A 57,671-nucleotide genomic window follows, 5' to 3' on the forward strand; every position below is an offset into this window, starting at 1 on the left:
GCCCGCTTGCTCACGGCGGTGCCGCTGCCGACCGGAATGGTGGTTGCAGAAGCCGCCGGAACGCTATGGCAGGGGAACCTGCAACGGTTTAGCTGGCGCACGTTAATGTTGGATGATGTGCGGTGGAATATCACCTTCTCGGGTTTTATGCCTGCACTAGAAATTGCCTTCCACAATCCGGAGGGCATTGAAGGCCGTGGGATCATTCGTGGTTGGCAGCAGCCGCAGTTTTATCAATGGCAGCTTTCGGTACCCGCGGGCTATTTATTCAGCCGCATGCGTTTTATCGTGCCAATCGGGGCAGAAGGAAACGTGCAACTGAACCTGCAAGAAGCGACGGTTGACCGTTCTGGCTGCCAGTCGCTCGATGCCAACATCAGTTGGCCGGGCGCTCGGGTGAACACCCCGCTGGGTGGGCTAATGCTCGCAACACCTCAGGCCGCATTACGCTGCCAGCAAGGGGCGCTTGAGGCAAACCTGCGGCAGACTTCTTCGCATCTGCAATTGTCCGGCAAAGGCAGCGTTACCCCAAAAGGTGAATATCGTTTTACGGGGCAACTTAGCAGCGGAAACGACTTACCCGCTACCATGAAAAAGTTACTGGCGACCACTGGCAAAGCAGACGAACAAGGTGCCAGGACGCTGAATTTTCAGGGGCGTCTGTTGTAACAACGATGGCCGTTTTACTAGGGATGACCGTTGTCATTGCTGTGTAGTGGTTTGCAACAAGGAGCCGCTAACTTATCTCTTTTCTTTATCAACAATCAGGGACTAACGTGGACGATTTAAGGGAATTCGCACTGGTATTTCCGGCATGGTGGTATGGTGCGCTGGGCGTATTGGGCTTGATTGTTGGCAGTTTTCTGAACGTCGTGATTTACCGCCTGCCGATTATGTTAGAACGCCGCTGGCGGCAGGACATCGAACTGCAAACGGGTGTGACCGATGTCGAGCATGTGACGAGTTACAACCTGTGTTGGCCGCCTTCGTCTTGCCCGCACTGTCAGCAGGCGATTGCGGTGAAAGATAACATCCCGTTATTCAGTTGGCTGTGGCTGCGCGGCCGCTCCCGCTGCTGTCATCAGCCAGTGTCTGTGCAGTATCCGCTGGTGGAAGTAATTACGATGCTGGCTTTTCTGGTCGCAGGGTTACTGTGGTTGCCCGGCATGGCGTTATGCGGGGCGCTGATTCTGCTGTCCTTTCTGGTGGTTTTGACCGTCATTGATATAAAAACGTTACTGCTGCCAGATGTGCTTACGCTTTCGCTCTTGTGGATGGGACTGCTGTTTAATCTGTCGGAGACCTTTGTCCCATTACGCGATGCCGTAGTAGGCGCGATGGCGGGCTATTTGTCCCTGTGGCTACTTTATTGGGTATTTAAATATGCCACAGGCAAAGAAGCGCTAGGGTATGGTGATTTTAAGTTACTCGCCGCGCTGGGTGCCTGGCTGGGCTGGCAGGCATTGCCGAATCTGGTCTTGGTGGCGGCGCTGAGCGGGCTGGTCGTTACTCTCATCTGGCGCGGGGTGCGTAAAGAAGATACGGCTAAACCGTTGGCCTTTGGCCCCTGGCTGGCGATTGGCGGCGTGTTCGGTGTGATAATAAACGGACTCTATCTGTAAAAAATAACAAAGCGAATGCCGAATTATTAATTGAATGGCTATTGGCAGGCATAAAAATAGGCTGAGGGTATAAATACCATCAGCCTTTTTTATCTCTGTGTGTGCCCTTCAATGTATAAATCGTTGTCGGGCAAATGACAGGTTATTCTACCATCAGCATAAAGGTACTCACCCAAACGACTAAACAGAATGAGATACCCATAAAAAAATACTTCACCGATTTATTCTCCAGCAGAAACCACGCCAGCAACGATCCCGATTGTGCGTTTTATTATGGAAGGAAATTATTACGCTGCCGGCGATGTCACCGAAGGGTAATCTTTCCCGTTGTCATCACCAGAATCACACCAGTTATGACGGGATCGGCGCTAAATCTACGCCGAGTGAGGGGGGGAATTCAAGAGGTCCAGAAACTATATTTTCAAAATAGCATTAAAAAGCGTTGGGTCGCTTCACAGGCGGAAAAAAACGGGGGAATAAGAGTGAAAATGGCCCTCAATTCCCCCGATTCTTGATACGGCTATCTTTGGTTTGACGCCTGTTGGACAGGCTTGAATGCCTTAGGCTACAGGCTTACTCTCTCCACCCCATCGCGGGTGCGACATGCTTCAGAATTGATTCGATAACATGCGCATTGTAATCGACGCCCAGTTGATTCGGCACCGTTAGCAATAGCGTATCCGCTTCGGCAATAGCTTCATCCTGTTTTAATTGCTGGATAAGGGCTTCCGGCTCGGCGGCATAGCTGCGCCCGAAAATCGCGCGCGTTTTTTCATCCAGGAAACCTACCTTGTCGCTATCGTTACTGCTCCCGCCAAAATAGGCGCGATCGCGATGATCTACCAGTGCAAAAATACTGCGGCTGACGGACACACGTGGCGTACGCGTATGCCCAGCTTCAGCCCAGGCAGCCCGATAGGCACGAATTTGCTGTGCCTGCTGGATATGAAAAGGTTCACCGGTTTCATCATCTTTTAGCGTGGAGCTTTGCAGATTCATGCCCAGTTTCGCTGCCCATACCGCCGTGGCATTCGAGCCAGCTCCCCACCAGATACGCTCACGTAACCCCTCAGAATAGGGCTCCAGACGCAACAGGCCTGGTGGATTCGGGAACATTGGCTGTGGGTTCGGTTTTGCAAACCCTTCGCCACGCAACACATCCAACAGCACTTCGGTATGATGTCGTGCCATCTCTGCGTCAGATTCCCCTTCCGTAGGCTGATAGCCAAAATAGCGCCAGCCATCGATTACCTGTTCAGGCGAGCCGCGACTGATGCCGAGCTGCAAACGTCCGCCAGAGATCAGATCGGCGGCGCTGGCGTTTTCAGCCATGTACAGCGGGTTTTCGTAACGCATGTCGATGACGCCGGTGCCAATTTCAATGTTTTTGGTTTTTGCCCCAATGGCGGCCAGCAGTGGGAAAGGCGAACCCAGCTGGCGGGCAAAGTGGTGCACTCTGAAATAGGCACCGTCAGCGCCCAGTTCTTCAGCGGCGACGGCAAGATCGATAGATTGCAGCAAGGCGTCAGCCGCGGAACGCGTGCCAGACTGCTGCGATGGTGCCCAGTGGCCGAATGATAAAAAGCCGATCTTCTTCATAGGGTATTTATCCTTATATTCAGGCTCGCTCTGCACAGCAAGGTTCTATACCCGTCATACTTCAAGTTGCATGTGCGTTAGCTACGTTCAAACACTCGGCCCGTCGTGGGCCTCGCCCTGCGGGCCAACGCTTTGCGTTGTTCAAAACGCTAACGTTTTGTCCTGAAACTCGAATTATTTAGGGTATACACATTCAATGATGGGATCACTCTACGCGATTAATAGTGAGAATAAATATCATTTTTTTAACGTAATAATTCAGTTTATCTGACCAAACGTTAGCAGAATAAATAATCTCTTTAGCCAAGGATTTCTGGCTGTGTTCGCGTAAATAGCGCGCCTGTTATTTAGAAAATAATGCTCCCGGCTTATCTACCTCAAAATTGGTATCTAAATATTATTATGAGCGAGATCAGTATTTTCTTTTTCGCTGTCGCTGTATCATTTGATATATAGCGAAAATCAGGATACCAACATGATAAAGAAATTTGGCTACACGCTGTGGTTTGTCGGGCTGTTTTTGGTGTTTTCCAACGCTGGGGCGGCGCGTCAGGTGACCGATCAACTCGGACGCAATGTGACGATTCCCGACCATGTTAATCGCGTGGTGGTGTTGCAGCATCAAACCTTAAACCTGCTGGTGCAATTGGATGCGCAAGAGAGCGTGGTCGGTGTGCTTTCTAGTTGGAAGAAACAGCTAGGTGAACATTATTTGCGGCTGGCTCCGCGTCTGGCGGATTTGCCGATGCCGGGCGATCTCACTCAGGTTAATATTGAAAGCCTGCTGAAGCTGTCGCCTCAGGTAGTTTTTGTCGCTAACTATGCGCCACCGGAAATGATTGCGCAGATTGAACGGACGGGCATTCCGGTCGTGGCGATCTCGCTGCGTCAGGATCAGCCGGGAGAAGCTGACAAAATCAATCCCACGATGAGCGATGAAAACACAGCGTATAACGAAGGGCTCAAAGCAGGGATTCGGCTGATTGGTGACGTAGTTGAGCGCCAGAAACAGGCGGAGGCGCTGATCGACTATACGTTTACGCAGCGGCAAAACGTGGGTGCGCGTTTGGCGTCCATTCCAGAAGAGAAGCGTATCCGTGTGTATATGGCTAACCCCGATTTGACAACCTACGGTTCAGGGAAATATACCGGCTTGATGATGTCGCATGCAGGGGCGGTGAATGTCGCGGCGGCATCGATCAAAGGCTTCAAACAGGTGTCGATCGAAAACGTACTGGCCTGGAACCCGCAGGTGATTTTTGTGCAGGATCGCTACCCGGATGTTGTGAAGCAGATCGTTAACGATCCGGCCTGGCAGGCGATTGATGCGGTGAAACAGCATCGTGTGTATCTGATGCCGGAATACGCCAAAGCCTGGGGCTACCCGATGCCGGAAGCGTTGGCGATTGGCGAACTGTGGATGGCGAAAAAGCTGTACCCTGAGCGTTTTGCCGATGTCGATATGCAAAAAGCCGCCGATGAGTATTATCAACGCTTCTATCGTATGGGCTACCGTGCGGAAGCCGTCGCGGCGCAATGAGTTATCGCACCTATCGGATCACGCTGCTGACGGTGGTCGTGTTCACGCTGTTGATTGCCGTGTGCTCGCTGGGGATAGGGCGTTTTAGCTTATCCCCGTGGCGCATCGTCCAGATCCTTATCGAACCGCTGTCTGGCAACGATCTGCTGTTCGGAAAAAAACTGCAGCTTGGGGATATCGAACAGCAAGTGGTGTGGAGCGTACGTCTACCTCGCGTGTTATTAGCCTGGTGTGCGGGCGCGGCGCTAGCGCTGAGCGGGGCCACGCTGCAAGGTGTTTTCCGTAATCCGCTGGTCGATCCGCATATTATCGGCGTGTCTGCTGGCGCGGCCTTCGGCGGCACGTTAGCGATTCTATTAAGCTGGACGCCGCTGTTTTTGCTGCTGTCTGCATTTACGTTCGGCATGCTGGCGCTCTTGCTGATTTTCATGATGGCCGCCGCATTCGGTAAGCAGAACGTGCTGATCCTGATTCTGGCTGGTGTCATCCTCAGCGGCTTTTTCGGCGCGCTGGTCAGCCTGATGCAATATCTGGCGGATACCGAAGAGAAGCTGCCAAGTATCGTTTTCTGGCTGCTGGGCAGTTTTGCCACGGCACACTGGAATTCGCTGGTCGCAACGGCGGTGCCGCTAGGTCTTGCGGGCGGGCTACTGCTGCGACTGCGTTGGCACATTAACGTGTTGTCGATGGGTGAGCAGGATGCGCGTGCGTTGGGTATCGCTGTGCAGCCCTTGCGTTGGCTGATTTTGAGTCTATGTGCCGCGATAGTCGCTGCGCAGGTGGCGGTCAGCGGTAGTATTGGCTGGATTGGGCTGGTTATTCCTCATGTGGCGCGTATGTTGGTGGGGGCCGATCACCGTCGTCTGCTGCCGGTGTCGCTGTGGCTGGGCGGAGGTTTTATGGTGCTGGTGGACGATCTGGCACGCACGCTCAGTGAAGCCGAGATTCCGCTGGGTATTCTGACAGCGTTGCTTGGCGCGCCACTTTTTGCCGTGCTGTTATATAAAACGCAGCGGCAGGAGAGGGGACGCTAGCATGCCGACGATCAGGTTATCGACAGAAAGTCTGGTGTATGGTTACCGGCAGGGGCAAGGTTTTTTTGCACCGCTGAATTTGTGTTGTCGGGAAGGGGAAATCACGGCGATTCTGGGCGCGAACGGCAGAGGAAAAACGACGCTGTTGAATACGCTGATGGGACATTTATCACCGCTTTCCGGGACGATCCAGCGGGATGGACACATTGGCTTTGTGCCGCAGATATTTACACCACCGTTTTCCTACAGTGTTCTGGATATGGTGCTGATGGGGCGTGCGGCGCATGTGCGGCTGTTTGCCATGCCTTCCGCGCATGACATCACCGTTGCTCGGAATGCGCTGGCCATGCTGGGGATCGCGTCCCTTGCTGAATGTGAGTTTAGCGCGTTGTCCGGCGGACAGCGGCAGCTCGTGCTTATCGCGCGTGCATTAGCTTCGGAGTGTCAAATGCTTATTCTGGACGAACCGACGGCGGCGCTTGATGTGCAAAATCAGGCGCAGGTGTTGCGGTTATTGAAGTATATGGCTAAAACGCAGCACCTGAGCATCCTGCTGACTACACACGATCCCTCGCACGCGCTGGCCATTGCGGAGCAGGCGCTGCTGCTGATGGATCATCAGCATTACCTTTATGGCCGCTGTGATGAGGTTGTGACGGAGGAAACGCTATCGCGCCTGTACGGCATTCCGATGCGGCAGGTCTGCGTGGAGATGTCGCCGCAGCCTTATCGTGCGCTGATTCCGATATTGACGATGACGGAGCCATTATGACCGATCCCCTTCGCTTATATGCGGCTGGCAGCCTGCGCCTTGCCTTGACGCCTTTGTTGGCGACGTTCGGCGAACGCTATGCGGTGGATGTCGCGCCGACTTTTGGCCCGGCGGGACTGCTGAGTGAAAAAATAATACATGGCGACGCGGTAGATATTTTCGCATCGGCAAACTGCGCGCATCCTTTACGCTTGAAAGCGCTGGGGCTGGCGGAGGAAACCACCGTGTTTACGCGCAACCATCTTTGTATTGTGATGCGTAACGTGCCGGAACTCACCGCGCAATCCTGGCTGATGGCGCTCCTTGACCCACGTTTTGTGCTGTCAACTTCCACGCCCGGTAGCGATCCCGGCGGGGATTATGCGTTCCAGCTCTTTGATCGCATCGAACGTTTGCATCGGGGCTGGGGGAATCAACTGCGCGACAAGGCGAAACCACTGGTGGGCGGGGGGCTCGAACAGGCGATTCCGGCGGGCATGACGGCCGCAAGTTATCTGATTCGGAGCGGGCAGAGCGATATGCACATTAGCTATGCCAGCTATCTGCCGTTACTGCTTAATCAACCTGATCTACATGTGGTTCATTTGCCCGATCCGTATCGTATCGATGCCGAATACATGTTGGCTATCATGAAACCGGCCCGGCGTGAGGCGCGGCTGCTGGCGAACTACCTTTTATCGCCTGAAGGGCAGAGTTTTCTGGTGAACAAAGGATTCGCCTCACTGTTTTAGCCGTGGAGCGAGAGGTAAATCGGTCAACGATGACGAACTCTGCTATGATTGCGGCATATTTGCGTCGCTCTTTGGCTCGGCGTCACCTTTCGTTATCTCGTCCTTGGTAGAGTAATCACTGTGAGTACAACCTCTTTTTCTTCCCTCTCGCTGCCAGCAGAGCAGTTATCCAATCTTAATGAACTGGGTTATACCGACATGACGCCCGTTCAGGCGGCGACGTTGCCAGCCGTTCTGAGTGGTGCAGATGTGCGTGCCAAGGCGAAAACCGGTAGCGGTAAAACAGCGGCGTTCGGCATTGGGTTACTGGATCGTATTGTCGTGAGCGACTTTACTACGCAGGCGCTGGTGCTGTGCCCGACGCGTGAACTGGCCGATCAGGTCAGCAAAGAGCTGCGTCGTCTGGCCCGTTTTGCGCAAAACATTAAGATCCTGACGCTATGCGGCGGTCAGCCGATGGGGCAGCAGCTCGATTCTCTGGTTCACGCTCCGCATATTGTTGTCGGGACGCCAGGGCGTATCCAGGATCATTTACGTAAGCAGTCACTGTCTCTGGATAGCCTGAAAGTACTGGTGCTGGATGAAGCAGATCGCATGCTGGACATGGGTTTCACCGATGCGATTGATGATGTGATTTCCTATACGCCGTCCGATCGTCAAACCTTGCTATTTTCTGCCACGTATCCGGAAGAGATCGAACAGATCAGCGCGCGCGTTCAGCGTCAACCACAGCGTTTCGAGATTGCAGACGACGTGAAAGAGTCGGCCATCGAACAACGCTTCTACGAGACGACGAAAGAGCAGCGATTGCCACTGTTGATTTCCATTCTGGGTCATCATCAGCCTTCGTCCTGTGTCGTGTTCTGTAACACCAAGCGCGACTGCCAAAGCGTGTTTGACGCGCTGGATATGCGTGGGATTAGCGTATTGGCGCTGCATGGCGATCTGGAACAGCGCGATCGCGATCAGGTTCTGGTGCGTTTTGCTAACCGCAGTTGCCGCGTGCTGGTAGCAACCGATGTGGCGGCTCGTGGGCTCGATATCAAAGAGCTTGAGCTGGTCGTGAATTTTGAGCTGGCTTTCGATCCTGAAGTGCACGTTCATCGTATTGGCAGAACGGGCCGTGCGGGTATGCAGGGTCTGGCTGTCAGCCTGTGTACGCCACAGGAAATGAACCGCGCTAATCTGATTGAAGACTATCTCGGTATGCGAATTAAGTGGGCTGCGGCGGATAGCCTTGACCGCACTGGCGAGGTTACGCTGGAACCTGAGATGATGACGCTGTGTATTGATGGGGGCAGAAAAGCGAAAATCCGCCCTGGCGATATCCTCGGCGCATTAACCGGCGATGCAGGATTAACCGCAGCAGAAGTGGGGAAGATTGATATGTTTCCGCTGCATGCTTATGTCGCTATCCGTAAAGCTAGCGCTAAACGCGCATTGCAGCAGCTCCAGAAAGGTAAAATCAAAGGAAAAAGCTGTAAGGCCAGATTGTTAAAGTAATCGGTGGCTGATATACCAGACAGGGTAGGATGAGGTTGCTGGGTAACAGACAGGAGTGTTAAGGGCGTGCAGACAACAGAAATCGATCGGCGGCTGACGGAAGTGAGCCAGCAGCTAACGATGGTGCTGGTGCCAGGATTGCGAGACAGCGATGACGAGCACTGGCAGAGCCATTGGGAACGGCGTTTTCCTCACTGGCACCGTATACGCCAGCGGGAATGGTATCAGGCCGATCTGGACCGCTGGGTGTTAGCGATCCGTCGTGAACTTAGCGTCTGTACACAGCCCGTGATACTGATCGGCCATAGCTTTGGCGCACTGGCTTCCTGTCATGTTGTGCAACAAGGTCAGGAAGGGATTGCCGGTGTGATGCTGGTGGCGCCTGCCGAGCCCATGCGCTTCGAGATTGACGAGCGCATTCAGGCTACACCGCTGCCGGTTCCGGCGTTGACTGTTGCCAGCCATAACGATCCTTTAATGAGTTTTACTCGCGCCCAATATTGGGCGCAGGCGTGGGACAGTGAACTGGTTGATGTCGGTGAGGCAGGGCACATTAATGCAGAAGCGGGGTTTGGTCCATGGGAATACGGCCTGACAAGATTAGCTGAGTTTTCAGAGGCACTCATTGCTAGTCGTTAATAGGCCGATTTTCTATTGAGTAACCGCATTCCATTATTAAAGTAACGTTATATTTTCCTTTAATGCCAGGGCAAGGGATTTATTTGTCTTGGCATGCATACCTTATTAAGACAGCTCTTCCCCATTGCCTGAACCATGCAACATTTCCTGAATCTGCTGATAAACTTCGGCCGCAGATAAATTGCTATAGGATGTTTTGCTCTCGAAATGTAATACCTGTTCGCCCTCTGAACCATGAAGCGCGCTTATGAGAGCAAGGTCTTCTTGTGTGATGCGCTGTCCCGTAAAGGCATCAAACATTTCAGAATTTCCATCTGGGTACTTAATCACGGAAATAAGTTTGCCGTTGTACAACGGAATTCCCGTTGTTGCCAGAGAGTATTCAGTGGCGGCTTTCTGTTGCGCTTTGACCTGTTCAGGCGGGGGAGTATCGTCCTCTGCAACTGCACGTTTCTTTTGGGAGGACAGCGTAACTTTAGTGCTCTCGTTCGAGCCCTGCATATTTTGAGAGTCCGAGTTTGTTGATGTATCGGTTTTATTCCCCGGGCTGATAGCTGCAACAACGGTTGGGTTGGCAGCAGCACCAATGGGAGGCATGGGCGCCGGGGTTGTCGCACTCACGATTTGAATATCTGGAATCACCACAGTATAACTCCTTCTTATATCTATTTAATGCTGGTAATGGTTTTACCAGTGAGTTACTTCAGTGTGTTAAAACCACATGCGTTAATAACGCAGTTGTTGACAGCCAGGACATCAACACAGACAAAATAATTATCTTCCTTAGAAGATGCATCAATCTGCCGGATATCATTTCCTATTATTCAACAAGATGACATTAACGAAGTGGTTCATTCAGAACACGGTTAATGTAAAACAGTATTTGTGCCAAACACTATTTATGCAAAATGCAATTGCATTAAAAAATACCCTATCGCAAAGGGTATCGGCTGTTTTTTCTGCTTCATTAATATCCAAAAGGCATAAGATTTAACTTTTTGATTACTAATCGTGCAATCTTATGTGACCAAATCTCTCCATTTTTAAAAAATAGAAAGCTATCATGGTATTAGCGCGATGCAGTGATAACGGCTGCCGCGTATGTGCTCTACAAGCGTAGGGGAACGCGATACACTGTTTCTCTTGTCTTTTCCCTGTTTTAAGAAGCGCTATGCCCAGCATTAAACTGACGGTTAACTATTTGTATCGGCAATCTGGTGAAACGCGTGAAGCGTCGCAGGCGACAGCCCGCGTTTTTGTCGGTGATGAACTCATCGCCACGGAGGTGGTTACTGGTATGACGGAAACCCCAGTTAACAAATATTTGCACCACTCAGGATCAGTATCGCTCCCCGTGCGTGTGGAATGGGATTGCGAGGGAACAACAGTGATGACGGCATCTGAAGTGGAAATCTGCCCCTGCTGTCACCATGATTAGCCGGATAGGCTAAGCCGTTTTTGAACGGTTTAGCTTCATGATTTACCTATAATCAACACAACGCGAAGGGTAGATAAACCAACGCATGAGCAGCTTGAAGTATGACGGGTAGACAAGGTGAATGTATGAGAGTAGCGGTATCAACCTTAATAGCCTGTGGACTGTGGACGGCAACCGCGCATGCCGGCTGGTATGTCGTGAGTAATTACGAAGGCCAAATCGGGCCTTATCCGGTGCATTTTTCATTGCAGAAATACAGTACTGACCAGGATAAGAACCTGCTGGGAAGCTACTTTTACGATAAATATCGCGCTCCGATCCCGCTATATGGGCGGCTCTCGGGAACGTCGCTTGCGATCTGCGAAATCCATACTCCGCAGGATTATGATAAGTATATCGTTCAGGGCGTTAAGTCTGACATCGATATGACACATTGTCCGTTTACATTGACGGAAATGGGAGAAGAGCTACGCGGCGAGTGGTCGAATGGGAAAGCTCGCTATGATGTTAGCTTACGGCGTGTGGCATCTTTTGATGATAGTGAGCAGCCTGCAAAGGTGGAAGGACAAGTTGATATTCCTTTCTGGGGACAAACCGCGACTCATAGCTTCGTTGGGGTGTATCAAAACAGCGATGCGGGAATGGTTGTTGAGGGGATTAAGGCGATTAACAAGAAGAGTGGCAATGTTGACCAGCTTCTTAAGCCTGATTTTCAACAGTGCCAGTTTGGTTTTTTTATGACTCCGGTATATATGAATATTGAAAACGGCGCAGATAATCGCAGCATCATGCTGAACTGCTATTCCCACGGCGGAGGTGATATTCTGCTGGAATACCGTTTTGATGCAGCAACGCAGCGTTATGACGTGGTCGGAGAGTAAAAAATCCTAACGGTAGGGGATTGATGTTATATATAAATCCCCCACATTATTTTGCATGCTAAATATATTTTTGTTCATTGTTGGAAATAAATGATTTTTATTTCCTTTTCTTTCTTGTTAAAAGTGTTATTTCCTACTCTCGCATCATGGTCACCTTTTGTGACTCATGGCGACATTGCTTTTCAAAGGACTATTTTTCTAAAGGAGTTAATATGCTTTCAGGAAAGAAAACGATTTTGACATGCTCAATATTGTTCGCGACTTTTTCTTCACACGCAGATAATTTCCCCAAATTGAATCAGGCCCTGCCATCAGGAATTGATGCGCGGGCGATTGCACCGGTATTTGATTTTGATACGGATGGTTGTCTTCCTAGTGCGGGAGTCAGCCGTAATGGTGTGCAGAACGGCGGACTGAAACCAACAGGAAATATCACGGGCGGGTGCCGGTGGAGTAACTTTCTCGACTCGTCAAATACCTTGCACCGATACGCCTGTGTTAATTCCGGTGGTTCTCGCTATTGTGGCAGCTTCTATGCGCTCTATTTTCTAAAAGATCAGATATTAAGTGGTGTTAATTCAGGCCACCGCCATGATTGGGAACATGTGGCAATCTGGACTAAGAATGGCGCAGTGACGCACGGTAGTTACAGTGCGCATGGTAAATTGACGACCAAAGATGCATCGAGTATTGATAAGCAAGATGGTCATCTGAAATTTGTTTATCACAAAGATGGTCTATTGACTCATGCTTTCCGTTTTTCTAAAGAGAATGAGCAAGCGGAAAATCCGTATAAGAAATTTGTCACGCCGGATATTATCAGTTGGTACTCGATGTATGGCGATGGCATTAATAATCAAGAGTTACGTAACCGATTAAACGCCTTTGACTACGGTTCAGCGTCTATTCCCCTTAAAGACAATAACTTTCTGAATAACCTGAATAATGGTCGACCCGCTGGTTATCCAGAATTTACCGATGCCAGTATAACGGCGTCGAAATAATCATGATGAGAGAGGTGTGGTTACCCATACCTCTCTCTATTTCCGTATTACCTGATGAAATCCCTGTAAAATAACATCTTGCCAAATGGGATGTGGGAATACATTAATGCCGTTCAGCGTTTGTCTGCGTTTGCCGTGGTAATGTGAACAGAATGGATATCACCACAAAGCCTACTGCTGCGTAGAGTACCGTTGCATATCCCCAATGCAGATAAAGAGCACCAAAAAGCGTATTCCCTACAAAGACTGCCAAATAGGTAACCGCACTGTTCAGCCCCATGATTGCGCCGCGCTTCGAGACATCCGTTGTGCTTAACCCGGTAATCAGCAAATTGACGCACAGGTGATTCGCGGTGCCCAGAAAAAGCATTAACACGCACACAACAGGTAAGCTACTTCCTGACAGGGCAAAAATCAGATACACCGTCGCTACCGTAAGGAATGAGGCTGGCATCGCCACTCTGGAATTCACTTTACTTATCATGGTATCCAGAAAAGCTGCTGAACCAAACCCAACGCCATAGCAAAGCGCAATCAGGCCGTTAGCACTGAGAGGTTGGTGGAGTTGGTGGTACAGATAGTCACCCAGATAACCATAAACCCCATAAAAGGCGGTCATGAACCCACCACAGGCAGCCAGCAACGGTTTCACGCCGGGCACGCTCAGTGCCGCCAGCGGTGATGATGAAACCCGCGTGGTATTTTCATCCTGATTACTCAGACGAGAAAGGATGACAACAGCCAAAACGGCCAGTGCGCCGATCCCGAGATAAACGACGCGCCAGTGAAATTGCTCTGCCAGAATCGACGCGAGTGAAACGCCAGCGACAAGGCTCAGCGTCCAGCCGGTAAGAACGACGCCAGTTGTTTTGCTTTCCAGCCCTTTAGGGGCGATAGCCGCAGCGGTGGTATAAATCGCGGGAATCGCCACGCCAGATGCGATCCCTGCAATAAGTTGGCTGATTATCAGCCATTCAACGGAAGAGGCCATCGCGCTGGAAAGCAAGGCGACGACCAGCAGAATCATGGCGTTCTTCAACATTCTAAAGGCGCCGAATCGATCGATGTATCGTGCCAGAAACAGAGCGCTTAGTGCGGTTCCCAGGCCAAAGGCGGCTGAGGCCAGCATCACTGACTGCGCGATACTCTTAAATGATGCGGCGATCTCAGGAGCGATAGGACCCATGAGTAACGAATTCGATCCAATCACGCCGATACAGAACGTCAGGACATAGGCTGCGCCAGGAACACGACGTGTGCGTGAATTGGCATGACATTCGGCATGTTGATGTTGTGACATTGAAATTTCACTTTTTGCTTAATATGATTCGGAAAAAATACTATTAACCAAACAGAATTAGTTTTAAATAAGGAATGAGAGAATGAAAATAAATAAAGATGACATTAAGCAAAAAGCCATTCCTACACGGGATATTGATGCCACTGACCGAAGATTATTAAGGGAATTGGTTGATGATGCGACGTTGAGCTACGCTGAACTGGGAGAAAAAGTCGCGCTTTCTGCTCCCGCCGCGCATGAACGGGTTAAACGGCTTCGGCGCGACGGCGTGATACGGAAAACGGCTGCGCTGCTCGATCCTGTCGCAATAAAGAAGAACCTTCTGGCCTTCGTGCACGTGGACACCAGCGGCTGGGGCGTTTCGTCAGAGCTGATGGAGATCACGCATAATTCCGATGTTGAAGAGGTGCATTCGGTTGCTGGCGATGCGGCTCTGATTCTCAAGATTCGCACGGAAGATGCGCAGTCGCTGGAAAAGCTTCTGTTTCAGCTTTACGCGGTGCCTGGCGTCAGCTCAACACGTTCCTATATTGTGTTGTCTACTTATCTTGAGCGACCTGTACAGCCGAGCGATAGCTGATTGTCTGGTTGAGTCAGTAGGACGAGAGGTTTATATTCAGGCCATTGCTAAGATAGCAGGCAATAGCCTGAAGTAACATCGGCGTTACTATTACTCTTCGCTTGGATCTAAACTTGATACTTGTTCACTCATCGTTGCATTATGGCAGCGATAAGCATGAATTTGTTCTTTAATAGGAAGATTATTCGCCTCTAAGGATTCGACATTACCGCATTTTTTATTTCTTTCTTTAATCCATGTTTCTTGAGATGCATGGAATTTACTCTTTATGTCTTCAGGTGCGTCTTCCAATATTCCATATACGTCGGTGAAAAAGAAAAGATATTGTTCTTTTTCATTTTCAAGCGTTTTCTCTTGCGCGGCTTTTGTGATTTTTTCGGCGTTTTCACTGAGCCAGGCTACGCCATAAATTGCTCTGGATAGGGCATCATAGGATTTTTTTTCTACTTTTATTTCCTTTTCATTATCGAGAATACTGAGATCGTAGGCAAATGACGGAATGACGATTTTGTTATCACTGAGCCTATTATCTTTGCTTTCACCTGTTTTAGTAAAAAGGTTATTGCTAATTTTATCCATTTCATCTTTTGTGTACAAAAGATTGTCTTCATTCAGAATGATATCGATGACCTCCTGACTTACGGGAATTTCAACCCGCAGGCTACACGAGAATGCTTTTCCCCAGCGTGGTTGAGTTGATAATTTAGAATAAATCACGTTCACAGTATCAACAGATTGAGAAGGGGAATTATAGAACAGTGCTTTTGCACGATCGGCAAACGTTTTTTTAACGACTTCCACCGCGTTGAGATCGCTGCATTGAAAGTCGTCCTTGGCATATGCTGACGTGCAAGTAAGGATCATTCCAATCATGACATAGTAGAGCTTTTTCATTTCTTGTCCCTGTTTTCAGTCAATCCAAGCTGTACCAGCCTTTCTTTGGTCATCTGTTGTTGGCAGGTATAAATTTTTGCTTGATCTTCCATTGAGCGGTTGTTATTTGTAATAGTTTCTATTGCACCGCATTTTTTATTTTTGTTTTTTATCCACTGCCGTGCATCCTCTTTCAGTTGCCCTTTAATATAATCGGGCAGGTTACTCCAGTAAGCATTTAACGCACTATCAGCCTCTCTGAATTCGACAATGGCTTTAATATATTTAAAACGTGGTGATTGTTCTTCCAGCCTTGCCGCATTTTCTTGTAACCAGGCCAAGCCATAGAGTGTGCGTGAGACTGACTCATCGTGTGGATACATAATATTGGCTTCTTGCTGATTATCAGCAATATGAACATTATAATAAACACGGTCTAATGCGATGTATTCATCGCCTTTTTTGTGGAGGTAAAGATTGGAACGGTAAATACTTTTTGCTTTAGGATCTCCGCTCTCCATAATAGGATAGTATTTTAAAAAATTTGACACATCGGATGGAATTTTTATCTTGGCTTTGCCAAAGCAGCTTAGGTTATTTTTTGTTTTAAGTTTTGTGATAATGATGTCATATTCAAATTCAATTTTTTTAATTGTCTCTAAAGAGACCCGGTCGCTGATGGGTTGTGCTTTCTCTTGATCTTCTTTGATTAACGACTGAATGACGAGAGGACTACGACACTCAAGATTATTTGCATTAACATAGTGTGATGAAAGCATTATCAATAATAGAGATTTTATTATGATTTTTATCATTTTCAATTCCATTGAAATCACGTTAGCAGGACATACAGATTCGTTTATCTGACGACGGATATGAGTTAGCGCCGATCATCTTATAGGTCTCATCTGTTTTTTTGAATTGGTAGATATAAGCGCTTTCGCCTGCTTCTTGTCTAAGTTCAGATTCCCTTTCGTTAAGTAGATTGGTGACAATTCCTTTGAGGCCAGGAGGAGAAACGATGTCCATCTGGATATTAATGATACCTGATGACAACATATAGTAATTCATGACGAAGACCAATCCTGCATCCGTGTAGGATTTTTCAAAATATTTTTCTGACGATGGGAGGTTTTTTATTTCTTGCAGAAATGAAATAAAAGCTGCTTTTCCATTTGAACCATTGAAGATAAAACTGGAGTCAGATTCAAGCTTTGGCATTATTTCGTTATTTTTATAACTTATTTTATCCTTTTTCGCTATGCTTACACCATAGCTAGCTGGAATAAAATAGGAATCAGTAAGTTCAATAAATTGGTTATAGTCTTTTTGTGATAATTTACTTTTCTGCAACACATTGGTGAAATCTGTCACAAAAGTGGGGAAGTCTTGCGCATATACCCCGTTGGCGAGAGGAAGGAAAAGAATAGGCAAAATGACGCTTTTTATATAACTCCGTTTCATAATAAACACGCATTCCTTACAAATAGTGAATAAATCCTTTTGATATTATAAGGTTATTCATGGTTGTAAGTATATATTGTTTGCTATTCCAGCCGTTGTTGACGCTTCGGGCTGCGTTTCATTTTTAATTCGCTATCAGCGTTATCAATGGTCTGAAAACCTAAGCGTTGGTAAAGCCTTATCGCTCTGTTGCCTTTCAAAACACTCAGAGTGACAGGGACGTTGGCTTCATCTGCCTGCCGCAGGAATGTGTGTAATAGCCATGCTGCGATGCCCTGCCCCTGATAGGCTGGCAACATCTGGATTTGTATAATGATCCACTCATTGACGCCCTTGTGCCGTTTGAATAACCCAATAGGTTCAGATCCCATTAGCACAATATGGGCATCGTCATAATGATATTTGACTCGTTGCCAGTGTGCCGAATCATCGGCAATTACACCGGCTCTTTGGAGATGCTCATCCATCGTGGTTCGGCGAAGTTCAAACAGGAACCACTCGTCCTCCGATGTAGCGGGACGGAGCGTGATATTGCGCCATTCCATATAACCCTCGTATTGTTAGATGAACGTTGTGTGAGTATTCCTCTCCATATTGACAAAATCAGGTAAGTACCATCAAATAATCTTCAGGAATACATATAAATCAAGGGAATAAGTATGAGATATTTAGGTGTAATGCTGCTCTATTGTGCTGTTCTTTTCTCGCCATTTTCCCTTGCCGTCGATGTGTCTAAAGTTTATGGAAGAATTCAAATTGTTGATTCGTTTCCAGACTATAGAGTGCAGATTGTCAACGCGCACGAACATCTAAGAGTACAAGAAGTTACCGCCTTCGCTAACCGCCCAGGGAAATGGGAAATTGTTGATAATTTTCCTGATTTTAAGATTAAAATTGTCGACGTTCACCCTGATTTCGAAATTAGACTCGTCGATAACTTTCCCGGCCCAACCCGACGATAAGCGGCGTTCTTATTCAGATGCTGGTGCGACACTGTAGTTTTTAGTCGATGATATATTCCACTTAACTTTATGATTTTCTAAGGGAAGATGGGGTTTACTAAGTGCTTCGAGAAGTGTGAATGGTGTCCCCGACTGGAATCGAACCAGTAACTAGCCCTTAGGAGGGGCTTGTTATATCCGTTTAACTACGGGGACGTGAAGCCGAGTCATTATACGCATTTTCGCTCTGAGAATAAGCACTTAACGGCGCGTTTGCTCAAAGTGTCGGCAATTAGCGTGCTTACTGGCGTTATTTTTCCTCGTTTTCACGCCGTTTTTGGGGTTTTCCGCGGTATGGATTGCTCATGTCGTTACGAATTTGCGCGTGGCTGATGAGGGCGAAAATAAAGGTGCCGCCGATGATATTACCCGCCAGCGTGGGCAAGGCAAACGGCCAGATGAACGCCTGCCAGGAGATGTGGCCAATAAACACCAAATAGAAAATCTCTGAGGCACCGGCCACGATGTGAGTCAGGTTACTGAAGGCAATCATCCAGGTCATAATGATGATAATCCACAGTTTGGCGGAGTAGGCGCGTGGCAGCATCCACACCATTGTGGCAATAATCCAGCCAGACACAACAGCATTGGCGAACATCTCCGTCGGAGAGTTTTTCATGACTTTCATGGCGATGTCGACTAACGCTTCCCGCGTTTCACCATCAAAAACCGGCATGTAGGTAAAGGCGAGGGCAGCTAAGGCTGTACCGATCAGGTTGCCAACCAGCACGACAAACCATAATCGACCAAGTAGGTAGACATTGCCGCGTGTGGGTTTATGCATGATGGGGAGCACTGCTGTGACCGTGTTTTCGGTGAACAGCTGCTGACGTGCCATAATGACAATCACGAAGCCGATGGTGTAACCGAAACACTCCAGCAGAAAACCGCCGGGCACGCCAACCAGATGGTTGTGGAGCATGCCGACCGCCATGAATGAGGTTCCCATCGAAATGCCTGCGGCAATCGCCGACCACAGTAACGCCATCGCATCGCGTTCCAGCTCCTTTTGTCCTTCCTGTCGAATCTCTTCGTGGATTGCGGCGGCAGGAGAGGGTAAGCGATCTTCATCCACGTTGATCGCTTTTCCCTGCGTGCTTTCATCGCTCTCTACCGCAACGTCCTTTTCTTGCTCTTGCTGGGTTTGCCTGGATTTTGATGATGAATTCATAGTGATTCTCTCGACGAATGAGCCGATTGGCGCTTGGCTAACGGGACTGAAGACCGGGGCAAGCATCGACAGCCCCGCTGATAAGCGTAGTCAGTTTTTACACTATGGGATGGTGCGGCGTAGCTCACTGGTTTAGGCTGGCGGTGCTATGCTGTGAGTGGAGCAATGAAAGACTGGGTCATCGTCCACGCTGGAGCGCGTGTCGCAACGATGCCGTGAGCTGCCCCATAAGAAAAATGGCAATCCTCTGAAAATACAGTAATACGTAAGCCAACGTAGCGATGGAGCCATAAAATGTTACACTGTTGGCCGATATCCCGTCCTTGTCGCTCAGTCTGATAGGCTGGGGCTGATACTGGGAATACCCATTTTCGGTCGCGGGTATATACCCTAAATAATTCGTGTTGCAGGCCGGCGGTAAGTGAAGGAATCCCGATGAGCTTACTTAAGTAAGTGATTCGGGTGAGTGAACGTAACCAACACACATGCAACGTGAAGTATGACGGGTATAGCACACTATAAATCAGGGAGAACAGATATGAATTACCGCCTGAGTGGGGTGGTGTTTGCCAGCGTGTTACTGATCGGCTGCGCCAGTTCCGGGGATCGCGATCAAGAAGGTCGTTCCGATCCGCTTGAAGGCTTTAACCGTACCATGTTCAGCTTTAACTATGACGTTCTGGATCCTTATCTGGTGCGTCCTGCGGCTGTTGCCTGGCGCGATTATGTACCGAAGCCTGCGCGTAATGGACTGGGGAATTTCTTCAGCAACCTCGAAGAGCCTGCAACGATGGTGAACTATTTCGTTGAAGGCAAACCGTATAAAGCGATGATTCACTTTAACCGTTTCTTCCTGAATACCTTGCTCGGGATGGGCGGTCTGATTGACGTCGCGTCAATGGCGAATCCGAAACTGGCGAAAGAAGAGTCCCGCCGTTTTGGTAGCACATTGGGTAATTATGGCGTGGGTTACGGGCCTTATGTCGTGGTGCCCGGCTACGGTAGCGTAACACCTCGCGAAGACGGCGGTGGCGTCGTAGACACGCTGTATCCGATGCTGAGCTATCTGACGTTCTGGATGTCGGCGGGTAAGTGGGCTATCGAAGGGATAGAAACGCGAGCGCAGCTGTTGGATTCCGATGGTTTGCTGCGTAACTCTTCCGATCCTTACCTGATGATGCGTGAGGCCTACTTCCAGCGGCATGATTTTCTTGCCAGCGATGGGCAAATCACCCCGCAGAAGAACCCGAATGCTGCAGCGATTGAAGACTCGCTCGACGAGATCGATTCAGCGAAATAGTCTTGCATCGTCTCGTTCCTTTCACAGGCACCTTCGGGTGCCTTTTGCTTTTATAAAACACTGCTAAACTTATTGTTACCCCACTGATTCTGTGGTTTGTTTCTTAAAAGTTATTACTTTGTTGTCCATTTATTTACTTACTAAAATTTATTTCCTTTCGTCAGATAACAATAATGCAACGTCGTTAACCGCTATTGATGTTCACGGTGGCTGAAATGTGTCAGCACGCTGATTTTTTTGTTAGCACGGTGATTAACAAAAAGGTCATAAGAATGATGCCTTTTGCTGATGGTGGCACGGTCGTGTGTTAATGAATGCCTGGAATTCTATTTACCTGCACTTATAAAAATAGAGATATAAGCATGAAAAAACTACTTGCTATGTTCTTCTGCCTGACCGTGGTGGCTAACGCCCCACTGGCGATGGCTGAAGATGCTAAAACGACAGAGAAGACAACGGATGTGGTACTGATCGGCGGGGGTATTATGAGCTCTACGCTGGGTGTGTATTTACAGGAGCTGCAACCGGACTGGTCTATCGATATGGTTGAGCGTATGGATAACGTGGCGGAAGAGAGCTCTAACGGCTGGAATAATGCCGGTACGGGTCACTCGGCCTTCATGGAACTCAACTACACGCCGGATAATCCAGACGGCCCAATCAATATCAGCAAAGCGCTGGAAATTACTGAGGCCTTCGAGGTCTCGCGCCAGTTCTGGTCCTATCAGGTGAAAAACGGCGTGCTGAATAATCCGCACTCTTTCATCAATAGCGTGCCGCACATCGCTTTTGTCTGGGGTGATGAGAACACCACTTTCCTGAAACACCGCTATGATGCGATGCAGCACAGCACGCTGTACCGTGGCATGGAGTTCTCTGACGATCCTAATACGATCAAAGAGTGGGCGCCGCTGGTGATGGAAGGGCGCGATCCGGCGCAGAAGATTGCCGCGACTCGCATGCCTATTGGTACCGACGTGAACTACGGCGAAATTACTCGTCAGCTGGTTGACGCGATGAAAACCAAGTCCAACTTTGCGCTGCACCTGAATTCAGAAGTTCGTGATATCAAGCGTAATGCGGACAACACCTGGAGCGTGACTTACGCCGATCTGAAGAACGGTGAGAAAGAGAGCGTGATTAAGGCGAAGTTCGTCTTTATCGGTGCGGGTGGGGCGGCACTGCAACTGTTGCAGAAAACCGGTATTCCTGAGGCCGATCTGTACGGCGGCTTCCCGGTTGGCGGTGAATTCCTGGTGACAGAAAACCCGGAAATCGTGAAGCGTCACATGGCAAAAGTGTACGGTAAAGCCTCCGTGGGCGCGCCGCCGATGTCCGTTCCTCATCTGGATACGCGTATTTTTGACGGCAAGCCAGTCCTGCTGTTTGGGCCATTTGCTACTTTCTCCAGCAAGTTCCTGAAAAACGGTTCGCTGTGGGATCTGATCGGTTCCGTGACTTTCTCCAACGTGATGCCGATGACGCACGTCGGTCTGGATAACTTCGATTTGGTGAAATATCTGATCGGTCAGGTCATGATGGATGACGACGATCGCTTCGCGTCATTGAAGGAATATTTCCCGAATGCGAAGAAAGAAGACTGGAGACTGACGGTTGCTGGCCAGCGCGTGCAGATTATCAAGAAAGATGATGATAAAGGTGGCGTACTGAAGCTGGGTACTGAGATTGTCAGCTCTCAGGATGGCTCGATTGCTGCGCTGTTGGGTGCCTCTCCAGGTGCTTCTACCGCCGCGCCGATTATGCTGAGCCTGCTGGAAAAAGTGTTTAAAGATAAAGTCGCGACACCAGAATGGCAGAGCAAGCTGAAAGAGATTGTTCCGTCTTATGGTCAGAAGCTTGACGGCAATATTGAAATGACCAATAAAATCCGCAGCTACACCAGCAGCACGCTGGGTCTGGATTATATTGAGGTTAAACCTGAGTAATCGGTATTAGCTAGAAAGAATGACAATAAGGCCGCGAAAGCGGCCTTATTTGTGTCAATTCAAGCAATAAAAAAAGCAGGTAAGTCGCCTTACCTGCTTTATTACGTTCTGACTGAGGACAATTAGAACGTATAGTTAAAGTTTGCGCCGTACAGCCAGGCAGAACCTTTAGACGTGAAATCATAGTGTACTGCGCTGAAGGCGCCTGGGGCTGCTTCGGCTACACTGACACTTTTACCACGCATGTAGGAAACGCCTACATCTACTGACATATCTTTATTAAAGGCATAGGTTGTTCCTGCGCTTAACCAGAAACGATCCTGATCCGGAATGGAGATGGAACGTTTGTCGGCAGGTACAGGGCTGTCATCAAACGCGATACCGCCGCGGAACGTCCAGTTATCGTCATGATAATAGGTCGTGCCGAGTGCAATGCGGTAAACATCGTGGAAGCTTTCATCTTTCTGGAACAGCGTTTGCCCGTTGCTGCCAGTCGCTTTCAGCTCCTGGAACTGGCTCCAACTGGTATAGGCAAGGCTATAGTGCACTGCCCATTTAGGCGCTACGCGGTGGTAGGCAGAGGCTTCCCACATCTCCGGCAGATTCAGTGTCAGCTTACCGGGAACGGTTGTACCACCAAGACCACCCAGACTACCCGGTAGTTGGTTGCTGTAATCGCCGTTAAAGTCGATATCCACCTTAGAACGATAGGTCAGGCCGACGCGGTTGTTTTCATCGATTTCATACAGGATGCCTGCATTCCAACCGTAGCCCCATTCTTTGCCTTCCAGTTTTGCTATTTCAGTACTGCGAGGTAGAGCGCCACTAATTGGCGGTAGCGTGTTGAGATCGCCGAGGTGACGCACAATTTTTGCGTCGGCATAAACGGCGTTAACGCCCAGACCGAAGCTGAAATGTTGGTTCAGACGGTAGGCTGCGCTCAGATTCAGGTTTGATGTCACCAGATCGGTTTTACCGCCGATAGAGCCAGCGGCATAGCTATCGTTGAATTCCGTTGCCAAGCCGTAGTTGGTCGTCGCGGAAGCACCAATCGCCCATTGTTCATTAAGCGGCATGATGAAATGCAGGTTCGGTACCCAGGCGTGCGGCGCGATATTTTTGGCGCTGGCATCATTGCCTGTCAGCCGGTTTGAACCGCTGACATCAATATCTGGGTTGATATAGGTGACACCGCCGGAGAAAGACGGGCGGTCAAACATGGTCATGGTCGCCGGGTTACGGCTGCCGGAGGCCGCATTGTCGGCTACAGCACCCTCACCAGAAAATGCACGTCCCAGACCCGATGAGGAGTATTCATTTAGCTGGAAACCAGCTGCTGACACATTTGCTGAAAACAGGGCCACCGCAACAGCAATTGTGGATTGTTTGAACAGGTTTTTCTGGTTCATGACCAAAACCTCTTTATATGCTTGTTATTTAACGTTGTTACACGGGGTAACAAGGGACGCGCATTGTAGGGGGCGCACTCAGCCTGACAAATCAGACCAGTTGCCAAAGTATAAGTTGGGAATACGCCAATGTTGCGCTTGTGTATTAAAAATATTTCCAAAATGATGCAAAATTTAGATCTGCTTAACGTTTTGGTTAATTTGTGTGAAGAGATATTACCCGGTTTTTACTGCTGCATAACACCTTAATGTGATTGATATCACTAAAATTACAGGGTGGCATGAAGTGCTGGTGCTGCTTTAGGAGGAGGGAGTAAAATATAAGGAAGATACAAATATTTGAACTGGATCAAATCTCCCGCGTCTTAAGTCTTAAGAGGAAAGTAGCATGACGAACGTAATCAACAAATGCAGTGCTGAGGAAACCGCAGCGTGTTGCTGTGTCGATGTCGGCACAATCATGGATAACACCGATTGCACGGCGTCTTACAGCAAAGTTTTCAGCGATCGTTCTGACGCGGAAGCCGCGTTGGCCGCGCTGACGGAAAAAGCGCGCGCGGTAGAATCTGAACCTTGCGACATCGTCAGCACGCTGGAAGAGGTAGACGGCGGCGTGAAACTGGACATCGATTTTACGTTCAGCTGCCAGGCTGAAACGATGATTTTCCAGCTCGGTCTGCGTTAATTTTTGTTGTGGCAGGAGCCCGCTTGTGGCTCCTGTTCGTCACCCTTTCTCCTAACGTACTACCTCACTTCTTATTTCCTTTATTTTTGCTATTTCTTCATCTTTGTTCGCTGCGACTCGCATGATCTTCACACTTTTATGTTGCGCAGCTTTGCGTAATGTAACTATCTGGTTAACAATGAAATCAGGTCTGACCTGTTGTGTGCGCACTTTATTTTCGGTTAACAGGAGCGTTTATGAGCGAGGTATTACCTCTGATAACCCGCCGTGGCGATCGCATTGCGTTCGTGAGCGGATTACGCACCCCATTTGCCCGGCAGGCAACGGCCTACCATGGCGTACCGGCCCTCGAGTTAGGGAAGCTTGTCACCAGTGAATTACTGGTTCGCACGGGTATCGATCCTGAATTGATCGAACTATTGGTGTTTGGACAAGTGGTTCAAATGCCTGAAGCGCCGAATATCGCCAGAGAGATCGTACTTGGCACGGGCATGAGTGTGCATACCGATGCCTACAGCGTGTCGCGTGCCTGCGCGACCAGCTTTCAGGCGGTTGCCAACGTGGCGGAAAGCATTATGGCGGGGACGGTGGAAGTCGGTATTGCCGGCGGCGCGGATTCCTCTTCCGTGCTGCCTATTGGTGTCAGCAAAGCGCTGGCCAGAACGCTGGTGGATATGAACAAAGCCAGAACGCTGGGTCAGAAGTTAAAGCTGTTAAGCGGCCTGCGCCCGAAAGACCTGCTGCCAGTTGCCCCCGCCGTGGCGGAGTATTCCACCGGGTTGCGTATGGGCGACACCGCTGAACAGATGGCAAAAACCTACGGCATCACGCGTGAAGAGCAGGATGAGCTGGCGCACCGTTCGCACAAGCTGGCGGCCCAAGCCTGGGAATCTGGCGTGCTGCGCGATGAAGTGATGACGGCTTATGTCCCGCCTTATGAGAAGGCGCTGAGTGAAGATAACAATGTGCGCCATGATTCCGCACTGGAGCAGTATTCCCGTTTACGCCCGGCATTCGATCGCCGGCATGGCTCCGTGACGGCGGCGAACAGTACGCCGCTGACGGATGGCGCGGCGGCCGTGTTGATGATGAGTGAGTCCCGAGCCAAAAGTCTGGGACTCACGCCGCTAGGCTACCTGCGTAGTTATGCATTCAGCGCTATCGGCGTGCAGCGTGATATGTTGCTGGGGCCGGCTTATGCCTCTCCGCTTGCGCTGGCAAGGGCTGGAGTGAAGCTGGCTGATTTGACGCTCATTGATATGCACGAAGCCTTTGCCGCCCAGACGCTGGCAAACCTCAAACTGTTTGCCAGCGATGAGTTCGCGCGTCATCAACTGGGTAGGAATGCCGCGCTGGGTGAGGTAGATCGCGCTAAGTTCAATGTGCTGGGGGGATCCATTGCCTATGGACACCCCTTTGCGGCCACCGGCGCGAGGATGATTACCCAAACGCTGAATGAACTGCGCCGTCGCGGCGGCGGACTGGGATTAACCACCGCCTGCGCGGCGGGCGGGCTGGGTGCGGCAATGGTACTGGAGGTGACGCCATGAACGATCAACAGCCTTTCTCTGCCATAACGGAAAGCCCCTCTGCCTTTTCCCTCACGATTCGGCCGGATAATATCGGCGTGATCGGCATTGACGTGCCCGGCGAGAAGGTAAACACGCTAAAAAGCGAATTTGCGCAGCAGATTCTTTCGGTCTTCGAGCTGGCGCGACAACATGCGACGCTCAGGGGGCTGATCCTGATTTCCTCCAAACCTGACTCGTTTATCGCAGGTGCGGATATCACCATGTTGAACCAGTGCCGCAGCGCTGAACAGGCTGAAAATCTGGCAAAGCAGGGGCAGGAAACCTTTGAGCAGATTGCTGCATTACCGTTCCCCGTGGTGGCCGCGATTCACGGCGCTTGTCTGGGCGGCGGGCTGGAACTGGCATTAGCCTGCGATTATCGCGTTTGCTCGCTGGATGAAAAAACGGTGCTGGGGTTACCGGAAGTGCAGCTTGGACTCCTTCCCGGATCAGGCGGAACGCAGCGTTTGCCGCGGTTGATTGGTCTGGATAGCGCGCTCGATCTCATTCTGACCGGTCGCCACCTCCGCGCGAATCAGGCATTACGGCAGGGGCTGGTCGATGAGGCCGTTCCGCACGATATCCTGCTGGATACCGCAGTCGAGATGCTCAAAAAAGGAAAACGTAAAGCGGAGCCGCTAGGCTGGCGGTCGCGCCTGCTGAGCAGTCCGGGCATTCGCCATGTGCTTTTCAAGATGGTGAAGCGCAAAACCCGTGCGAAAACACACGGCAACTATCCGGCCACTGAAAAGATTATTCAGGTCGTGCGCCGGGGAGTGGAAAAGGGTCGTGAAGAAGGATACCGACAGGAGGCGCGGGCGTTCGGTAAGCTGGTGATGACGCCGGAATCTGCCGCGCTACGCCATTTGTTCTTTGCTTCCAACGCGTTAAAGAAAACTACTGGTGCAGCCTCTGATGCGAAACCGATCCACTACGTCGGCATTCTTGGCGGCGGGTTGATGGGAGGAGGGATCGCCAGCGTGACGGCGACGCGCGGGCAGTTGCCGGTGCGGATTAAAGATATCAATGAGCAGGGTATCAACCATGCGTTGAAGTACAACTGGCAACTGTTGACCCAGCGCGTTCAGCGTAAACGGATGAAGCCGACGGAGCGTCAGCGGTTGATGACGTTGATTTCCGGCAGTACGGATTATCGCGGGTTTGAACATGCGGATATTGTCATTGAGGCCGTGTTCGAAGATCTGGCGCTGAAGCGGCAAATGGTGGCGGAGATTGAAGATCATGCCGCGCCGCATACGATTTTCGCATCCAACACCTCATCGTTGCCGATCCATCAGATTGCGGAAGGCGCGCGCCGTCCACAGCAGGTTATTGGGCTGCACTATTTTAGCCCGGTAGACAAAATGCCGCTGGTTGAAGTGATTCCTCATGCGCATACCAGCGCCGAAACGGTGGCGACGACGGTTGCTCTAGCCAGAAAGCAGGGAAAAACCGCGATCGTCGTGGGTGACAGCGCCGGTTTTTATGTGAACCGCATATTGGCACCTTATATCAATGAAGCGGCTTACTGCCTGCTGGAAGGCGAGCCAATTGAATCGATCGACTATGCGCTGGTGCGCTTTGGTTTCCCCGTTGGTCCGTTTGCGCTGCTTGATGAAGTCGGCATCGATGTCGCGACCAAAATTGTGCCAGTGTTAAGTGAAGAACTGGGCACACGTTTCACCTCTCCACCTGCGTTTGATGCGATCCTGAAAGATGGGCGCAAAGGTCGTAAGAATGGGAAAGGGTTCTATCGATACAATAAAACGCGCCGTTTCTGGCAGACGGGGAGGGAGGTTGATAGCTCAATTTACCCGCTGCTGGATGTGACGGCAAAGGCTCACATCGACCCTGCGCTAATTAGCCAGCGTGGCGTAATGATGATGCTGAATGAGGCGGCGCGTTGTCTGGATGAAGGCGTGATTCAATGTGCGCGCGATGGTGATATCGGGGCAGTATTTGGTATTGGTTTCCCACCGTTTCTTGGCGGACCGTTCCACTACATGGATCGTCTGGGGATGGAAACCGTCGTGAAAACACTACTGGTTCTGCAACAACAGTATGGCGATCGGTTCGCGCCCTGTGAGCGTTTGCTTGCGATGCGGGAAGGTCAGCGGACGTTTTATCCGCCAACCGATGAGGACGATAGCGCTAGTTAATTGTGACGTTGATCGTGACGGTGTCTTTATACGCCCCCTCCGGCTTGCTGGCCTGACTGGCGTTAATGCGGGCGGTGTACGGGATACTCTGTGTAATCCCCGAACCCGTCCCGCTGTAATCGTTCGTCTCGGTCCAGGCGATATTCCCGGTGCGATAGAACTGATATTGCAGGTAGTAGGGCGTGCCGCCGACGGTGGCTGTCATTCTGCGCCAATTGGCATCGTCAGGGTGGGTACTGACCAGCTTGACGGTATACGCGCCCAGCAGCGTACAGCGAACGCCGAGGCTATTGTTGACATCCGCAAAATCGGCAGGAAACGCCGCAGTACCAAAGCTGATATTCGGTGCGTTGGTGATCTGGCAATCATTGGTGATGTTCATGGTGATATTGAGGGTTGACGTCGTTGAGCCCTCATCGTAAATGCAGAGGCCTAATGCACCCAGCGCACACAGTCGGTAATCCCATTTGATGGTCACCGTGTCGGTATAGGTACCGGCGGAAATGTTGTTACCGGTACTGGTGCGGATATAGATCGGCATTGTGCCGTCAGTGGAATTGAACAGGCCTAATATGTCCAGAAAGGTAGTCCGGCTCCAGGTGTAGGACGAGTTGATGTTATAAAGCGTACCGCAGCCGGAATCCATACACAGGCTGTAAGGAACGTAATCTGTGCTTGTCCCTCTGCGCAGCCGCATGGTGGTTCCGCTGGGGTTGCTGTCACTCTGTATCGTCGCGGTGATGGTATTGGGACTGATTAAACTCAACACACTCCCCGTACAACGAAACCCGCTTCCCGATGCCACGATCTGTGGTGATCCGTTAACACCGACAACGGAAGAACCATAAGGCCCCAGCGTGGTGTTGCTGGGGGGCGTGGTACAGGCGGCATAGCCAAAAGGCGCGTAATAGAATGTCATCATGAGCAAGGGCAGACGCAACCAGCGGATAGCCTGCCAGTTGGCGGAAAAGGTGAAAGGAATCTTCGGTATCGGATTCAGCATCGTTTTATCCTTTTGGGTCAGTCTGGCAGGTGAGCGGGCCGATGGTCGCCATCATGTTCTGTGATTCCGGCAGCGAGAATTCCACCCGGCAAAGCCGTCCGTCTTCTTGTTTAAAGCGTAAGCGATTAGCGGTGCTCAGATTGGCGAAGTAGGCCAGACCATCGTAGCCGCTGATCGTGGTGTCGCCGCTGATTTCGTCGGTGATCCAGGTGCCGATGGTGAGCGGGTTGCCCTCCGAATTGAGCAGCCTGATGTTGGCGGAACGCACGACATGAACGGGGAATTTCACGATGGTGCCGCTGCCTTCTTTGACCGCCACGCGTGATTCCACCTGGGGTGTCGTGACGTTGGCTGGCAGTTGTAGCGTATCGATTTCCACTTTCGCTGGGTAGTTGGACACGACCCACGGGACAAGTAAGTGGCCGTTTTTGTTGGTTTTCCCCACGAGCTGATTTTCATATTTCACCGGGACATCGGGGTATCCTTCGGTATCGACCACAATAAAGGCATCGTTGATGCGGTTACTGGGGAAAAGCCCCCCGTTCATGTAGATTAGCGAGCCGCTCAGTTCCCCCCACTGTGTCATATTGCCTTCATTGCCATACGTCCCGCCAGCAAGCATGGCATAAGGGCCGCGCCAATTCAGCGCCCCTTGATGATAAGGGTTTCTGCCTGCGCCATAGGCGGCGTTCCAGCCTAATCCGCCTTCTGTCGGCGTGGTACGGTTCACTCCAATGCGCGGTGAGTAATCGCCATTGCTGTCACGCTGGACCCCGGCATTGATGCTGCCGTTGCGACCAAAAGGCATCACGAACTGGAGTTGGGCGCTGTAGCCGTTTCCTCCCAGCGCTTTGTTAAAGGCGAGGTAAATGGAGCTGTCTTGCCAGACCTGACGGCTGAAAGAGAGATTCAGCAGACGGGTACGGGTTGAATCGTACGAGCGGATATCGAAATAACCCACGCCGAATGAACCATTACCTTCACCAAATAACTGGCTGCTGAGCGTCGCCTGATAGCTTTCCCGACTGAGGCGGCCTTCTGTGAGCACGGAGGCTAAATCGCGGTACTTTTCACTGCGTTTAGCGTGTTGGACGCTCAGGCCAAATGCAGAACTGTAGTAAGAGTAGCCCGTGGTGTATTGGTGTCCGGTGGCTTCCTTTTCGCTTTGACTGTAAGAGGAACTCAGTGTGCCCCAGCGACCCACGGTAAAGTCCACCCCTGCGCCGAGTAGATACAGATCCTGTACGGCCTCGCCATGTGTCGATACCGTCAGCTTATTGGTCAGCCCGTAGCGATAGATGCCGCTGACGGCAGGATCGTCAGTGTAGGAATTATTCTGTACCCCATAGTCCCGGCGCAAAACACCAATGGACAGATCGAAATCGCTTAATCCCTCCCGCAGCAAGGCGTTGGAGACATAAAAAGGAATCGTGGTAGAAACCTGCCGCCCTTGAGCGTCCGTGGTAATCACCGTCGCTTCCCCTGCGCCATTCAGGTAAGGCGTATTGGTGAGGGTGAACGGACCCGCGTTCAGGTTCGTGCTGTTGGCTTTATAACCGTTAATAAACAAGTCAAGCGTGCTGGGTACGGCGGCCGTACCGGTGTATTGCAGCATTGGATAGGTCACGATATCCGGGCGAAGGCCGAAATTGCGGGCGACACGCAGGCCGCCCATACGCACCGAGTTGCTCCACGTCAGGGAGTTGCTAATCAGATCGCCAACCTGATAGGTGAGCATGCGTTCGTTATCGTTATAACGCCAATAGGTATCGAAGCGCTGATAGCCATCTTGCTGCGAGGTACTATTGCCCGATGTGAAATAGTAGATCCCCGTATTGGATAGGGTTCCGTAGGGGCTGAAAAAGCGCTGTTCCATCCAACTGCTGAGCGAGTCCGAACTGCTGCGGGGCGAGGTGTAATAAAGGTTATAGTTGAATAACAGGCCTGGACTGGTGCGAGCGGGAAGGCGCGCCATATTCTGCCCTCCGCCTTCAACGGATTGCTCGGGTAGCCAGTGCATGGGCACGGTGAGTTTTAGCTGCTGTATGGCCTGATCGTAATCGACGGTGACGTCTGGCAGATCGCTGATATTGACCAGCCCCACGCTTTGCTCTGACAGGCGAATGTGATTCTGGCGCAGCGCGGCCGCATCCACATAATAGTTCCCGGCACGATACGTGACAGGGACTACCGCGTTATCGCTCTGTCCGTTGACGGAAAGTGTTAAATAATAGACGGATTCGCTGAGCGAGGGCATCGCGCTGGGGGGGGCGGGGAGATCGGTATACTCTTCCGCGAGAAGGGTCGCAGAATAAAACAGCGCAAGCGGGGCGCACATGAGCAGGAGAAAGGCACCTGTTTTGTGCGTCATGCTACATCTCACCATGGCCGGACAGCCAACAGACTCGACTCTGTTCTTAACCGATCCATCATTCGCGTTTAATCAGTATGGGATCGGTGATATCGATCAGATTGGTGAAGAGCTGCATCGCTGCGCTCGGGGTGGATACGCCAGCAGGTAACGGCCAGCGCATCTCTTGCCCCGGTAGCACATAGCCTAAAAAGCCGTCGGTTATCTTTATTCGGCTTCCTTTCCCGCTCTGGTCGGCTGACCAATAGACGTTACTCAGCCGGGCATGCACCACGCCACGGTTGCGGACATAAAGATAGTTTCTCCCCCCCACCGCGCTGATTCGCCAACTGAGTACGGGCAGCGTCGGTTCGGCATTGGAGCGTCGTTTCTCCGGGCGAGCATGTGTCCAGACGCCTTCACCATCAAGAAACAGAGGTAGCAGATAGCGCATCTGGAATTGCAGCCCCATCTGCGGGGTATTTTGTTGATAAGGAGCGGAAATCTCATCAACGATGATGCGGTAAGCCTGTTCGGTATTAGCGGGGGCTGAGTTGACGCGAATCAGGCGCACCATATTGCGTTTACCCGGTTCCAGCGTCATGAACGGCGGTGTCGCAATTACGTTATTTTGTTCGGCATAACGATCCTGAAAGTCTATTTGCTTCCAGGACATGATGCGGATTTGCAAACCAACGGGTGCATTGCCTTTGTTTTCCAGCCACAGGGCTGAACTGTTCTCATCGGATTCAATGACCTGATAAATCGGCCACACGAGGATAGAACTGGCGGCAAAGCACGATGAGCCGAATCCGCTTAATAAAAAGACCATTGCCCGAATAAAAAACGTCATTTTCCTCTTCATCCTGTGTTCACCCTGTTTTGTTTTTAATAAGTCAGGCTGACGGTCACGTTATCGGTATAAACCCCTGCGGGAGGCAGAGGTGTGCCGCCAAAGTAGCGGGCATAAACGGTGTAGGTCTGGGTTGTGCTGGGAAAGGAGACAATACTGAACGCCAGACTTCCCGTTCCCCATACCTGCGTGCGCGCAGCATCGCGGTAAAGCTGATAGGCCAACAGGCGCGTTCCTGCTGCATTTTTCAGATAACGCTGTGCGCTGCTACCGCCATTGGCACCGTAGCTCAGTTCAATGATGGCGCTTGTGCCTGGTGTGCAGGTGGCAACAATCGAGCCGCCGCCGCTCGTGCTGGCGATATCCACGTTGGTCGCCGTGGCGCTGCGCGTTCCGAAGTCAAGTGTGCCCATATTGGGCTGACTATTTGCCGTACTGGTGCCAAAAACACAGCCTCTTTGTATCGTTGCCGTGACATCGAATGTGCTGCTAACGGTGAGCGCCATCGCCACCATGGGGATGATGGAACCGTACAGCAGAAGTGGCAAAACCAATACCGATAGAAAACGCATCGCAATACCAGTGGTTACTTGGCCTGAATGGCGATGCGGGCAGAACCCAACGCCAAGGGGAACGGCAGGCCACTGGCAGCAAACGCGATATCGCGTATAAGACGTGGTGACATAACGGCTCCTTTTCTTACGGATCAATGACCCTAAAAAGGCCGACATGTAGGCATGTCGGCCTGTAAAAGATTACCATTCGATAGTGGCAGTGACGGTATCGGTATAAGACCCAGCGGTGGGTGCCAGAACGGTCTGGTCTGACGGCTGAATACGCGCATAGATCGGAACCATCTGCGGGTTGCCTGTTGCGACGATAGCAATACCCGTTGCACTATTCAGCGGGATTTCAGTCGTGCGGGTTGAGTCACTGTATAAACGGTAGGGGACGTTATAGGTTCCTGTGCCTGGCGCCAGTCTGCGTAGCGTGGTGGAGGCGTTTGCACCTTCACCGATACGCAATGTGGCTGGCGTGCCAACAGAGCAACTGACAGTGATCCCGTTGCCACCGATGCTGGCCACCTGGCTATCAATCGCGGCAGTCAGGTCGGAGTGGGAACCGAAATCTATTGTTCCCCATGTGGTTCCTGCTCCTCCCCCGTTATTGACTGTACAGGCGGCGGTAATGGTGAGTGATACGGGGATCTGACCATTAATCGTCACGCTGCTGGCGGTGGGGGAAAGGCCGAACGTGGTGAATAGTGTCGCCAGAATAGATAATGTGATACGTTTAGAATTCATAACGATTCCTTTATATGCCTCTCACTTATTTTCATTGAAAGTGTCTTCACGAAAGTACCGTGGTCTCCGTGAAAACTGCTCGTTATGAGTGATTATTACGAAAGAAATCATAACGAGTCGTTTAATCAATATGGGTATTTACGTGGCATGGTTTTGGCTATTCAGGAAAATGCAGAGAAAGGCGTTATCTTTCCTTATTTCCTAAACCACGAACGCAAAAATGTCATATTGCTGAAATATATATCACTACTATTTTCAGTGCTTTCCGTTTGGTGAGAATAAATCTATAAAGAAATGTATTACTCATTTTTCTTCCATGGCGTGAATAATGGCGGGCATATAAAACAACAGAGAGATTCTTCGGGATTTATCCTGAATTGCGCATTCGTCCATAAATAGAAGAGCAATCTATTTTTATTATATGACGTTATATTCTGTGTCATTACCTTGTTTATATAAAACGAATAGTAAAAAAAACACTATTTAAGATAAAGATAGAAGTAGAGTGGTTGTTTAACAATATCACAAAATTAATATGTGTTAAAAAAGTGTAAAAAATTGACTTTTTTTATTTTTTTGGTTTTTTATGCTGATTTGTTTTTATTTTTTGAATTCTATATCTTATTTATTCGTTTTATTGTAATTGATTATAATGACCATTTTAAAATTATGGTCATTTTCTTCGGGTGGGGAATGATCTCTCAAATGTCTTTAAATGTTTTATTTATCAATATTTTATTGAGAAAAACTGAAAGTTGAGCGCGCCTTCTGATTTTATCGATTCATAACGATAATTGACTCTTTGGCGACGGATCGGATAAAAACGCGGCATTGAGGTGGTTAATTTTTCAACAGTATTCGGTCGTATTTTTGTCTGATTACGGTTGGTTGCCTGTGGTAAGACGCGGCGAGGATGCGTTTTTCTACCGAAACCTGATCTCAGGCGAGTTTACATAGCAAGAAACTCAGGTAACCTACAGCAAGACACTATACCTTATATGGCTTATGTTGCGGGCATGCCCAATTGCAGAAAAGCCAATCCTCATACCGACAGGGTTATGAGGATATACCATATATTTCATTAACATAGCGGTGTGATATGCAAGTGTTGATAATGCGTCATGGTGATGCGGTACTTGATGCAGCGAGTGATGCCGTTCGGCCACTGAGCGACGCTGGTCGCGATGAATCTCGCCAGATGGCGTGCTGGCTGAACGAGCAAAATATTGATATTGAGCGCGTTTTGGTGAGTCCTTATTTACGCGCGCAGCAAACGCTCGACGTGGTGAAGAAAGAGCTGCTGCTGCCGGAAGAAGCGGATTGCTTAAATGAACTGACGCCCGGTGGTGATGCCCAGCTTGTCGGTTATTACCTGCAAACGCTGGCGAGAGAAGGCGTTAGTGCGGTTCTGGTGGTTTCGCACCTGCCGCTGGTGGGCTATCTGGTTGCAGAATTATGCCGGAATGAAACGGCTCCGATGTTCGCTACGTCCGCCATCGCCTGCGTGAAACTGGAAGCGGAATCCGGCAATGGTGTGCTGCATTGGCAGGTTAGCCCAGCACAACTGACCGCGAAACCCTGATTGCTAATCGAGAAACTCGGCATTCAGAGGGGATGAGGCGTGTAGCTTGCTACACGCCCGCATGCTTGACGTATGACAAGGGTTACTCAAGCGAAGGTGCCTCCAGCGCCACCAATACCAGTAGCGCGGCATTCCCCCCAAATTCTTTCGGGGCCTGATGAAACGCCAACACATCGGGGTGCTGCGCCAGCCAGAGCGGTGTTTGCTGCTTCAGTATATGTTTGCCGTGCCCGTGCATCACGCAGGCGCAGTAAACGTGCTCCCGACGGCAAGCTGCCAGCAGCGCGCCCAGTTCCTGTTTCGCCTGAAGCTGCGTCAGGCCGTGCAGATCCAGAAACAGCTCTGGTGAATAATCTCCCCGTCGCAGTTTCTTCAATTCATAGTGGCTGGCGCCTGGACGGACATAGCGCGTAGGGCCTTCTGCATCCAACTGCGGCTGAAATTCATCCGAGAAATAGAAACTGGCATCAACCTGTTCCTGCAATGCCCGTTTTGCCGGCAATTCGCCTATTTTCCTGCGCAGTGGTTTGTGGGTATAGGTGTCCTGACGCAACTTTTTTGTGCCAGTGATTGACGTGCGAAAAAGCTGTAATTCGTCGTCATTCAGCGAATATTTATTACTCATATTTCATTCATCTTGCGTCAACATTCGATCAGTTTACCTTGTCTGCCTGCTGTCGCTAAATAAAAGTCTGTATCGGGGCGCGTTCAGTCGGTTATATCTGCTGATTTGTCGCGGGCTTCATGGCAAACTAAGCGCCAATTTCCCGTTCAGAACTGTCTGCGGAGGACACCCTTGGACAAAATTTTCGTCGATGAGGCCGTCAGTGAACTTCATACCATTCAGGATATGTTGCGCTGGGCTGTCAGCCGGTTTAACGCAGCCAACGTCTATTACGGTCACGGGACGGATAATCCCTGGGATGAGGCCATACAGCTGGTATTGCCTAGTCTGTATCTGCCGCTCGATATTCCTGAAGATATGTACACGTCTCGTTTGATCACCAGCGAGCGGCAGCGCATTGTTGAACGCGTGATCCGCCGCGTTAACGAGCGTATTCCGGTTGCCTATCTGACCAACAAGGCCTGGTTCTGCGGCCTGGAATTCTACGTTGATGAACGCGTGCTGGTGCCGCGTTCTCCTATCGGTGAGCTGATCAATAACTATTTTGATGAGCAGTTACCAAAAGCACCAAACCATATTCTGGATCTGTGCACGGGCAGCGGCTGTATTGCAATAGCTTGCGCTCAGGCATTCCCTGAAGCGGAAGTTGACGCCGTGGATATCTCCAGTGATGCGCTGGCGGTAACCGAACAGAATATTCAGCAGCACGGTCTGGAATACCGCGTGACGCCGATTCGGTCTGACTTGTTCCGCGATTTGCCTACGATTCGCTATGATTTGATCGTGACCAATCCACCGTATGTGGATGAAGAAGATATGTCCGATCTACCGCAGGAGTTCCGTTTCGAACCGGAGCTTGGGCTGGCGGCGGGCAACGATGGTCTGGATCTGGTTCGTCGTATTCTGGCCTGCGCGCCAGACTATCTTCGCGACGACGGCGTGCTGATTTGCGAAGTGGGCAACAGCATGGTGCACCTGATCGAGCAATATCCAGAGATTCCGTTCACCTGGCTGGAGTTTGATAATGGCGGTGACGGCATATTTATGCTCACGCAATCACAGCTGGTTGATTGCAAAGCGCACTTTAGCGCTTACCGCGACTAAGCGGTCATAACGATATTCAGTAGTCCTATCGTGCATCTGGCTGCGCGGTGGGACAGAAACAGAACACATGCGAAGGAGTTGTGATGGCAGGCAACAGTATTGGGCAATTTTTCCGCGTCACTACATTTGGTGAATCCCACGGTATTGCTCTGGGGTGTATTGTTGATGGCGTACCACCGGGGATCCCGCTGACCGAAGCGGATCTGCAACACGATTTGGATCGTCGCCGCCCGGGGACATCCCGCTATACGACGCAGCGCCGCGAGCCCGATCAGGTCAAGATCCTGTCCGGCGTTTTTGAGGGCGTGACAACAGGGACCAGCATTGGTCTGCTGATTGAAAACACCGATCAGCGCTCTCAGGATTACAGCGCGATTAAAGATGTTTTTCGCCCCGGTCATGCGGACTACACCTATGAGCAAAAATATGGCCTGCGCGATTACCGCGGTGGCGGTCGCTCTTCTGCGCGTGAAACCGCGATGCGCGTTGCCGCAGGCGCGATTGCGAAGAAATACCTGCAACAGCAATACGGTGTGAAAGTTCGTGGCTATCTGTCGCAGATTGGCGATGTCACCTGCGAACTGAAAGATTGGGATCAGGTTGAGCAAAACCCGTTCTTCTGCCCGGATGTCGACAAGCTGGAAGCCTTGGATGAACTGATGCGTGCGCTCAAAAAAGAGGGCGACTCCATTGGCGCGAAGGTGAGCGTCGTGGCGGAATCTGTGCCCGCCGGATTAGGTGAGCCGGTCTTTGATCGTCTTGATGCCGATCTGGCTCATGCGTTAATGAGCATCAATGCTGTGAAAGGCGTTGAAATTGGTGATGGCTTTGCGGTTGTCACCAAGCGTGGCAGCGAAAATCGTGACGAAATCACGCCGGACGGTTTCCAAAGCAACCACGCTGGCGGCATTTTAGGCGGGATCAGCAGCGGTCAGCATATCGTTGCGCATCTGGCGTTGAAACCGACCTCCAGCATTATGGTGCCGGGGAAAACGATCAACCGTCAGGGCGAAGCGACGGAAATGGTCACACGCGGCCGTCACGATCCTTGTGTCGGTATTCGTGCGGTGCCGATTGCCGAAGCCATGATGGCGATTGTGTTAATGGATCACCTGCTGCGCCAACGCGCACAGTGTGGGGATGTGAATAGTCAGGTTCCTCGCTGGTAAAAAATAATGAAACAAGGGTTAATCGGGGTTCTCGCGCTGGCGCTGAGCGCGCCGCTGTGGTCGAACGTCGCGTGGGCGAAAACGCCCTGGCAGGAGATCGCACATCCGGTTGCGGGCGCGCCGCAGTCAATTGGTAGTTTTTCCAATGGCTGTATCATCGGTGCCCAGCCGCTGCCATTGCAGTCGCTGGATTATCAGGTGATGCGTGTCGATCAGCGCCGCTATTTCGGCCACCCCGATCTGCTGGCATTTATTCACCGCCTGAGCAACGAGGTGAAGCGTACGACCTCGGGTAATGTGCTGGTGGGGGATATGGGCATGCCTGTCGGTGGACGTTTCAGCAGCGGCCACGCCAGTCACCAATCCGGGCTAGATGTCGACATCTGGCTGCAATTACCCAGACAGCGCTGGAGCGAGCAGCAGTTGCTGAAGCCGCAACCTATCGACTTGGTTAACGCCAGCGGACTGAACGTTAACCCGCGCGTCTGGCGACCGGAAATCACCACCCTGATCAAAACCGCCGCGTTGGATAACGATGTAACGCGTATCTTCGTCAATCCGGCGATTAAAAAACAGCTGTGTGCCGAAGCGGGCCACGATCGTGACTGGCTGCGTAAAGTCCGCCCCTGGTTTGCGCATCGCGCGCACATGCACGTGCGCCTGCGCTGCCCGGCGGACAGTCTGGAATGTCAGGAACAGAGTGAACCCCCCATCGGTGACGGATGCGGTGCCGAGTTAACCAGCTGGTTCCAGCCGAAGCAGCCGAGTAGCGAAGCCCCAGAAAAAACCACGCCGCCGCCATTGCCTCCTTCTTGTCAGGCATTGCTCGACAGACATTTTGCTGCGAGATAACGAATAACGATGGACTGGTTAGTTCTTGGGCCAGAGATGCTGGCCGTGCTGTTTTTTGTTGGGGCGTTGGCAGGGTTTATTGATTCGATTGCGGGCGGTGGCGGTTTATTGACGATCCCAGCCTTGCTGGCGGCGGGTTTATCCCCTGCGCAGGCGCTGGCGACGAATAAACTTCAGGCCGTCGGAGGATCCTTTTCCGCCAGCCTGTATTTCATCCGTCGCCGCGCGGTCAATCTGGGCGAGCAGAAGCTGGCGATTGCGCTGACGTTTATCGGTTCGACCTTTGGTGCCTGGCTGATCCAGCAAATCCATGCCGACTTTTTGCGCCAACTGCTGCCGGTGCTGATTATTGGTATTGGTCTCTACTTTTTACTCACGCCAAAAATTGGTGATGACGATCGGCAACGTCGCCTGTCGCCGCTTCCGTTTGCGATTGTGGCAGGCGGCTGCGTCGGTTTTTATGACGGCTTCTTTGGCCCCGGCGCTGGGTCGTTTTATGCGCTGGCGTTTGTCACCCTGTATGGTTTCAATCTGGCAAAAGCGACGGCGAATGCCAAAATCCTGAACTTTACCTCCAACTTCGGCGGGCTGCTGTTTTTTATGCTTAGCGGAAAAGTGGTCTGGGTGGTTGGGGGCGTCATGCTGATCGGGCAGATCCTCGGCGCGCGGCTTGGGGCTAAAATGGTGATGACGAAAGGGCAAAAGCTGATTCGTCCTATGCTGGTGCTGGTTTCCGCCATTATGAGCAGCAAGCTGATTTATGACAGCCACGGACACGAGATTGCTGCCTGGCTGGGACAGTTTTTATGATAACAATCTTATGATCACAACAGATAACATGACAACGACGCACCATTATCAGCAACTTATTGATATTTTTAATGATTGCTTTGGCGATGAATACAACACCCGTCTGGTAAAAGGCGACGATGAGCCGATTTATCTGCCAGCGGATGATGACATTCCGTATCACCGGATTGTGTTTGCGCATGGTTTTTATGCCAGCGCGCTGCACGAGATCTCCCACTGGTGTATTGCCGGTGCCCAGCGGCGTTTGCAGGTCGACTTCGGCTACTGGTACTGCCCGGATGGCCGCGATGCCACGACGCAAAGCCAGTTCGAAGTGGTGGAGATTAAACCCCAGGCCTTCGACTGGCTGTTCTGTGTTGCGGCGGGTTTTCCGTTTAATGTCAGCTGCGACAACCTGAACGGCGATTGCGAGCCAGATCGCATTGATTTCCAACGGCGTGTGCATGCGCAAGTGATGCAGTATCTGGACGAGGGGATTCCTGCGCGTCCGGCGAGCTTTATTCGTGCGCTACAATCGTTTTACAATACGCCCCCGCTGACGGCGGCGAGCTTCCCGTATCCAGCCGATCTGTGATGAGCGGGAACTGCAAAAAATTTGAGGATAAGAAATGATCGCAGAATTTGAAACGCGCATTCTGGCGCTGATTGATGACATGGTAGAACATGCCAGCGACGACGAGCTTTTTGCTGGTGGCTACTTGCGCGGTCATCTGACAGTGTCGGTTGCAGAAGCGGAAGAAAACGGGGAACACACGCTTGAAGCACTACATGTGCGCGTTAGCGACAGTATTAATAACGCTATTAAAAATGGCGAACTGTCACCGCCGGATCAGGTATTGGTTAACGGAATGTGGGAACGACTGTTCCAGCAGGCGCAGAACAGTACACACTGATTTCATCAGTGCTCATCGTTAAGCAATCAGTGCTGGCTTAGTCAAGCCAGCACATCTTCTTCCTCATTAATCCTGAGTGACGGGTTTGCCTTTCAGCAGTTTCCTTATCCAGAAGCGATTCGGGTTTAGCGCAGCAAGCGTGTCGCGATCCAGCGGCAGCGGTTCTCCATACATTTGTGAAGCCAAAATTTCTGCCGCGAGTGGGGCAGAGCAGAGCCCACGTGAGCCTAACGCACCGATAATAAACAGATCTCGCCAATAAGGCGCGCTCGGCACGGTGTCGGCACGGTGCTGTGGATGCAGCCGATCTTCATATTCTGCCAGCGTTTGTTCATAGTCCGGCACGGCTCCTAACAGCGGCAGATGATCGCGTAGTGCACTGCGCACACCCTGGCGTGCTTGCGCATTGCTGACATCGATCGTCTTGACCCACTCTGCGTGGGGCAAGCAGTTCAGTAGCCGCTGGCGGTTCTCTTGCTGTTCTTCTTCCCGATACTCACAGCGGGTTTCTCCCCGTATATAGCTTGCCCCGATGCAGTGCGTTTGATGGCGCGGGCTGACCGGTGTCAAATAGCCGTCGTAGCACAGAACCTGTTTAAGCTGCCCCAACACGGGGTTAGTGGGAATATGACTGACCTGCCCGCGCACGGCGTAGGCGGGTAAATGATGAGTTTGCGACCAATCAGTAATGTGATAGCCATTTGCCAGCACCACAACCGCATGACTTACCCGTTGGCCGGTACTGAAGGTGAGCGCCCAGCCGTCGTCCGTTTTCTCCAGTGCGGAAACGGAGGTATTCATCTGTACCGACAGGCCGTTCTGCTGTGCCAGCTTCAACGCAGCGGCTGTTAGTTCTGCCGGACACAGCCAGCCGCCGTCGGGGTAGGTGATGCCGTTTACGCCGGGATTCAGACCGCTTTGGTTTTCCAGTTGTTGTGCATCCACGCTAATGACTAACTCTTCCGGCCATTCGCCTTGCAGAATCTGTTCGATCTTACGCGCGCTTTTTTCATCCCAGGCGAGCTGGCTAACTCCGCACCACTGGTGCTCAAATGCCAGACCCTGTTGCGCCAGTGCCGTGTAACTGCGGCGGGCAAAGTCAAAAGCAAGGGAGAAGAAGCGGGATACCGCATCGTGCCTGTTATTCAGCAGGGGATACAGCGCACCCTGACGATTGCCGGAGGCACCCGTGGCAGGCAGGGCTTCCGCACAGTAGAGCGTGACCTTTGCTCCGCGCCGTTGCAGCGCCAGTGCGGTGAGCACGCTGGCGATGCCGCCGCCGATAATCGCAATATCGTCAGTCGTGCTGGCCGCAGGACGCGCATACCACGGTGTCGGCGAGGTGATGGGAAGCGTCTCGGGAAGGATGCCACTCAGCATCTCGCGTTTTTGCCCGAATCCTTTGACTTTACTGACCTGAAACCCCGCCTGTTGCAGACCGCGACGTACAAAGCCCGCAGCGGTAAAGGTGGCAAACGTGCCTCCTTGACGGCACAGACGAGCCATTGCCTGAAACAGGTTATCTGTCCACATGTCCGGGTTTTTGGCGGGGGCGAAGCCGTCCAGGAACCAGGCGTCGACCTGATGATTCTGGGTGTCATCCAACTCAGGCAGCAACGTGTTGACGTCACCAAACCATAAATCGAGCGTGATAGCACCTTGCGCCAGAATCAAGCGGTGGCAACCCGGCAGCGGCAGCGGCCATTGCTCACGCAGTTCATCCGCAAAGGCGGCCAGTTCCGGCCACTGAGCATGTGCGGCCGCTAAATCATGCCGACGTAGAGGGAATTTCTCGAAGCTGATGAAATGCAAGTGGCGCAAGGTCGCCTGTGGTTGCTGTTGACGAAAGTCGGCAAAGGCTTGCCACAGCGTAAGAAAATTCAGGCCCGTGCCAAAGCCAGTTTCTGCTATTACGCAGGCAGTGCGCGGATGTGTGGCGAAACGCTCAGGAAACTGATTGCCCTTTAAAAACACATAACGGGTTTCAGCTAACCCATCCTGATTCGAAAAATAGACGTCATCAAACTGTTGCGATACAGGTGTACCCTGAGCGTTCCAACTTAACGACGCATGTTGGATGGGGAGGTTCGTCACGGTAAAAGCTCATTATTCAAGTGATGGCGAGATTTTAACGAGCGGAATATCGTGGCGCAAATTTAGCAATAATTTCGCGATAGTTCGGCTGATCGGACTTGTTCAGCTTACAACTGTACGCTAAAGTGCGAAGCGAAATCCCAAACTCTATAAGTGGAAAAAGAGGTATTAAATGAAACGTGCAGTGATTACTGGCCTGGGGATCGTATCAAGCATCGGTAATAACCAGCAGGAAGTTCTGGCATCATTGCGGGAAGGCCGCTCGGGTATTACTTTCTCTCAAGAGCTGAAAGATTCCGGTATGCGTAGTCACGTCTGGGGGAATGTCAAACTGGACACCACTGGCCTCATCGATCGCAAAATTGTGCGTTTTATGAGTGATGCATCGATTTATGCCTACTTATCCATGGAGCAGGCGATTCAGGATTCCGGCCTGTCTGATGAAGTTTATCAAAATAACCCACGCGTTGGCCTGATTGCCGGTTCCGGCGGTTCTGCGCGCTATCAGGTGTTTGGTGCTGACGCGATGCGTAGCCCGCGTGGCCTGAAAGCCGTTGGTCCTTATGTTGTGACCAAATCCATGGGTTCCGCGGTATCTGCCTGTCTGGCAACGCCGTTCAAAATCCACGGTGTGAACTACTCCATCAGTTCTGCCTGTGCGACCTCTGCACACTGTATCGGTAACGCCGTTGAGCAAATTCAGATGGGCAAACAGGACATCGTATTCGCTGGCGGAGCTGAAGAGCTGTGCTGGGAATTGGCCTGTGAATTTGACGCGATGGGCGCGCTGTCGACCAAATACAATGAAACACCAGAAAAAGCGTCCCGTACCTATGATGCCGATCGTGATGGTTTCGTGATTGCAGGCGGCGGCGGTATGGTTGTTGTCGAAGAGTTGGAACACGCGCTGGCGCGCGGTGCGCACATCTACGCAGAAATCGTCGGCTACGGTGCGACGTCTGACGGTGCAGATATGGTTGCCCCATCGGGTGAAGGTGCCGTTCGCTGCATGAAGATGGCGATGAACGGTGTTGATACGCCAATTGATTACCTGAACTCTCACGGTACCTCTACGCCGGTTGGCGATGTGAAGGAACTGGGTGCGATTCGTGAAGTGTTTGGCGACAAATCGCCAGCGATCTCCGCGACGAAAGCAATGACCGGTCACTCTCTGGGAGCCGCAGGCGTTCAGGAAGCCATTTACTCATTGCTGATGCTGGAACACGGCTTTGTTGCGCCAAGCATTAACGTGGAAAATTTAGATGAGCAGGCTGCTGGCCTGAATATCGTGACGACTCCGACGGAGCGTAAACTGACCACGGTGATGTCTAACAGCTTCGGCTTCGGTGGTACGAACGCGACGCTGGTAATGAGAAAACTCGATAAATAATCGGTTTTTCATTCGCGTATTATTATGAAAAGTAATCAAACCCCGCTGGCGCAAGCCGCGGGGTTTTTTGTTGGAATACTTATGAGCTGCCTTGGTCGTAATGAGAACGGTGCTTAGATCAACACCCAGAGCAGAAATGCGGCCACGCAGGTGCTGACAATCACCAGAAACATCGGCTTATGGAACAGGGATTGCCAACTGAGCGGCAGTGAGGCAATCAGAGGGTTGAACAGCGGGTGCAGCAATTGTGAAGTTGCCGTCCAGTCCGTTTCCTGCGCACGCTGAATGCGCTGTGTAAACAGGAACGTCAGCAGATCGCTGACCTGCATCGGCGTCAGCGGCGTTTGTAAGCCGATATTGAAGCGATTCTGCGTGTAATCCATCAATAGGTGCTGTTCCTGCGCGGTCATTGGCTGTTGTAGCAAAGCCTGCAACGGGGCGAGGTTTGGGGAAAGCAGCGCGTTCTGTGCCGATAGTGGCTGTGATGATAGGTTCGCTGTAGATGACAGCGTCGCGTTTGTCGTATTAGCCGTGTTGGCTGTCAGCGATTCTGGTGCTGCGCCTGCGGTTCCCGCATTTGTCGGTGTCCCCTGAGATGCCGGTGAGGTGGCGCGCAGCAGCGTCTGTGTTTGTTGCAACTCAACCTGCGCTTGCAGGAACTGCGTGAGCAAGGGCAGGTGTTTTAACGGGATGGTGTCACCCGCGTTAAGATTCTGCATCATCATCAGATTACTCAGCACTCTTGCTGGTTGTTCCCCGGTCATGGTCGCCAATCGGGTGACTAACTGATTCAGGCCACGCTGTTCAGCAGGATTGAGGGGACGATCGGGCGAGTTGGCAGCCTGAGCGGTTTGTGTCGCGCTGGCCGGTGCCGTTGACTGCGGGATTTGCCCATTTTGTAGCAGCGTCACAACCTGTTGTAGCTGCGTTTTATTCAATGCGCTTAGCGTGGTGCTGCCGAACCGTTGCTGGATAAAATCGCTGACTGCCTGACGATTATTTCCCTGAGACAGCATATCCGTCAGGCGCTGGAGCAGTTGCTGGCGTCCACCGCTATCTTGTGCCTGCGTTAAACGCGTCTGAAGTATCTGCTCGGCAGGTTGGTAGTGGCGGGATTGCAGTTCGCTATTCTCTGCCAGACCTAATCCTGTTTTTACCGTCGTCCAGACTTCTGCTGCTTTTGATGTTGTCAGTGCGGCAACTTTAAGCACCAGATTTTCCAGCGTGGTACGCTGTGCCAGCGTGAGCGGTCGATCGCCGTTGGCGGAGCCTGTGGCATTCGAGGCTGAGGATGTGGTTGTCGACGTAACCGGGCGTTCGCCGGGCAGCGGGGCACCCGGGCCACTTACAGGTTGCATATCGGTTATCCTCACTGCCGTCATGATTGAGAGGAATCATAGCAATCTCCTGTGACCGCCGATAGTCATGCACCGCTTAAAAGGCACGAATCTCATGAGGGGCGTCCCAGCGGCGTACGCAGACGCTGGGCGAGGATAACACCGAGTAGTGTGATGCCACCGCCAATCAGATGATAATGGTGCAAAGGCTCGTGCAAAAATCCAATCGCGATCATTGCTGTAAAAATGGGCGTCAGATTCATAAAAATGGCGGCTTTGCTGGCTCCCAGACGCATAACGCCCTGAATCCACAAAAAAGGTGCGATGATTGAGGCCATGATGCCAGCGAAAATCACCAGCGGCAGATTCTGGGCATTAAGCTGCACGTTGTCCGTCAGCAGGAAATTTGGAATCAGTACCACCACGCCAAAGGCAATTTGCACATAGAGCGATACCCAGTTGGGTAACGGGATGCTCCAGCGTTTGGTTAACACACCATAGAGTGCATAGGACAGCGACGCACAAAACATCATGAATTCACCGGGGCCGATGCCTTGCGCCAGAATCTGTTCTGGATGTCCTTCTCCAATCAGCCAGATAATGCCTGCCAGCGACAGAATGCTGCCGAGCAGCACGCCTAGCGTGGGGGCGATGCGTAGCAGAGGGATGCTGAGCAGGACCGTGAGGAGTGGAATGAGCGACCCCATAATGCCCATCATCACCGCGCTGATCGAGTGCGCCGCGTAGTAGGCCAGACTTTGATACAGCACCATGCCGAGTAACCCCAGCACCAGCAATTTCCAGGCGTGTTGACGAATGGTTGTCGCATGCTGACGCAGGCTTGGCAGCATGAATGGCGTCATGACGAGAAATGCCAGTAGCCAGCGATAAAATGAGATAGCAGCCGGGTCGATGACGCTCGCGGAGAGCTTGTTGACAATGACATTCACTGACCAGATCAGCACGGCAATGGTGGGGAATAAGGCGTTCAACGTTGGATTTCTCATAACAGACCAGACAGAGAACGTATCGGTTGTCTGATCTGGGAGGTAAAGATAGGGCAAGTGCCGCAACGGCAAACAACATAGCAGAGGCACACGGCGACTATCAACTCGCGATGTCCTTTAACACGGTTTGGTTTTGCTGCGGTAAATGGTCGCCTCGTGCGTGGATGGGAGCCGCGTGATGTTGATGTGGGCAGAGGAAGGAAAGATATCGCGTCGTAATTGCCTTGGGTTTCTGCCCCATTCGGTGGCAAAATATCTCCCCGCTTTTTTTGGCTGGCTACCGATGTCGGAGAAGACAATGAAGATTCTGGTTGATGAGAATATGCCGTATGCCCGCGAGCTTTTTAGCCGTCTGGGTGACGTGCAGGCTGTGCCGGGACGTCCTTTACCGCGCGATCTGCTGGCAGGCGCAGATGCGCTGATGGTGCGTTCGGTCACGAAGGTGAATGCGGATCTGCTGTCTGGTTCGGCGGTAAAATTCGTCGGCAGCGCGACGGCTGGCACCGACCATGTTGATGATACCTGGCTTAACGCCAACGGTATCGCGTTTTCTGCTGCGCCCGGCTGCAATGCCATCGCGGTAGTGGAGTACGTGTTTTCTTCTTTGCTGATGCTGGCCGAACGTGATGGTTTCCAACTGCGTGATAAAACCGTCGGGATTGTCGGCGTGGGAAACGTTGGCCGACGTCTGGATGCGCGTCTGAAAGCCTGGGGCGTTAAAACGCTGCTGTGCGATCCGCCGCGTGCCGATCGCGGTGATGCGGGGGATTTCCTGCCGCTAGAGACGCTGGTGCGCGATGCTGACATTCTGACGCTGCATACGCCGCTGTATCTCGATGGTCCATACCGTACCCATCACTTGGTTGATGCCAGCGTGCTGGATGCGTTTGCCGACGGACGTATTCTGATTAATGCCTGCCGTGGTCCGGTGGTAGATAATGCGGCACTGCTTGAGGCCTTGCAACGGGGTAAAAAACTTAGCGTCATTCTCGACGTATGGGAACCCGAGCCTGAATTATCAACCGATCTGCTAGCTCGCGTCGATATTGGCACGGCGCATATCGCTGGTTATACGCTGGAAGGGAAGGCGCGCGGTACTACGCAGGTCTTTGAAGCCTGGAGCGAGTTTATCGGAACCCCGCAGCAAGTGGCGCTTTCGTCGCTTTTGCCTGAGCCAGAGTATGCCGAAGTGACACTGACCGTGCCGCTGGATGAGGCGCTGCTAAAACGTCTGGTGCATCTGGTGTATGATGTGCGCCGGGATGATGCGTTGTTGCGCCACGTTGCGCATCAGGAAGGCGAATTCGATCGCCTGCGCAAACATTATCAGGAACGACGCGAATGGTCGTCACTCCATGTTATCTGCGCTGATGCTGACAGCGCAGATTGCCTGAACGCGCTGGGATTCACGGCGTCAGTGCGGGGCGCACGCTAACGGCGTTTCGCGCGAGCATCACTTTTTTTATTCATGAACCAACAGACGGCGTCGCGATCGTCTGTTGGTTCCATTTATGATTTGTGTTTCATTCAAAATTTGGGAGAGAACCAAATGTCTGACGGCTGGAATATTGCTCTGCTGGGTGCCACGGGCGCAGTAGGCACGGCGTTACTGGAGTTATTGCAGGAACGCGAATTCCCGGTGGGTGAACTGTATCTGCTGGCCAGCGAACGTAGCGCGGGTGAAACCATACGTTTTAACGGCCAGTCCTGTCTGGTCACCGATGTGGCTGATTTTGACTGGTCACAGGCACAGCTGGCGTTTTTTGTCGCTGGTCAGGATGTCAGCGCCCGCTATGCAGAAGAAGCAGGGAATGCAGGCTGTCTGGTTATCGACAGCAGCGGTCTGTTTGCGCTGGAGCCGGATGTCCCGCTGGTCGTGCCCGGCGTGAATGCACATACGCTGGCAGATTACCGTAACCGTAATATTGTTGCGGTGGCCGACAGTCTGACCAGCCAACTGCTGACGGCGATTAAACCGCTGACCGATGCGGCAGGGCTTTCACGCCTGCATGTCGTCAATATGCTGGCGGTTTCCGCCCTCGGCAAAGCGGCGGTAGACGATCTGGCTGGGCAAAGTGCGCGTTTGCTGAACGGTATTCCGCCAGAAGCCGGGATTTTCCCGAAACAGCTGGCGTTCAATCTGTTGCCTTTACTACCGGATGAAGCCGGCAGCGTACGTGAAGAACGTCGTCTGGTGGATCAGGTGCGTAAAGTCTTGCAGGACGAAGGATTGCCGATTTCAGTGACCTGCATCCAGTCTCCTGTGTTCTATGGACACGCGCAGGTTGTCCATCTTGAATCGCTGCGTCCGCTGTCTGCGGAAGAAGCACGCGATGAACTGCTCAATGCTGGAAATATTGAAGTTAGTGACGAACAGGATTACCCGACGCAGGTCGGTGATGCGTCCGGCAATGGACAACTGAGCGTCGGCTGTCTGCGTAACGATTACGGGATTCCTGAACTGCTGCAATTCTGGTCGGTCGCCGATAACGCTCGCTTCGGCGGTGCGCTGATGGCGGTGGAAACAGCAGAATGTCTGGTGCGGGAGTATCTCGGGTAATGTCGGAAACCACTCAGGCGGAGGCGATTCAGGCCGACGCCGTTGCGGAAAACGAACGCGCCCCGCTGAAAATCGCGTTGGGCATTGAGTATGACGGTAGCCAGTATTATGGCTGGCAGCGCCAGAGTGATGTCGCTAGCGTGCAGGCTTGTCTTGAAAAGGCGCTGAGCAAAGTCGCGGATGAACCGATAGAAGTGTTTTGTGCCGGCCGAACCGATGCTGGGGTTCACGGTACCGGACAGGTTGTGCACTTCACCACGCAGGCGATCAGAAAAGATGCCGCCTGGACGATGGGGGTGAATGCGAATTTACCGCCAGATATCGCTGTGCGCTGGGTGAAAACGGTGGAGGAGGATTTCCATGCGCGCTTCAGCGCGACGGCACGTCGCTATCGCTATGTCATCTATAATCACCGCTATCGCCCAGCGGTGCTCTCACATGGCATGACGCACTTTTATCATCCGCTGGATGTGGAACGGATGGAGCGTGCCGGGCAGTGCCTGTTGGGGGAGAATGATTTCACCTCTTTTCGGGCGGTGCAATGCCAGTCGCGCACGCCGTGGCGCTATGTAAATCATTTAAAGGTTACACGTCACGGTGACTATATCGTGGTAGATATTAAGGCCAATGCGTTCGTTCATCATATGGTGCGCAACATTGTTGGTAGCCTGATGGAAGTCGGTTGTGGCAATCGCCCTGAGGCGTGGATTGCAGAGCTGCTGGCGGCCAAAGATCGTACGTTGGCGGCAGCGACGGCCAGAGCCGAAGGGCTGTATTTAGTGGCGGTGGATTACCCGGCGCGTTTTGCTTTGCCACAGCCCACGATGGGTCCACTCTTTTTGGCGGACTAGTGCTTATTGGTGTGAGTTGTGCGTTTTTTGTCGTATCGCACGGGGCCTGTTGACCTATGGTCATCTGACCGTGTGCGGTGCGTATTAAGGACGATGCTGTTTGGCGTGCTATACGCAAGGCAACGCGGGAATTCCGGCTGCCTTGCGTATATCGACCGCGTGCAATCGGTATACACTTTGGGGAGAAGAAGTTGTGATGGAATTTATACAGTTTATTATTGATTTTATTCTGCACATTGACGTTCATCTGGCGGAACTGGTGGCGCAATATGGTGTCTGGGTTTATGCCATTTTGTTCCTGATTTTGTTCTGTGAAACCGGGCTGGTAGTGACGCCGTTTCTGCCGGGCGATTCGCTGCTGTTTGTTGCAGGGGCGCTGGCGGCGTTACCGTCGAACGATCTGAATGTGCATACAATGGTGTTCCTGATGATTGTTGCTGCAATCACGGGTGATGCAGTGAACTACACTATTGGCCGGCTGTTCGGTGAAAAGTTGTTTAGCAACCCGAATTCGAAGATTTTTCGCCGCAGCTATCTGGATAAAACGCACGCGTTTTACGAGCGTCACGGCGGTAAGACGATAATTCTGGCGCGCTTTGTCCCGATTGTGAGAACATTTGCGCCGTTTGTCGCCGGGATGGGGCACATGAGCTATCGGCATTTTGCGGCCTATAATGTCATTGGTGCGCTGTTGTGGGTGCTGTCGTTCACCTATGCGGGCTACCTGTTTGGCGATTTGCCGGTAGTGCAGGAAAATCTGAAATTACTGATTGTCGCGATTATTTTTCTCTCTATCCTGCCGGGCGTTATTGAGATTGTCCGCCATCGTAGAGCAGCCGCGCGCGGCAATGTGAAATAAGTGAAGTATTTTAACATCCGGTTTGACCAGTTTTTTATCCACAGTCCCGGAACGTTATGGTTTAATGGGCAGCATTTATGGTCTGTTCTTGGGAACACCCTGAGTGCCGATGCCTTTGTACCGCGATTGTCGTGCGTCTCAGGCATTTTTTCATTGGCAATGTTGTCAGGGAATAACATGAACAGCGGACTGGCATTTGCCAGGTTCAAGCAGAAAGGTTATCAATGAGCTGGATTGAACGAATTCTTAACAAAAGCAACATCACACCGACCCGTAAAGCGAACATCCCTGAAGGGGTCTGGACAAAATGTGATAGCTGCGGTCAGGTTCTTTATCGTGCTGAGCTGGAGCGCAATCTGGGGGTCTGCCCGAAGTGCGATCACCATATGCGTCTTTCCGCACGTAACCGTCTACAGGCGTTTCTGGATAAAGAAAACACTGTCGAACTGGGAAGTGAACTGGAACCGAAGGATGTCCTGAAATTCCGGGATTCCAAAAAATATAAAGATCGTCTGGTTTCTGCGCAGAAACAGTCCGATGAGAAAGATGCGCTTATCGTCATGAAAGGCACGCTCTATGGCATGCCGATTGTGGCTGCATCCTTTGAGTTCTCTTTCATGGGAGGCTCAATGGCCTCTGTTGTCGGTGCACGTTTTGTGCGTGCCGTTGAGCAGGCATTGGAAGATGGCTGTCCGCTGGTGTGCTTCTCTGCCAGTGGCGGTGCGCGTATGCAGGAAGCGCTGATGTCGCTGATGCAAATGGCGAAAACCAGTGCGGCATTGGCAAAAATGCGTGAGCGCGGCTTGCCGTATATCTCCGTGCTGACTGACCCGACGATGGGCGGTGTTTCCGCAAGTCTGGCGATGCTGGGTGACCTGAATATTGCCGAGCCGAAAGCGCTGATCGGTTTTGCCGGTCCACGCGTTATCGAACAAACCGTGCGTGAAAAGCTGCCGCCGGGCTTCCAGCGTAGTGAATTCCTGATCGAGAAAGGGGCGATCGATATGATCGTTCGTCGTCCGGAAATGCGCTACAAGCTGGCCACTATTCTTGCCAAACTGACGAATCATCCAGAACCAGGCAATGATGATGTGGAAATCCGCAGCGATGCGCCGTCGGAATCATCACAGGATGACGCATAACTGACATGATGGGCTGGGCGTGTGGCACTCAACCATGTCGTTCTCGACGGGGTAATAATGCGCACGCTCTGCCCGCAATGAACCGTAAGCCAGTGAACGGGACTCATGGATACACTTCAAACACCTCAAGCCACGTCACCTTTGGTCACGTGGCTTCATTATCTTGAGCACCTGCACGCTCAGGCCATTGATTTAGGTCTGGAGCGCGTTAAGCAGGTTGCTGAACATCTCCATTTGCTACAGCCTGCCCCAACGGTTTTCACCGTCGCGGGGACGAACGGCAAAGGAACCACCTGCTGTACGCTGGAATCCATTCTGCTGGCCGCAGGGCTGCGGGTTGGCGTTTACAGTTCTCCCCATCTTGTTCGCTATACCGAACGGGTGCGTATTCAGGGCAAAGAATTGCCTGAAGCGCAACACACTCAGTCATTTGCGGATATCGAAGCAGGGCGAGGGGCGGTATCGCTCACCTATTTTGAATTCGGTACGCTGTCGGCGCTGCAACTCTTTAAGCAGGCGAACCTGGATGTCGTCATCCTGGAAGTGGGGCTTGGTGGGCGCCTGGACGCCACCAATATCGTGGATGCGGATGTCTCCGTCGTTACCAGCATAGCTATCGACCATACCGACTGGTTAGGTAATGATCGGGAAAGCATCGGTCGTGAGAAAGCCGGGATATTCCGACAGAGTAGACCTGCCGTTGTCGGCGAGCCGGATATGCCGGGAACGATTGCCGATGTTGCCGCTGAGAAAGGGGCACTGCTGCGCCGTCGTGGTCGCGACTGGGACTATTCCGTTCAGCGCGAAACGTGGAGCTGGCAGGATAAGCAGCGTGAGTTATCACGGCTGCCATTACCTAATGTCCCGTTGGCGAATGCCGCCACGGCGCTGGCTGCATTGCACTATTCTTCACTCAACGTGAGCGAAGACGCGATCCGGCAAGGGTTACAGCACGCGACATTACCGGGACGTTTTCAGACGGTGCAGGAGTCACCGCGAGTGATTCTTGATGTTGCACACAATCCCCATGCGGCGGCGTATCTGGCAAATCGGTTGGCCGCGTTGCCGACCACCGGAAAAATACGGGCCGTCGTCGGTATGCTGTCGGATAAAGATATTGCCGGTACGCTGGCCTATTTAACACCGTTGGTGGATGAGTGGTATTGCGCGCCGCTGGAAGGGCCTCGTGGTGCCACCGCGCAGCAGATTGCCGAGCACCTGACGCGCAGCCAATCGTTCCCTGATGTCGTGGCGGCCTGGCAGCAGGCGATGTCCGAGGCGGCGGAGCAGGATATCGTCATTGTATGTGGATCTTTTCATACGGTAGCGCATGTAATGGAAGCGCTGGATGAGGAGAAGGCGAATGGCGAGTAAATTTCAGAACCGCCTGGTGGGTACGGTGATTCTGGTCGCGCTGGGCGTGATCATTTTACCCGGCCTGCTGGATGGTAAGAAAAAGCACTACGAGGACGAGTTTGCGTCGATTCCGCTAATCCCTAAACCGGGTGATAGTAATGAGATGGAATCGCTGCCTGCGTTGAACCCGTCGCTGCCGAGTCAGCCACCGGAAGGGGCGGAGGCGGCGATGCAGAACAGCCCGGAAGCCGAAGCGCCTGATGCGAGATCATCGACAGCGAATTCATCGGCAGCGACAGCACCTGAAACCACGACGCAGACACCGCCATCATCCCATTCTGGCGCGAATACGCCAGCGATGACGGCACCGCCGGTTGTGGTGGAACGTCCGCCGGTTCAGACGCCGAAGCCTCAGCCAAAACCTGAGGTGAAACCGGAAGTAAAACCGAAGCCTGAGCCTAAACCGGAACCCAAACCGGAACCCAAACCGGAAGTGAAGCCTGAAACACAGCCGACGCAGCAAGCGCCCGTCGGACAGGCTTATATTGTTCAGCTCGGTGCGCTGAAAAACGCGGATAAGGTGAACGAGATTGTCGCCAAATTGCGTCTCTCTGGCTATCGTGCGTATACCGTACCGTCAACGCCGGTTTCAGGGCAAATCACCCGTATTTACGTGGGGCCGGATGCCTCGAAGCAGAAGCTGGAGTCGTCGCTGGGTGAACTGCAACAGCTCAGCGGACTCAGCGGGCAGGTGCGGGCACATTCCGTTCGTTAAGGCAGGTTAAGCGTGAAAATAACGGGGTGGATTGTCTGTTGTTTGCCGCGTAATAAGTAGAAGAAGCAGGCTGCGGGGATGAGGCTCATATGCGTGATGCTTCGCCCCGCACTCGTTTTGAGTGGCCTGTTGTTGATTTTGTTATGCCGACAGTGAATAGAATCAGGCATAGCGAGTTGCTGGTTTTTTCGCCTGATTATCTATTGATGAAATCGGCGGAAATACGCTACGCAAACGTTTTCTTTTTCTGTTAGAATGCGCCGCGAACAGGATGACGTAGCGGCTTATCGGTAGCATCGTTCATTATTAGGATCGTTCATGGTTTGGGTTGATTACGTCATTATTGGCATCATCGGTTTTTCGGCTCTGGTTAGCCTGATCCGGGGGTTTGTTCGTGAAGCGCTGTCGTTAGTAACCTGGGGATGTGCGTTTTTTGTCGCCAGCCATTACTACGCTTACCTCGCGGTCTACTTCACCCGTTTTGATGATGAGTTGGTGCGTAACGGCATTGCGATTGCCATTCTGTTTATTGCAACGCTGATTGTGGGGGCTATCGTCAACTATGCGATTAGTTCGCTGGTTGAACGTACCGGATTATCCGGCACCGATCGCGTTCTGGGCATCTGTTTTGGTGCGCTACGCGGGGTGCTGATCGTTTCCGCACTGCTATTCTTTCTGGATACTTTCACCGGTTTTTCACAAAGTGATGACTGGAAGCAGTCCCAGTTAATCCCGCAGTTCAGTTATATTATCAGGTGGTTTTTTGACTACCTGCAAAGCACGTCAAGTTTCTTGCCGCAGCATTTACCGCTGCGGTAGCGCTGATGAGGAAAAGACACCATGTGCGGTATTGTCGGTATCGCCGGTTTTACACCGGTCAACCAGTCGATTTATGACGCGTTAACGGTGTTGCAACACCGTGGGCAGGATGCAGCGGGTATTGTAACCATCGATGCCTTTAATTGTTTTCGCCTGCGTAAGGCCAATGGCCTGGTGAAAGATGTGTTTGAAGCGCGGCACATGCAACGCCTACAGGGAAACATGGGGCTTGGCCATGTGCGTTATCCAACCGCAGGCAGCTCCAGCGCCTCGGAAGCACAGCCTTTCTATGTTAACTCTCCGTTCGGTATCACGTTGGCCCACAACGGTAACCTGACTAACGCCCATGAACTGCGTAAAAAGCTGTTCGAGCAGGAGCGTCGTCACGTTAACACCACGTCTGATTCTGAAATTCTGCTGAACATTTTTGCCAGAGAGCTGGACCGTTTCCAGCATTATCCGCTGGAAGCCGATAATATTTTTGCGGCCGTTGCCGCGACGCACCAGCAAATTCGCGGTGCCTATGCCTGTGTTGGCATGATTATCGGACACGGTATGGTGGCTTTCCGCGATCCTAACGGGATTCGTCCGCTGGTGATTGGTAAGCGCGATCTGGAAGATGGTCGCAGCGAATACATGGTGGCGTCAGAAAGCGTCGCGTTGGATACGCTGGGCTTTGAATTTTTACGTGATGTGGCGCCGGGAGAAGCGATCTATATTACGGAAAAAGGGCAGCTGTTTACCCGCCAGTGTGCAGAGAATCCAAAGAGCAATCCGTGCCTGTTCGAATATGTTTACTTCGCGCGCCCGGACTCTTTCATCGATAAAATCTCGGTCTACAGTGCACGCGTTCGCATGGGCCAGAAGCTCGGTGAAAAAATTGCGCGTCAGTGGGAAGATCTCGATATAGACGTCGTGATCCCGATTCCTGAGACTTCTTGTGATATCGCGCTGGAAATCGCGCGTATCATTAACAAACCGTACCGTCAGGGATTTGTGAAAAACCGCTACGTTGGCCGTACCTTTATCATGCCGGGACAGCAGGCGCGTAAGAAATCGGTGCGCCGTAAGCTGAACGCTAACCGTGCTGAATTCCGTGACAAAAACGTGCTGCTGGTGGATGACTCCATCGTGCGTGGTACAACGTCGGAGCAGATTGTGGAGATGGCGCGTGAAGCTGGAGCCAAGCGTGTGTATCTGGCCTCTGCGGCACCGGAAATTCGCTTCCCTAACGTGTACGGCATCGACATGCCGAGCGTCAACGAGCTGATTGCTCACGGTCGCGAAGTGGACGAAATCTGTAAGATTATTGGCGCTGATGCGCTTATTTTTCAGGATCTCGACGATCTGATCGACGCTGCGCGTGAAGATAACCCGGATATCGCTCAGTTTGAATGCTCGGTGTTCAACGGGATTTACGTGACGAAGGATGTTGATCAAGGCTATCTGGATTATCTGGAAGTATTACGCAACGACGATGCCAAAGCGCTGCGTAGCCAGAATGAAGTCGAAGATCTGGAATTGCATAACGAAGGTTAACGGCTAGCTGTTCGTTAACGCTTCATCGAGGGGGAGGACGCGAAAGTGTCTTCCCTTTTTTTATATAGAAAACATCTTGTATATAGAAAACTGGGTTGTTTATAAAAACGCCGTTTCGGCGCTTCTCCTTGCTTATCGCCAATCAATACGGCAAAGTTTGCGCAGATAATTTTTCCGCGTTTTTGCTTACGCGGTCAGCCAGAGGCAGTACGAATGAAGCGACTGATTGTAGGGATTTCCGGCGCGAGCGGCGTCATTTACGGCGTCCGGCTGCTACAGATTTTACAGGCGCTGGAAGGTATCGAAACACACCTGATCATGAGTCAGGCCGCCCGGCAGACGCTGGCGTTAGAAACCGATTTTAGCCTGCGTGATGTACAGGCACTGGCCGATGTGGTGCATGACACGCGTGATATCGCGGCCAGCGTCTCTTCGGGGTCGTTTAAAACGGCGGGGATGGTGATTTTACCTTGTTCAATAAAAACCCTGTCTGGCATTGTGCACAGTTACAGCGATAACTTATTAACGCGCGCGGCCGATGTGGTGCTGAAAGAGCGTCGTCCTTTGGTGCTGGGAGTACGTGAAACGCCGCTGCATTTAGGACATTTACGGCTGATGACCACCGCCGTTGAACTCGGGGCGATAATCATGCCGCCTGTGCCTGCGTTCTATCATCGCCCAGAAAGTGTGCAGGATATTGTCGATCAGACGGTGAACCGCATTCTGGACCAGTTTGATATCGACCTGCCGAAAGATCTCTTTACCCGTTGGCAAGGTGCGTCATAGCAGGCTAGATGCTAACTCGTTCTATTTTCTTCTCTGCGGGCAGTAAAGCGTTACTGCCCTTTTTTTGTGCCTTTTTATCACATTGCACCAATTTTGATCGCAAAAGCACTTAAATGGTGCGTTTGTGTTTTTGTATTCATGGCAATGTTATCTATTCTTATTGTTATACGCCAAAAAGTTTCTCGGAAAATATTTCATAATCAAACAGTTATTCATTCGCTTTCCTATGTGTTGATCATGGGGTTTCTACAATGCCCCTGCCTTCATTGTGGCATGAAAACTGCTATGAAAAGGGTAATAGTCGGCGTTATAAAACAAATAGCACTTACATCGTTCATTTTTAAAGCAATAAATCGATATCTGTTCCGACATTGACGACACATGACATC

General features: G+C 51.7%; 55 protein-coding genes and 1 tRNA gene (1 of these 56 cut by a window edge). 36 read left to right on the plus strand and 20 right to left on the minus strand.

All coding sequences use genetic code 11. The features are described 5' to 3' along the window. Both I2D83_RS07180 and I2D83_RS07185 read left to right on the plus strand, forming a co-directional pair. On the plus strand, window positions 1-669 hold the 3' portion of the coding sequence (locus I2D83_RS07180; protein ID WP_205947787.1) for a type II secretion system protein N. The gene continues 78 nt to the left of window position 1, outside the view; only the last 669 of its 747 coding nucleotides appear in the window; its start codon lies beyond the left edge, outside the window; it ends in the stop codon at window positions 667-669. Between the two features lie 107 nt (window positions 670-776). Next, a complete protein-coding gene (locus I2D83_RS07185) occupies window positions 777-1,622 on the plus strand; it encodes a prepilin peptidase (RefSeq protein WP_205947788.1) in 846 nt (281 codons plus the stop codon). A 142-nt stretch (window positions 1,623-1,764) separates the two neighbouring features. On the opposite strand, the gene ypdK is transcribed toward I2D83_RS07185, so the two are convergent. Together ypdK and I2D83_RS07195 are read right to left on the minus strand one after the other, a co-directional pair. Then, window positions 1,765-1,839 (minus strand): membrane protein YpdK, encoded by a 75-nt coding sequence (gene ypdK / locus I2D83_RS07190; protein WP_099606229.1) that lies wholly within the window; start codon window positions 1,837-1,839, stop codon window positions 1,765-1,767. A gap of 356 nt (window positions 1,840-2,195) precedes the next feature. Beyond that, window positions 2,196-3,221, minus strand: a complete 1,026-nt coding sequence (locus I2D83_RS07195; RefSeq protein ID WP_015841037.1) for an LLM class flavin-dependent oxidoreductase — start codon at window positions 3,219-3,221, stop codon at window positions 2,196-2,198. A gap of 475 nt (window positions 3,222-3,696) precedes the next feature. Between I2D83_RS07195 and I2D83_RS07200 the strand changes: the two genes are divergently transcribed. From I2D83_RS07200 to I2D83_RS07225, 6 genes are all read left to right on the plus strand, one after another. Continuing rightward, on the plus strand, window positions 3,697-4,761 hold the full coding sequence (locus I2D83_RS07200; RefSeq protein WP_205947789.1) for an ABC transporter substrate-binding protein: 1,065 nt from the start codon (window positions 3,697-3,699) through the stop codon (window positions 4,759-4,761). Next, a complete protein-coding gene (locus I2D83_RS07205; protein ID WP_181838176.1) occupies window positions 4,758-5,795 on the plus strand; it encodes a FecCD family ABC transporter permease in 1,038 nt (345 codons plus the stop codon). Before I2D83_RS07200 ends, I2D83_RS07205 begins: the two co-directional genes overlap by 4 nt. A 1-nt stretch (window position 5,796) precedes the next feature. Next, the gene (locus I2D83_RS07210; RefSeq protein ID WP_205947790.1) at window positions 5,797-6,567 is read left to right on the plus strand and encodes an ABC transporter ATP-binding protein; all 771 of its coding nucleotides are present in this window, start codon (window positions 5,797-5,799) and stop codon (window positions 6,565-6,567) included. Then, the gene (locus tag I2D83_RS07215; RefSeq protein ID WP_181829025.1) at window positions 6,564-7,298 is read left to right on the plus strand and encodes a molybdate ABC transporter substrate-binding protein; all 735 of its coding nucleotides are present in this window, start codon (window positions 6,564-6,566) and stop codon (window positions 7,296-7,298) included. Before I2D83_RS07210 ends, I2D83_RS07215 begins: the two co-directional genes overlap by 4 nt. Before the next feature lie 120 nt (window positions 7,299-7,418). Further along, complete coding sequence (gene dbpA / locus I2D83_RS07220) at window positions 7,419-8,801, plus strand: ATP-dependent RNA helicase DbpA (RefSeq protein ID WP_015841032.1); 1,383 nt, start codon at window positions 7,419-7,421, stop codon at window positions 8,799-8,801. Window positions 8,802-8,867: 66 nt separating this feature from the next. Next, entirely contained in the window at window positions 8,868-9,440 is a 573-nt protein-coding gene (locus I2D83_RS07225; RefSeq protein ID WP_180777612.1) for an alpha/beta hydrolase, read from the plus strand. Window positions 9,441-9,545: 105 nt separating this feature from the next. Here I2D83_RS07225 and I2D83_RS07230 read toward each other — a convergent pair whose 3' ends face one another. Then, a complete protein-coding gene (locus I2D83_RS07230) occupies window positions 9,546-10,085 on the minus strand; it encodes a hypothetical protein (protein ID WP_205947791.1) in 540 nt (179 codons plus the stop codon). A gap of 526 nt (window positions 10,086-10,611) precedes the next feature. Between I2D83_RS07230 and I2D83_RS07235 the strand changes: the two genes are divergently transcribed. From I2D83_RS07235 to I2D83_RS07245, 3 genes are all read left to right on the plus strand, one after another. Then, window positions 10,612-10,878 carry a hypothetical protein gene (locus I2D83_RS07235; protein WP_205947792.1) on the plus strand — a complete coding sequence of 89 codons (267 nt, stop codon included), beginning with the start codon at window positions 10,612-10,614 and terminating at the stop codon, window positions 10,876-10,878. Window positions 10,879-11,003: 125 nt separating this feature from the next. Continuing rightward, window positions 11,004-11,759, plus strand: coding sequence for a hypothetical protein (locus I2D83_RS07240; RefSeq protein WP_015841028.1), 756 nt, complete (start codon window positions 11,004-11,006; stop codon window positions 11,757-11,759). Between the two features lie 212 nt (window positions 11,760-11,971). Continuing rightward, window positions 11,972-12,763, plus strand: a complete 792-nt coding sequence (locus I2D83_RS07245) for an NPP1 family protein (RefSeq protein WP_205947793.1) — start codon at window positions 11,972-11,974, stop codon at window positions 12,761-12,763. 103 nt (window positions 12,764-12,866) lie between these two features. On the opposite strand, the gene I2D83_RS07250 is transcribed toward I2D83_RS07245, so the two are convergent. Continuing rightward, entirely contained in the window at window positions 12,867-14,063 is a 1,197-nt protein-coding gene (locus tag I2D83_RS07250; protein WP_205947794.1) for an MFS transporter, read from the minus strand. A gap of 82 nt (window positions 14,064-14,145) precedes the next feature. Between I2D83_RS07250 and I2D83_RS07255 the strand changes: the two genes are divergently transcribed. Further along, a complete protein-coding gene (locus I2D83_RS07255) occupies window positions 14,146-14,643 on the plus strand; it encodes an Lrp/AsnC family transcriptional regulator (protein WP_180777616.1) in 498 nt (165 codons plus the stop codon). Between the two features lie 90 nt (window positions 14,644-14,733). On the opposite strand, the gene I2D83_RS07260 is transcribed toward I2D83_RS07255, so the two are convergent. From I2D83_RS07260 to I2D83_RS07275, 4 genes are all read right to left on the minus strand, one after another. After that, a complete protein-coding gene (locus I2D83_RS07260) occupies window positions 14,734-15,537 on the minus strand; it encodes a hypothetical protein (RefSeq protein WP_205947795.1) in 804 nt (267 codons plus the stop codon). Beyond that, window positions 15,534-16,331 (minus strand): lysozyme inhibitor LprI family protein, encoded by a 798-nt coding sequence (locus I2D83_RS07265; protein WP_205948149.1) that lies wholly within the window; start codon window positions 16,329-16,331, stop codon window positions 15,534-15,536. Before I2D83_RS07265 ends, I2D83_RS07260 begins: the two co-directional genes overlap by 4 nt. A 22-nt stretch (window positions 16,332-16,353) precedes the next feature. Continuing rightward, a complete protein-coding gene (locus I2D83_RS07270) occupies window positions 16,354-16,980 on the minus strand; it encodes a hypothetical protein (protein WP_181848767.1) in 627 nt (208 codons plus the stop codon). 83 nt (window positions 16,981-17,063) lie between these two features. Next, a complete protein-coding gene (locus tag I2D83_RS07275) occupies window positions 17,064-17,525 on the minus strand; it encodes a GNAT family N-acetyltransferase (protein WP_205947796.1) in 462 nt (153 codons plus the stop codon). A gap of 114 nt (window positions 17,526-17,639) precedes the next feature. Between I2D83_RS07275 and I2D83_RS07280 the strand changes: the two genes are divergently transcribed. Further along, a complete protein-coding gene (locus tag I2D83_RS07280) occupies window positions 17,640-17,942 on the plus strand; it encodes a 7(1) septoil knot domain-containing protein (RefSeq protein ID WP_205947797.1) in 303 nt (100 codons plus the stop codon). A 120-nt stretch (window positions 17,943-18,062) separates the two neighbouring features. Here I2D83_RS07280 and I2D83_RS07285 read toward each other — a convergent pair. Continuing rightward, window positions 18,063-18,137, minus strand: a tRNA-Arg gene (locus tag I2D83_RS07285). A gap of 94 nt (window positions 18,138-18,231) precedes the next feature. Next, on the minus strand, window positions 18,232-19,152 hold the full coding sequence (locus tag I2D83_RS07290; RefSeq protein ID WP_205947798.1) for a formate/nitrite transporter family protein: 921 nt from the start codon (window positions 19,150-19,152) through the stop codon (window positions 18,232-18,234). 538 nt (window positions 19,153-19,690) lie between these two features. Between I2D83_RS07290 and mlaA the strand changes: the two genes are divergently transcribed. Further along, complete coding sequence (gene mlaA, locus I2D83_RS07295) at window positions 19,691-20,452, plus strand: phospholipid-binding lipoprotein MlaA (protein WP_015841016.1); 762 nt, start codon at window positions 19,691-19,693, stop codon at window positions 20,450-20,452. A 362-nt stretch (window positions 20,453-20,814) separates the two neighbouring features. Beyond that, window positions 20,815-22,398 carry a malate dehydrogenase (quinone) gene (gene mqo / locus I2D83_RS07300; RefSeq protein WP_181847740.1) on the plus strand — a complete coding sequence of 528 codons (1,584 nt, stop codon included), beginning with the start codon at window positions 20,815-20,817 and terminating at the stop codon, window positions 22,396-22,398. 122 nt (window positions 22,399-22,520) lie between these two features. On the opposite strand, the gene fadL is transcribed toward mqo, so the two are convergent. Then, window positions 22,521-23,807 carry a long-chain fatty acid transporter FadL gene (gene fadL, locus I2D83_RS07305; RefSeq protein ID WP_205947799.1) on the minus strand — a complete coding sequence of 429 codons (1,287 nt, stop codon included), beginning with the start codon at window positions 23,805-23,807 and terminating at the stop codon, window positions 22,521-22,523. A 388-nt stretch (window positions 23,808-24,195) separates the two neighbouring features. Here fadL and I2D83_RS07310 point away from each other — a divergent pair, with 388 nt between their 5' ends. The 3 genes from I2D83_RS07310 to fadJ all read left to right on the plus strand — a co-directional run bounded on the left by I2D83_RS07310 (window position 24,196) and on the right by fadJ (window position 28,222). Continuing rightward, window positions 24,196-24,492 (plus strand): YfcZ/YiiS family protein, encoded by a 297-nt coding sequence (locus I2D83_RS07310; RefSeq protein ID WP_015841013.1) that lies wholly within the window; start codon window positions 24,196-24,198, stop codon window positions 24,490-24,492. Between the two features lie 236 nt (window positions 24,493-24,728). Continuing rightward, window positions 24,729-26,042 (plus strand): acetyl-CoA C-acyltransferase FadI, encoded by a 1,314-nt coding sequence (gene fadI, locus I2D83_RS07315; RefSeq protein ID WP_180777623.1) that lies wholly within the window; start codon window positions 24,729-24,731, stop codon window positions 26,040-26,042. Next, window positions 26,039-28,222 carry a fatty acid oxidation complex subunit alpha FadJ gene (fadJ, locus tag I2D83_RS07320; protein WP_205947800.1) on the plus strand — a complete coding sequence of 728 codons (2,184 nt, stop codon included), beginning with the start codon at window positions 26,039-26,041 and terminating at the stop codon, window positions 28,220-28,222. Before fadI ends, fadJ begins: the two co-directional genes overlap by 4 nt. Here fadJ and I2D83_RS07325 read toward each other — a convergent pair. From I2D83_RS07325 to I2D83_RS07345, 5 genes are all read right to left on the minus strand, one after another. Further along, window positions 28,215-29,225 (minus strand): Csu type fimbrial protein, encoded by a 1,011-nt coding sequence (locus I2D83_RS07325; protein WP_205947801.1) that lies wholly within the window; start codon window positions 29,223-29,225, stop codon window positions 28,215-28,217. The genes fadJ and I2D83_RS07325 overlap by 8 nt on opposite strands. 4 nt (window positions 29,226-29,229) lie before the next feature. Continuing rightward, window positions 29,230-31,596, minus strand: coding sequence for a fimbria/pilus outer membrane usher protein (locus tag I2D83_RS07330; RefSeq protein WP_181845351.1), 2,367 nt, complete (start codon window positions 31,594-31,596; stop codon window positions 29,230-29,232). Window positions 31,597-31,654: 58 nt separating this feature from the next. Further along, complete coding sequence (locus tag I2D83_RS07335; protein WP_205947802.1) at window positions 31,655-32,428, minus strand: fimbrial biogenesis chaperone; 774 nt, start codon at window positions 32,426-32,428, stop codon at window positions 31,655-31,657. Between the two features lie 35 nt (window positions 32,429-32,463). Then, the gene (locus I2D83_RS07340) at window positions 32,464-33,000 is read right to left on the minus strand and encodes a Csu type fimbrial protein (protein WP_181845350.1); all 537 of its coding nucleotides are present in this window, start codon (window positions 32,998-33,000) and stop codon (window positions 32,464-32,466) included. A gap of 183 nt (window positions 33,001-33,183) precedes the next feature. Beyond that, window positions 33,184-33,732, minus strand: coding sequence for a Csu type fimbrial protein (locus tag I2D83_RS07345; protein ID WP_181845349.1), 549 nt, complete (start codon window positions 33,730-33,732; stop codon window positions 33,184-33,186). Window positions 33,733-34,831: 1,099 nt separating this feature from the next. Between I2D83_RS07345 and sixA the strand changes: the two genes are divergently transcribed. Next, on the plus strand, window positions 34,832-35,314 hold the full coding sequence (sixA, locus tag I2D83_RS07350; RefSeq protein ID WP_015841004.1) for a phosphohistidine phosphatase SixA: 483 nt from the start codon (window positions 34,832-34,834) through the stop codon (window positions 35,312-35,314). A gap of 82 nt (window positions 35,315-35,396) precedes the next feature. On the opposite strand, the gene smrB is transcribed toward sixA, so the two are convergent. Beyond that, window positions 35,397-35,939 (minus strand): endonuclease SmrB, encoded by a 543-nt coding sequence (gene smrB, locus I2D83_RS07355; RefSeq protein ID WP_014699114.1) that lies wholly within the window; start codon window positions 35,937-35,939, stop codon window positions 35,397-35,399. Between the two features lie 171 nt (window positions 35,940-36,110). On the opposite strand from smrB, the gene prmB reads away from it, so the two are divergent. The 6 genes from prmB (at window position 36,111) to I2D83_RS07385 (ending at window position 40,767) form a co-directional block, all read left to right on the plus strand. After that, on the plus strand, window positions 36,111-37,043 hold the full coding sequence (prmB, locus tag I2D83_RS07360) for a 50S ribosomal protein L3 N(5)-glutamine methyltransferase (protein WP_205947803.1): 933 nt from the start codon (window positions 36,111-36,113) through the stop codon (window positions 37,041-37,043). Window positions 37,044-37,126: 83 nt separating this feature from the next. Continuing rightward, window positions 37,127-38,212: a chorismate synthase gene (aroC, locus tag I2D83_RS07365; protein WP_015841002.1), complete on the plus strand. Its 1,086-nt coding sequence runs from the start codon at window positions 37,127-37,129 to the stop codon at window positions 38,210-38,212. Between the two features lie 6 nt (window positions 38,213-38,218). Next, entirely contained in the window at window positions 38,219-39,064 is an 846-nt protein-coding gene (gene mepA, locus I2D83_RS07370; RefSeq protein WP_015841001.1) for a penicillin-insensitive murein endopeptidase, read from the plus strand. Window positions 39,065-39,073: 9 nt separating this feature from the next. Further along, window positions 39,074-39,874, plus strand: coding sequence for a sulfite exporter TauE/SafE family protein (locus tag I2D83_RS07375; protein ID WP_015841000.1), 801 nt, complete (start codon window positions 39,074-39,076; stop codon window positions 39,872-39,874). A 28-nt stretch (window positions 39,875-39,902) separates the two neighbouring features. Beyond that, window positions 39,903-40,448: an elongation factor P hydroxylase gene (locus tag I2D83_RS07380; RefSeq protein ID WP_180777630.1), complete on the plus strand. Its 546-nt coding sequence runs from the start codon at window positions 39,903-39,905 to the stop codon at window positions 40,446-40,448. Window positions 40,449-40,482: 34 nt separating this feature from the next. Further along, the gene (locus tag I2D83_RS07385; RefSeq protein ID WP_010285074.1) at window positions 40,483-40,767 is read left to right on the plus strand and encodes a YfcL family protein; all 285 of its coding nucleotides are present in this window, start codon (window positions 40,483-40,485) and stop codon (window positions 40,765-40,767) included. A 66-nt stretch (window positions 40,768-40,833) separates the two neighbouring features. Here I2D83_RS07385 and mnmC read toward each other — a convergent pair whose 3' ends face one another. Continuing rightward, window positions 40,834-42,861 (minus strand): bifunctional tRNA (5-methylaminomethyl-2-thiouridine)(34)-methyltransferase MnmC2/FAD-dependent 5-carboxymethylaminomethyl-2-thiouridine(34) oxidoreductase MnmC1, encoded by a 2,028-nt coding sequence (mnmC, locus tag I2D83_RS07390; RefSeq protein WP_205947804.1) that lies wholly within the window; start codon window positions 42,859-42,861, stop codon window positions 40,834-40,836. Between the two features lie 172 nt (window positions 42,862-43,033). Here mnmC and fabB point away from each other — a divergent pair, with 172 nt between their 5' ends. Beyond that, window positions 43,034-44,251, plus strand: a complete 1,218-nt coding sequence (gene fabB / locus I2D83_RS07395; RefSeq protein ID WP_015840997.1) for a beta-ketoacyl-ACP synthase I — start codon at window positions 43,034-43,036, stop codon at window positions 44,249-44,251. 113 nt (window positions 44,252-44,364) lie between these two features. Here the strand turns inward: fabB and flk are convergent, their stop codons facing one another. Continuing rightward, window positions 44,365-45,609, minus strand: a complete 1,245-nt coding sequence (gene flk, locus I2D83_RS07400) for a flagella biosynthesis regulator Flk (protein WP_205947805.1) — start codon at window positions 45,607-45,609, stop codon at window positions 44,365-44,367. Between the two features lie 92 nt (window positions 45,610-45,701). Further along, window positions 45,702-46,595, minus strand: coding sequence for a DMT family transporter (locus tag I2D83_RS07405; protein WP_241007284.1), 894 nt, complete (start codon window positions 46,593-46,595; stop codon window positions 45,702-45,704). Between the two features lie 298 nt (window positions 46,596-46,893). On the opposite strand from I2D83_RS07405, the gene pdxB reads away from it, so the two are divergent. From pdxB to I2D83_RS07455, 10 genes are all read left to right on the plus strand, one after another. Further along, window positions 46,894-48,030 carry a 4-phosphoerythronate dehydrogenase PdxB gene (pdxB, locus tag I2D83_RS07410; RefSeq protein ID WP_015840994.1) on the plus strand — a complete coding sequence of 379 codons (1,137 nt, stop codon included), beginning with the start codon at window positions 46,894-46,896 and terminating at the stop codon, window positions 48,028-48,030. A 114-nt stretch (window positions 48,031-48,144) separates the two neighbouring features. Then, the gene (locus tag I2D83_RS07415) at window positions 48,145-49,155 is read left to right on the plus strand and encodes an aspartate-semialdehyde dehydrogenase (RefSeq protein ID WP_015840993.1); all 1,011 of its coding nucleotides are present in this window, start codon (window positions 48,145-48,147) and stop codon (window positions 49,153-49,155) included. Next, on the plus strand, window positions 49,155-50,006 hold the full coding sequence (gene truA / locus I2D83_RS07420; protein ID WP_205947806.1) for a tRNA pseudouridine(38-40) synthase TruA: 852 nt from the start codon (window positions 49,155-49,157) through the stop codon (window positions 50,004-50,006). Before I2D83_RS07415 ends, truA begins: the two co-directional genes overlap by 1 nt. Window positions 50,007-50,202: 196 nt before the next feature. After that, a complete protein-coding gene (locus I2D83_RS07425) occupies window positions 50,203-50,865 on the plus strand; it encodes a DedA family protein (protein ID WP_015840991.1) in 663 nt (220 codons plus the stop codon). Between the two features lie 224 nt (window positions 50,866-51,089). Next, the gene (accD, locus tag I2D83_RS07430; protein ID WP_015840990.1) at window positions 51,090-52,007 is read left to right on the plus strand and encodes an acetyl-CoA carboxylase, carboxyltransferase subunit beta; all 918 of its coding nucleotides are present in this window, start codon (window positions 51,090-51,092) and stop codon (window positions 52,005-52,007) included. A gap of 105 nt (window positions 52,008-52,112) precedes the next feature. Then, window positions 52,113-53,381: a bifunctional tetrahydrofolate synthase/dihydrofolate synthase gene (folC, locus tag I2D83_RS07435; RefSeq protein ID WP_205947807.1), complete on the plus strand. Its 1,269-nt coding sequence runs from the start codon at window positions 52,113-52,115 to the stop codon at window positions 53,379-53,381. Beyond that, a complete protein-coding gene (gene dedD, locus I2D83_RS07440; RefSeq protein ID WP_205947808.1) occupies window positions 53,371-54,138 on the plus strand; it encodes a cell division protein DedD in 768 nt (255 codons plus the stop codon). The genes folC and dedD overlap by 11 nt, the downstream gene beginning before the upstream one ends. Before the next feature lie 318 nt (window positions 54,139-54,456). Then, window positions 54,457-54,957 (plus strand): colicin V production protein, encoded by a 501-nt coding sequence (gene cvpA, locus I2D83_RS07445; protein ID WP_015840986.1) that lies wholly within the window; start codon window positions 54,457-54,459, stop codon window positions 54,955-54,957. A gap of 21 nt (window positions 54,958-54,978) precedes the next feature. Next, entirely contained in the window at window positions 54,979-56,496 is a 1,518-nt protein-coding gene (gene purF, locus I2D83_RS07450; protein ID WP_015840985.1) for an amidophosphoribosyltransferase, read from the plus strand. Between the two features lie 213 nt (window positions 56,497-56,709). Continuing rightward, on the plus strand, window positions 56,710-57,282 hold the full coding sequence (locus I2D83_RS07455; RefSeq protein WP_180777637.1) for a UbiX family flavin prenyltransferase: 573 nt from the start codon (window positions 56,710-56,712) through the stop codon (window positions 57,280-57,282). Window positions 57,283-57,671: the final 389 nt, after the last annotated feature.

This window comes from Pectobacterium aroidearum, assembly GCF_015689195.1.
GTDB lineage: Bacteria > Pseudomonadota > Gammaproteobacteria > Enterobacterales > Enterobacteriaceae > Pectobacterium > Pectobacterium aroidearum.

Bases quoted from the DNA above. Each gene is read 5' to 3' on its own strand.
- I2D83_RS07195 (WP_015841037.1), bottom strand. From the start codon at position 3,221: ATGAAGAAGATCGGCTTTTTATCATTCGGCCACTGGGCACCATCGCAG.
- I2D83_RS07200 (WP_205947789.1), top strand. From the start codon at position 3,697: ATGATAAAGAAATTTGGCTACACGCTGTGGTTTGTCGGGCTGTTTTTG.
- I2D83_RS07205 (WP_181838176.1), top strand. From the start codon at position 4,758: ATGAGTTATCGCACCTATCGGATCACGCTGCTGACGGTGGTCGTGTTC.
- I2D83_RS07210 (WP_205947790.1), top strand. From the start codon at position 5,797: ATGCCGACGATCAGGTTATCGACAGAAAGTCTGGTGTATGGTTACCGG.
- I2D83_RS07215 (WP_181829025.1), top strand. From the start codon at position 6,564: ATGACCGATCCCCTTCGCTTATATGCGGCTGGCAGCCTGCGCCTTGCC.
- I2D83_RS07235 (WP_205947792.1), top strand. From the start codon at position 10,612: ATGCCCAGCATTAAACTGACGGTTAACTATTTGTATCGGCAATCTGGT.
- I2D83_RS07240 (WP_015841028.1), top strand. From the start codon at position 11,004: ATGAGAGTAGCGGTATCAACCTTAATAGCCTGTGGACTGTGGACGGCA.
- I2D83_RS07245 (WP_205947793.1), top strand. From the start codon at position 11,972: ATGCTTTCAGGAAAGAAAACGATTTTGACATGCTCAATATTGTTCGCG.
- I2D83_RS07250 (WP_205947794.1), bottom strand. From the start codon at position 14,063: ATGTCACAACATCAACATGCCGAATGTCATGCCAATTCACGCACACGT.
- I2D83_RS07255 (WP_180777616.1), top strand. From the start codon at position 14,146: ATGAAAATAAATAAAGATGACATTAAGCAAAAAGCCATTCCTACACGG.
- I2D83_RS07260 (WP_205947795.1), bottom strand. From the start codon at position 15,537: ATGAAAAAGCTCTACTATGTCATGATTGGAATGATCCTTACTTGCACG.
- I2D83_RS07265 (WP_205948149.1), bottom strand. From the start codon at position 16,331: ATGATAAAAATCATAATAAAATCTCTATTATTGATAATGCTTTCATCA.
- I2D83_RS07270 (WP_181848767.1), bottom strand. From the start codon at position 16,980: ATGAAACGGAGTTATATAAAAAGCGTCATTTTGCCTATTCTTTTCCTT.
- I2D83_RS07275 (WP_205947796.1), bottom strand. From the start codon at position 17,525: ATGGAATGGCGCAATATCACGCTCCGTCCCGCTACATCGGAGGACGAG.
- I2D83_RS07280 (WP_205947797.1), top strand. From the start codon at position 17,640: ATGAGATATTTAGGTGTAATGCTGCTCTATTGTGCTGTTCTTTTCTCG.
- I2D83_RS07290 (WP_205947798.1), bottom strand. From the start codon at position 19,152: ATGAATTCATCATCAAAATCCAGGCAAACCCAGCAAGAGCAAGAAAAG.
- mlaA (WP_015841016.1), top strand. From the start codon at position 19,691: ATGAATTACCGCCTGAGTGGGGTGGTGTTTGCCAGCGTGTTACTGATC.
- mqo (WP_181847740.1), top strand. From the start codon at position 20,815: ATGAAAAAACTACTTGCTATGTTCTTCTGCCTGACCGTGGTGGCTAAC.
- fadL (WP_205947799.1), bottom strand. From the start codon at position 23,807: ATGAACCAGAAAAACCTGTTCAAACAATCCACAATTGCTGTTGCGGTG.
- I2D83_RS07310 (WP_015841013.1), top strand. From the start codon at position 24,196: ATGACGAACGTAATCAACAAATGCAGTGCTGAGGAAACCGCAGCGTGT.
- fadI (WP_180777623.1), top strand. From the start codon at position 24,729: ATGAGCGAGGTATTACCTCTGATAACCCGCCGTGGCGATCGCATTGCG.
- fadJ (WP_205947800.1), top strand. From the start codon at position 26,039: ATGAACGATCAACAGCCTTTCTCTGCCATAACGGAAAGCCCCTCTGCC.
- I2D83_RS07325 (WP_205947801.1), bottom strand. From the start codon at position 29,225: ATGCTGAATCCGATACCGAAGATTCCTTTCACCTTTTCCGCCAACTGG.
- I2D83_RS07330 (WP_181845351.1), bottom strand. From the start codon at position 31,596: ATGACGCACAAAACAGGTGCCTTTCTCCTGCTCATGTGCGCCCCGCTT.
- I2D83_RS07335 (WP_205947802.1), bottom strand. From the start codon at position 32,428: ATGACGTTTTTTATTCGGGCAATGGTCTTTTTATTAAGCGGATTCGGC.
- I2D83_RS07340 (WP_181845350.1), bottom strand. From the start codon at position 33,000: ATGCGTTTTCTATCGGTATTGGTTTTGCCACTTCTGCTGTACGGTTCC.
- I2D83_RS07345 (WP_181845349.1), bottom strand. From the start codon at position 33,732: ATGAATTCTAAACGTATCACATTATCTATTCTGGCGACACTATTCACC.
- sixA (WP_015841004.1), top strand. From the start codon at position 34,832: ATGCAAGTGTTGATAATGCGTCATGGTGATGCGGTACTTGATGCAGCG.
- smrB (WP_014699114.1), bottom strand. From the start codon at position 35,939: ATGAGTAATAAATATTCGCTGAATGACGACGAATTACAGCTTTTTCGC.
- aroC (WP_015841002.1), top strand. From the start codon at position 37,127: ATGGCAGGCAACAGTATTGGGCAATTTTTCCGCGTCACTACATTTGGT.
- mepA (WP_015841001.1), top strand. From the start codon at position 38,219: ATGAAACAAGGGTTAATCGGGGTTCTCGCGCTGGCGCTGAGCGCGCCG.
- I2D83_RS07375 (WP_015841000.1), top strand. From the start codon at position 39,074: ATGGACTGGTTAGTTCTTGGGCCAGAGATGCTGGCCGTGCTGTTTTTT.
- I2D83_RS07380 (WP_180777630.1), top strand. From the start codon at position 39,903: ATGACAACGACGCACCATTATCAGCAACTTATTGATATTTTTAATGAT.
- I2D83_RS07385 (WP_010285074.1), top strand. From the start codon at position 40,483: ATGATCGCAGAATTTGAAACGCGCATTCTGGCGCTGATTGATGACATG.
- fabB (WP_015840997.1), top strand. From the start codon at position 43,034: ATGAAACGTGCAGTGATTACTGGCCTGGGGATCGTATCAAGCATCGGT.
- flk (WP_205947805.1), bottom strand. From the start codon at position 45,609: ATGCAACCTGTAAGTGGCCCGGGTGCCCCGCTGCCCGGCGAACGCCCG.
- I2D83_RS07405 (WP_241007284.1), bottom strand. From the start codon at position 46,595: ATGAGAAATCCAACGTTGAACGCCTTATTCCCCACCATTGCCGTGCTG.
- pdxB (WP_015840994.1), top strand. From the start codon at position 46,894: ATGAAGATTCTGGTTGATGAGAATATGCCGTATGCCCGCGAGCTTTTT.
- I2D83_RS07415 (WP_015840993.1), top strand. From the start codon at position 48,145: ATGTCTGACGGCTGGAATATTGCTCTGCTGGGTGCCACGGGCGCAGTA.
- truA (WP_205947806.1), top strand. From the start codon at position 49,155: ATGTCGGAAACCACTCAGGCGGAGGCGATTCAGGCCGACGCCGTTGCG.
- I2D83_RS07425 (WP_015840991.1), top strand. From the start codon at position 50,203: ATGGAATTTATACAGTTTATTATTGATTTTATTCTGCACATTGACGTT.
- accD (WP_015840990.1), top strand. From the start codon at position 51,090: ATGAGCTGGATTGAACGAATTCTTAACAAAAGCAACATCACACCGACC.
- folC (WP_205947807.1), top strand. From the start codon at position 52,113: ATGGATACACTTCAAACACCTCAAGCCACGTCACCTTTGGTCACGTGG.
- dedD (WP_205947808.1), top strand. From the start codon at position 53,371: ATGGCGAGTAAATTTCAGAACCGCCTGGTGGGTACGGTGATTCTGGTC.
- cvpA (WP_015840986.1), top strand. From the start codon at position 54,457: ATGGTTTGGGTTGATTACGTCATTATTGGCATCATCGGTTTTTCGGCT.
- purF (WP_015840985.1), top strand. From the start codon at position 54,979: ATGTGCGGTATTGTCGGTATCGCCGGTTTTACACCGGTCAACCAGTCG.
- I2D83_RS07455 (WP_180777637.1), top strand. From the start codon at position 56,710: ATGAAGCGACTGATTGTAGGGATTTCCGGCGCGAGCGGCGTCATTTAC.